Source organism: Nocardia sp. NPDC005746 (assembly GCF_040630785.1).
Classification (GTDB): domain Bacteria; phylum Actinomycetota; class Actinomycetes; order Mycobacteriales; family Mycobacteriaceae; genus Nocardia.
The window spans coordinates 56,851-111,993 of sequence record NZ_JBEXYE010000019.1 but is presented as its reverse complement, the minus strand read 5'-3'; the positions used below and the strand labels follow the sequence as shown (position 1 = coordinate 111,993).

Annotated in this window: 56 protein-coding genes and 1 pseudogene (2 of these 57 cut by a window edge); 22 read left to right on the top strand and 35 right to left on the bottom strand. The window is 69.1% G+C overall.

All coding sequences use genetic code 11. From position 1 onward, the window contains the following. The 6 genes from ABZ412_RS29100 to ABZ412_RS29075 all read left to right on the top strand — a co-directional run. Window positions 1-41, top strand: partial view of a lipase family protein gene (locus tag ABZ412_RS29100; RefSeq protein WP_357286278.1) — the 3' portion only. The gene continues 238 nt to the left of window position 1, outside the view; only the last 41 of its 279 coding nucleotides appear in the window; the start codon falls outside the window, past its left edge; the stop codon is at window positions 39-41. A gap of 19 nt (window positions 42-60) precedes the next feature. Then, the gene (locus tag ABZ412_RS29095; protein ID WP_357286275.1) at window positions 61-840 is read left to right on the top strand and encodes an META domain-containing protein; all 780 of its coding nucleotides are present in this window, start codon (window positions 61-63) and stop codon (window positions 838-840) included. A gap of 60 nt (window positions 841-900) precedes the next feature. Beyond that, on the top strand, window positions 901-1,458 hold the full coding sequence (locus ABZ412_RS29090; protein ID WP_357286273.1) for a 3'-5' exonuclease: 558 nt from the start codon (window positions 901-903) through the stop codon (window positions 1,456-1,458). 184 nt (window positions 1,459-1,642) lie between these two features. Beyond that, complete coding sequence (locus ABZ412_RS29085; protein WP_357286270.1) at window positions 1,643-3,127, top strand: Ig-like domain-containing protein; 1,485 nt, start codon at window positions 1,643-1,645, stop codon at window positions 3,125-3,127. A gap of 278 nt (window positions 3,128-3,405) precedes the next feature. Continuing rightward, window positions 3,406-5,505, top strand: a complete 2,100-nt coding sequence (locus ABZ412_RS29080) for a thiamine pyrophosphate-dependent enzyme (RefSeq protein WP_357286267.1) — start codon at window positions 3,406-3,408, stop codon at window positions 5,503-5,505. Window positions 5,506-5,798: 293 nt separating this feature from the next. After that, window positions 5,799-6,740, top strand: coding sequence for a M56 family metallopeptidase (locus ABZ412_RS29075; RefSeq protein WP_357286264.1), 942 nt, complete (start codon window positions 5,799-5,801; stop codon window positions 6,738-6,740). A gap of 12 nt (window positions 6,741-6,752) precedes the next feature. Here ABZ412_RS29075 and ABZ412_RS29070 read toward each other — a convergent pair whose 3' ends face one another. From ABZ412_RS29070 to ABZ412_RS29050, 5 genes are all read right to left on the bottom strand, one after another. Further along, on the bottom strand, window positions 6,753-8,024 hold the full coding sequence (locus tag ABZ412_RS29070) for an MFS transporter (RefSeq protein ID WP_357286377.1): 1,272 nt from the start codon (window positions 8,022-8,024) through the stop codon (window positions 6,753-6,755). Between the two features lie 47 nt (window positions 8,025-8,071). Next, window positions 8,072-9,178 (bottom strand): PLP-dependent cysteine synthase family protein, encoded by a 1,107-nt coding sequence (locus ABZ412_RS29065; protein WP_357286375.1) that lies wholly within the window; start codon window positions 9,176-9,178, stop codon window positions 8,072-8,074. Window positions 9,179-9,308: 130 nt separating this feature from the next. After that, complete coding sequence (locus ABZ412_RS29060) at window positions 9,309-9,689, bottom strand: hypothetical protein (protein WP_357286261.1); 381 nt, start codon at window positions 9,687-9,689, stop codon at window positions 9,309-9,311. Between the two features lie 284 nt (window positions 9,690-9,973). Then, a complete protein-coding gene (locus tag ABZ412_RS29055) occupies window positions 9,974-10,345 on the bottom strand; it encodes a BlaI/MecI/CopY family transcriptional regulator (RefSeq protein ID WP_357083165.1) in 372 nt (123 codons plus the stop codon). A gap of 124 nt (window positions 10,346-10,469) precedes the next feature. After that, entirely contained in the window at window positions 10,470-10,832 is a 363-nt protein-coding gene (locus tag ABZ412_RS29050) for an ACT domain-containing protein (RefSeq protein ID WP_357286259.1), read from the bottom strand. Window positions 10,833-10,950: 118 nt separating this feature from the next. Here ABZ412_RS29050 and ABZ412_RS29045 point away from each other — a divergent pair, with 118 nt between their 5' ends. After that, a complete protein-coding gene (locus ABZ412_RS29045) occupies window positions 10,951-11,775 on the top strand; it encodes a TIGR02452 family protein (RefSeq protein WP_357286256.1) in 825 nt (274 codons plus the stop codon). A gap of 149 nt (window positions 11,776-11,924) precedes the next feature. On the opposite strand, the gene ABZ412_RS29040 is transcribed toward ABZ412_RS29045, so the two are convergent. Next, entirely contained in the window at window positions 11,925-12,641 is a 717-nt protein-coding gene (locus ABZ412_RS29040; RefSeq protein WP_357286372.1) for an enoyl-CoA hydratase-related protein, read from the bottom strand. A 95-nt stretch (window positions 12,642-12,736) separates the two neighbouring features. Beyond that, a complete protein-coding gene (locus ABZ412_RS29035) occupies window positions 12,737-13,030 on the bottom strand; it encodes a galactose oxidase early set domain-containing protein (protein WP_357286369.1) in 294 nt (97 codons plus the stop codon). A gap of 1,081 nt (window positions 13,031-14,111) precedes the next feature. Here ABZ412_RS29035 and ABZ412_RS29030 point away from each other — a divergent pair. Beyond that, complete coding sequence (locus ABZ412_RS29030) at window positions 14,112-14,522, top strand: hypothetical protein (protein WP_357286253.1); 411 nt, start codon at window positions 14,112-14,114, stop codon at window positions 14,520-14,522. A 57-nt stretch (window positions 14,523-14,579) separates the two neighbouring features. Here ABZ412_RS29030 and ABZ412_RS29025 read toward each other — a convergent pair whose 3' ends face one another. The 3 genes from ABZ412_RS29025 to ABZ412_RS29015 all read right to left on the bottom strand — a co-directional run bounded on the left by ABZ412_RS29025 (window position 14,580) and on the right by ABZ412_RS29015 (window position 18,200). Next, the gene (locus ABZ412_RS29025) at window positions 14,580-15,680 is read right to left on the bottom strand and encodes a DUF5685 family protein (protein WP_357286250.1); all 1,101 of its coding nucleotides are present in this window, start codon (window positions 15,678-15,680) and stop codon (window positions 14,580-14,582) included. A gap of 197 nt (window positions 15,681-15,877) precedes the next feature. After that, a complete protein-coding gene (gene kstD / locus ABZ412_RS29020) occupies window positions 15,878-17,560 on the bottom strand; it encodes a 3-oxosteroid 1-dehydrogenase (protein ID WP_357286247.1) in 1,683 nt (560 codons plus the stop codon). Between the two features lie 52 nt (window positions 17,561-17,612). Then, window positions 17,613-18,200, bottom strand: coding sequence for a TetR/AcrR family transcriptional regulator (locus ABZ412_RS29015; protein ID WP_357286245.1), 588 nt, complete (start codon window positions 18,198-18,200; stop codon window positions 17,613-17,615). 486 nt (window positions 18,201-18,686) lie between these two features. Here ABZ412_RS29015 and ABZ412_RS29010 point away from each other — a divergent pair. After that, window positions 18,687-18,860, top strand: a pseudogene (locus tag ABZ412_RS29010) (L-histidine N(alpha)-methyltransferase); the annotation flags it as partial. Between the two features lie 353 nt (window positions 18,861-19,213). On the opposite strand, the gene ABZ412_RS29005 reads toward ABZ412_RS29010, so the two are convergent. From ABZ412_RS29005 to uvrC, 8 genes are all read right to left on the bottom strand, one after another. Next, window positions 19,214-19,642, bottom strand: a complete 429-nt coding sequence (locus ABZ412_RS29005; protein ID WP_357286242.1) for a nitroreductase/quinone reductase family protein — start codon at window positions 19,640-19,642, stop codon at window positions 19,214-19,216. A 56-nt stretch (window positions 19,643-19,698) separates the two neighbouring features. Next, entirely contained in the window at window positions 19,699-20,484 is a 786-nt protein-coding gene (tpiA, locus tag ABZ412_RS29000; protein ID WP_357286240.1) for a triose-phosphate isomerase, read from the bottom strand. A gap of 3 nt (window positions 20,485-20,487) precedes the next feature. Further along, window positions 20,488-21,699, bottom strand: a complete 1,212-nt coding sequence (locus tag ABZ412_RS28995; protein WP_357286237.1) for a phosphoglycerate kinase — start codon at window positions 21,697-21,699, stop codon at window positions 20,488-20,490. 6 nt (window positions 21,700-21,705) lie between these two features. Beyond that, the gene (gene gap, locus ABZ412_RS28990) at window positions 21,706-22,725 is read right to left on the bottom strand and encodes a type I glyceraldehyde-3-phosphate dehydrogenase (RefSeq protein WP_357083207.1); all 1,020 of its coding nucleotides are present in this window, start codon (window positions 22,723-22,725) and stop codon (window positions 21,706-21,708) included. Between the two features lie 213 nt (window positions 22,726-22,938). Beyond that, a complete protein-coding gene (whiA, locus tag ABZ412_RS28985) occupies window positions 22,939-23,922 on the bottom strand; it encodes a DNA-binding protein WhiA (protein WP_120736392.1) in 984 nt (327 codons plus the stop codon). Further along, on the bottom strand, window positions 23,913-24,971 hold the full coding sequence (yvcK, locus tag ABZ412_RS28980; protein WP_357286234.1) for a uridine diphosphate-N-acetylglucosamine-binding protein YvcK: 1,059 nt from the start codon (window positions 24,969-24,971) through the stop codon (window positions 23,913-23,915). The genes whiA and yvcK overlap by 10 nt, the downstream gene beginning before the upstream one ends. After that, window positions 24,968-25,975: an RNase adapter RapZ gene (rapZ, locus tag ABZ412_RS28975; RefSeq protein ID WP_357286231.1), complete on the bottom strand. Its 1,008-nt coding sequence runs from the start codon at window positions 25,973-25,975 to the stop codon at window positions 24,968-24,970. The genes yvcK and rapZ overlap by 4 nt, the downstream gene beginning before the upstream one ends. Window positions 25,976-26,174: 199 nt before the next feature. After that, window positions 26,175-28,172 (bottom strand): excinuclease ABC subunit UvrC, encoded by a 1,998-nt coding sequence (gene uvrC, locus ABZ412_RS28970; protein WP_357286228.1) that lies wholly within the window; start codon window positions 28,170-28,172, stop codon window positions 26,175-26,177. Between the two features lie 96 nt (window positions 28,173-28,268). On the opposite strand from uvrC, the gene ABZ412_RS28965 reads away from it, so the two are divergent. Both ABZ412_RS28965 and ABZ412_RS28960 read left to right on the top strand, forming a co-directional pair. Continuing rightward, window positions 28,269-28,481, top strand: a complete 213-nt coding sequence (locus tag ABZ412_RS28965; RefSeq protein WP_357286225.1) for a hypothetical protein — start codon at window positions 28,269-28,271, stop codon at window positions 28,479-28,481. Between the two features lie 117 nt (window positions 28,482-28,598). Further along, window positions 28,599-28,946, top strand: a complete 348-nt coding sequence (locus tag ABZ412_RS28960; RefSeq protein ID WP_357286222.1) for a hypothetical protein — start codon at window positions 28,599-28,601, stop codon at window positions 28,944-28,946. A 30-nt stretch (window positions 28,947-28,976) separates the two neighbouring features. Here ABZ412_RS28960 and ABZ412_RS28955 read toward each other — a convergent pair whose 3' ends face one another. Continuing rightward, entirely contained in the window at window positions 28,977-30,212 is a 1,236-nt protein-coding gene (locus ABZ412_RS28955) for a crosslink repair DNA glycosylase YcaQ family protein (RefSeq protein WP_357286220.1), read from the bottom strand. Window positions 30,213-30,334: 122 nt separating this feature from the next. Between ABZ412_RS28955 and ABZ412_RS28950 the strand changes: the two genes are divergently transcribed. Continuing rightward, entirely contained in the window at window positions 30,335-31,999 is a 1,665-nt protein-coding gene (locus tag ABZ412_RS28950) for an FAD-binding dehydrogenase (protein ID WP_357286217.1), read from the top strand. 46 nt (window positions 32,000-32,045) lie between these two features. On the opposite strand, the gene ABZ412_RS28945 is transcribed toward ABZ412_RS28950, so the two are convergent. Together ABZ412_RS28945 and ABZ412_RS28940 are read right to left on the bottom strand one after the other, a co-directional pair. After that, the gene (locus ABZ412_RS28945; RefSeq protein WP_357286214.1) at window positions 32,046-32,507 is read right to left on the bottom strand and encodes a hypothetical protein; all 462 of its coding nucleotides are present in this window, start codon (window positions 32,505-32,507) and stop codon (window positions 32,046-32,048) included. Window positions 32,508-32,783: 276 nt separating this feature from the next. Then, complete coding sequence (locus ABZ412_RS28940) at window positions 32,784-34,253, bottom strand: amino acid permease (protein ID WP_357286211.1); 1,470 nt, start codon at window positions 34,251-34,253, stop codon at window positions 32,784-32,786. A gap of 229 nt (window positions 34,254-34,482) precedes the next feature. Here ABZ412_RS28940 and ABZ412_RS28935 point away from each other — a divergent pair, with 229 nt between their 5' ends. Then, entirely contained in the window at window positions 34,483-36,438 is a 1,956-nt protein-coding gene (locus ABZ412_RS28935) for a gamma-glutamyltransferase family protein (RefSeq protein ID WP_357286208.1), read from the top strand. Between the two features lie 42 nt (window positions 36,439-36,480). Here ABZ412_RS28935 and ABZ412_RS28930 read toward each other — a convergent pair whose 3' ends face one another. Then, complete coding sequence (locus ABZ412_RS28930; RefSeq protein WP_357286206.1) at window positions 36,481-36,924, bottom strand: MarR family transcriptional regulator; 444 nt, start codon at window positions 36,922-36,924, stop codon at window positions 36,481-36,483. Window positions 36,925-37,038: 114 nt separating this feature from the next. Between ABZ412_RS28930 and ABZ412_RS28925 the strand changes: the two genes are divergently transcribed. Further along, complete coding sequence (locus tag ABZ412_RS28925) at window positions 37,039-38,517, top strand: MFS transporter (RefSeq protein ID WP_357286203.1); 1,479 nt, start codon at window positions 37,039-37,041, stop codon at window positions 38,515-38,517. Between the two features lie 69 nt (window positions 38,518-38,586). Here ABZ412_RS28925 and ABZ412_RS28920 read toward each other — a convergent pair whose 3' ends face one another. The 4 genes from ABZ412_RS28920 to ABZ412_RS28905 form a co-directional block, all read right to left on the bottom strand. Further along, a complete protein-coding gene (locus ABZ412_RS28920; protein WP_357286200.1) occupies window positions 38,587-39,069 on the bottom strand; it encodes a PH domain-containing protein in 483 nt (160 codons plus the stop codon). Window positions 39,070-39,206: 137 nt separating this feature from the next. Continuing rightward, window positions 39,207-39,680 (bottom strand): 6,7-dimethyl-8-ribityllumazine synthase, encoded by a 474-nt coding sequence (gene ribH / locus ABZ412_RS28915; RefSeq protein WP_357286197.1) that lies wholly within the window; start codon window positions 39,678-39,680, stop codon window positions 39,207-39,209. Between the two features lie 22 nt (window positions 39,681-39,702). Further along, complete coding sequence (locus tag ABZ412_RS28910; RefSeq protein ID WP_357286194.1) at window positions 39,703-40,947, bottom strand: bifunctional 3,4-dihydroxy-2-butanone-4-phosphate synthase/GTP cyclohydrolase II; 1,245 nt, start codon at window positions 40,945-40,947, stop codon at window positions 39,703-39,705. Between the two features lie 85 nt (window positions 40,948-41,032). Next, window positions 41,033-41,659: a riboflavin synthase gene (locus ABZ412_RS28905; RefSeq protein ID WP_357286191.1), complete on the bottom strand. Its 627-nt coding sequence runs from the start codon at window positions 41,657-41,659 to the stop codon at window positions 41,033-41,035. 563 nt (window positions 41,660-42,222) lie between these two features. Here ABZ412_RS28905 and ABZ412_RS28900 point away from each other — a divergent pair. After that, window positions 42,223-42,630, top strand: a complete 408-nt coding sequence (locus ABZ412_RS28900; RefSeq protein ID WP_357286189.1) for a hypothetical protein — start codon at window positions 42,223-42,225, stop codon at window positions 42,628-42,630. Between the two features lie 26 nt (window positions 42,631-42,656). On the opposite strand, the gene rpe is transcribed toward ABZ412_RS28900, so the two are convergent. After that, window positions 42,657-43,322 carry a ribulose-phosphate 3-epimerase gene (gene rpe / locus ABZ412_RS28895; protein ID WP_357286366.1) on the bottom strand — a complete coding sequence of 222 codons (666 nt, stop codon included), beginning with the start codon at window positions 43,320-43,322 and terminating at the stop codon, window positions 42,657-42,659. Between the two features lie 126 nt (window positions 43,323-43,448). Here rpe and ABZ412_RS28890 point away from each other — a divergent pair, with 126 nt between their 5' ends. Both ABZ412_RS28890 and ABZ412_RS28885 read left to right on the top strand, forming a co-directional pair. Next, on the top strand, window positions 43,449-43,871 hold the full coding sequence (locus ABZ412_RS28890) for an anti-sigma factor (RefSeq protein ID WP_357286186.1): 423 nt from the start codon (window positions 43,449-43,451) through the stop codon (window positions 43,869-43,871). A 185-nt stretch (window positions 43,872-44,056) separates the two neighbouring features. Next, window positions 44,057-44,788, top strand: a complete 732-nt coding sequence (locus tag ABZ412_RS28885; RefSeq protein ID WP_357286364.1) for an RNA polymerase sigma factor SigF — start codon at window positions 44,057-44,059, stop codon at window positions 44,786-44,788. A 464-nt stretch (window positions 44,789-45,252) separates the two neighbouring features. On the opposite strand, the gene ABZ412_RS28880 is transcribed toward ABZ412_RS28885, so the two are convergent. Next, window positions 45,253-46,569 (bottom strand): RsmB/NOP family class I SAM-dependent RNA methyltransferase, encoded by a 1,317-nt coding sequence (locus ABZ412_RS28880; RefSeq protein ID WP_357286183.1) that lies wholly within the window; start codon window positions 46,567-46,569, stop codon window positions 45,253-45,255. Between the two features lie 279 nt (window positions 46,570-46,848). Between ABZ412_RS28880 and ABZ412_RS28875 the strand changes: the two genes are divergently transcribed. Continuing rightward, window positions 46,849-47,214: a hypothetical protein gene (locus ABZ412_RS28875; protein WP_357286181.1), complete on the top strand. Its 366-nt coding sequence runs from the start codon at window positions 46,849-46,851 to the stop codon at window positions 47,212-47,214. A gap of 197 nt (window positions 47,215-47,411) precedes the next feature. On the opposite strand, the gene fmt is transcribed toward ABZ412_RS28875, so the two are convergent. The 5 genes from fmt to ABZ412_RS28850 form a co-directional block, all read right to left on the bottom strand. After that, a complete protein-coding gene (gene fmt / locus ABZ412_RS28870; protein ID WP_357286178.1) occupies window positions 47,412-48,335 on the bottom strand; it encodes a methionyl-tRNA formyltransferase in 924 nt (307 codons plus the stop codon). Between the two features lies 1 nt (window position 48,336). Further along, window positions 48,337-48,909: a peptide deformylase gene (gene def, locus ABZ412_RS28865; RefSeq protein ID WP_357286176.1), complete on the bottom strand. Its 573-nt coding sequence runs from the start codon at window positions 48,907-48,909 to the stop codon at window positions 48,337-48,339. A gap of 64 nt (window positions 48,910-48,973) precedes the next feature. Next, window positions 48,974-49,945, bottom strand: coding sequence for an alpha/beta fold hydrolase (locus tag ABZ412_RS28860; RefSeq protein ID WP_357286173.1), 972 nt, complete (start codon window positions 49,943-49,945; stop codon window positions 48,974-48,976). Window positions 49,946-50,089: 144 nt separating this feature from the next. Beyond that, the gene (locus ABZ412_RS28855; protein WP_357286362.1) at window positions 50,090-50,686 is read right to left on the bottom strand and encodes a PadR family transcriptional regulator; all 597 of its coding nucleotides are present in this window, start codon (window positions 50,684-50,686) and stop codon (window positions 50,090-50,092) included. 192 nt (window positions 50,687-50,878) lie between these two features. Continuing rightward, the gene (locus tag ABZ412_RS28850) at window positions 50,879-51,562 is read right to left on the bottom strand and encodes an HAD-IA family hydrolase (RefSeq protein ID WP_357286359.1); all 684 of its coding nucleotides are present in this window, start codon (window positions 51,560-51,562) and stop codon (window positions 50,879-50,881) included. 92 nt (window positions 51,563-51,654) lie between these two features. Here ABZ412_RS28850 and ABZ412_RS28845 point away from each other — a divergent pair, with 92 nt between their 5' ends. Beyond that, window positions 51,655-52,452 carry an ATP-binding cassette domain-containing protein gene (locus ABZ412_RS28845; RefSeq protein ID WP_357286171.1) on the top strand — a complete coding sequence of 266 codons (798 nt, stop codon included), beginning with the start codon at window positions 51,655-51,657 and terminating at the stop codon, window positions 52,450-52,452. A 15-nt stretch (window positions 52,453-52,467) separates the two neighbouring features. Here ABZ412_RS28845 and ABZ412_RS28840 read toward each other — a convergent pair whose 3' ends face one another. Continuing rightward, window positions 52,468-53,049 carry a TetR/AcrR family transcriptional regulator gene (locus ABZ412_RS28840; protein ID WP_357286168.1) on the bottom strand — a complete coding sequence of 194 codons (582 nt, stop codon included), beginning with the start codon at window positions 53,047-53,049 and terminating at the stop codon, window positions 52,468-52,470. A 78-nt stretch (window positions 53,050-53,127) separates the two neighbouring features. Here ABZ412_RS28840 and ABZ412_RS28835 point away from each other — a divergent pair, with 78 nt between their 5' ends. From ABZ412_RS28835 to ABZ412_RS28825, 3 genes are read left to right on the top strand one after another with little or no spacing between them, the layout of a single operon-like run. Next, complete coding sequence (locus tag ABZ412_RS28835) at window positions 53,128-53,991, top strand: SDR family NAD(P)-dependent oxidoreductase (RefSeq protein ID WP_357286165.1); 864 nt, start codon at window positions 53,128-53,130, stop codon at window positions 53,989-53,991. Window positions 53,992-54,036: 45 nt separating this feature from the next. Further along, complete coding sequence (locus ABZ412_RS28830; RefSeq protein ID WP_357286162.1) at window positions 54,037-54,462, top strand: hypothetical protein; 426 nt, start codon at window positions 54,037-54,039, stop codon at window positions 54,460-54,462. Window positions 54,463-54,472: 10 nt separating this feature from the next. Further along, complete coding sequence (locus tag ABZ412_RS28825; RefSeq protein WP_357286161.1) at window positions 54,473-54,910, top strand: MarR family transcriptional regulator; 438 nt, start codon at window positions 54,473-54,475, stop codon at window positions 54,908-54,910. A gap of 74 nt (window positions 54,911-54,984) precedes the next feature. Here the strand turns inward: ABZ412_RS28825 and ABZ412_RS28820 are convergent, their stop codons facing one another. Further along, window positions 54,985-55,143, bottom strand: the final stretch of a protein-coding gene (locus tag ABZ412_RS28820) for a primosomal protein N' (protein WP_357286159.1). It continues 2,574 nt past the right edge of the window; only the last 159 of its 2,733 coding nucleotides appear in the window; its start codon lies off the right edge, out of view; the stop codon is at window positions 54,985-54,987.

The following is a 55,143-nucleotide window of genomic DNA, read 5'->3' as shown; positions in this document are numbered from 1 at the left end:
TCGGGCAGACCCTCGCGTCAGCGCTCGGGATACCGGTGTAGCGGCCGTACGATCGGGCTCATGCCAGCAACCCGGGTTTCGATCCTGCTCGCACTGACCGCCCTGGCCGCCGCCGGATGTTCGTCGGGCGGCGGTGGGGACGAGCCGCCGCCCGCCTCGCTGGCCGGTCGCACGTTCGTCTCGACGGCGGTGTCGGGGACCCCGATCCCGGGCGGGGGGCCGTTGACGCTGACCTTCACCGAGGGCCGGGTCTCGGCGTCCGCGGGCTGCAATACCGCCAACGGTTCGGTCGACCTGCAGGGCAATACGATGCAGGTCGGCGAGCTGTCGTCGACCTTGATGGCGTGCCCGGGCGATCTGGCGGGCGCCGACGAATGGCAGAGCGCCCTGCTGCGTTCCCAGCCCACCTGGACCCTGTCCGGCGACACCCTCACGGTGAAGGGCAGCGGCTCCACGGTCACCATGCTCGACCGCAAGGTCGCCCACCCCGACAAGCCGCTGGTCGGCACCACCTGGGTCGTGACCAGCCTGCTGCGTACGCAGGCCAAGGTCCGTTCGGCCACTCTCGACGAGGTTCGTCCCACCCTGACGATCACCCCCGACGGCAAGGTCTCCGGCAGCGCGGGCTGCAATCAGATGACCGGCACCGCGGCCATCGACGGCGAGGATGTCACCTTCTCCCTCGCCACCACCCGCATGATGTGCGCCCCCGAGGTCATGGAGGTCGAGCAGCAGGTTCTCGAGGCGCTGGACGGGAAAGCCAAGGCCACCATCGATTCCGACGTGCTGACCCTGCGTAACGCGGGCAATGGCGCCGGCATCGAACTGCGCGCCGAGTGAGACCGGGTCCGGCGAAAATCATTGTCGCCGGACGGTATCGGCGCGCTAGCGTCCGATTCCATGACGACTGCGAGATTCCTGAATGTGGTGGATGTGGAGGCCACCTGCTGGGAGGGACCCAACCCGCCGGGGCAGCCCAGCGAGATCATCGAAATCGGGTTGTGCGTGCTCGATACCGTGACCAGGGAACGGGTGAGCAAGCACAGCATTCTGGTGCGGCCCGAGCATTCGGCGGTGAGTGAATTCTGTACGAGCCTGACGACACTCACTCCCGAACAGGTGAGCGCGGGCATTACTTTCGCCGAGGCGTGTGAACTGCTGTGCACCGAATTTCACGCCGATTCGAGACCGTGGGCCAGTTGGGGCGATTACGACCGCAAACAGTTCACCGCGCAATGCCAGGGCACGGGTGTGCGCTATCCGTTCGGCCGCGAGCACACCAATGCCAAGCTGGCGTTCTCCGCGGCGCGCGAGACCAAGCGCCGCTACGGCATGGCCGGCGCGCTGCGGCTGTCCGGGCTGCCGCTGGAGGGAACACATCATCGCGGCGGGGACGATGCGTGGAATATCGCCGCCTTGATCGCGGAGCTGATGAGTAAGGGTTCGTGGCCGGGCTGACGCTTTGTGCCATTGCTCGAAAACCCTGCGCTACATGGTCTTTTATGCATGGTCGACTGACAACGGAATGTTGTGAACTAACGGCATTTCAATGTTTCAGCTCTGCTGCCCGACGACCCTAATGTTCATTTCCACGCCGAGGACCAGCTCCGCGGGCGTAGACCATCGAACATCTAGGAAATCCATGGCACACAGAGTTATTGCGCGCGGTATGGCCGCCTGCGCGGCGACCACCACGGCGGCGGGCGCGCTGGCGCTGTTCGGCGCGGGCGCGGCCCAGGCGGACCCGGGAACGATCACCTGGAGCGACGGCTCCTCGCAGTTCACCCGGACCGTCAGCAACACCACTCCCGCCGAGGGCGACACGGTCACGGTCAGCACCAAGTTCGAGCGGACCAGCTGGACCGACGAGTTCATCTACAACATCAAGGACCGGCACGCGGCGTGCCTGACCTATGTCGCGGGCTCGGCCAAGATGACCGGCAATGACGGCGACTACCCGTACGCGAATCCCGAGGTCAATGCCGACGAGGGCAATGGCTACGGCTACGTGCGCGTGTCGTTCGGGGTCACCGAGTGGTCGGTGCAGAACCGCCCCGGCTTCCACCGCTCCCCTATCTTCACCGTGCAGTACAAGGTCGGACAGAACTGTGCGCGCGGTGCGGCGCTGACCAGCGGCATGGATTACGGCGGGTCGCTCGGTTCGGGCAATTACGGCACCAAGGGCCCCTCGATCACAGTCGGCAAGAACGCGACCACCACCACGCTGGCCGCCGTGCAGAACGCGCGCGTCGGTGTGGCGACCACGTTGACCGCGACCGTCACCGGCGGCGCGGCGGGCGACCCGGTCGACTTCTTCGACGGCGCGACGAAGATCGGCTCCGGGGCGCTGGACGCCGCCGGGACCGCGACCTTCCAGTGGACCCCCGCGGTGAAGGGCGACCACGGCCTGTCCGCGAAGTACGCGGGCACCGCGGCCGCCAATGGGTCGACCTCGGGGACGGTCACCGCGCAGGTGTCGGAGCAGAACCAGACCTCGACGGTGAGCCTGGCCGCCGCCTCCGGCGCGCAGGTCGGCAAGGCGACCACGCTGACGGCCACCGTGAGCCCGGCCGCGGCCGGCGGCACCGTCGAGATCCGCGACGGCGACGCCTCCCTCGCGGTCGTCCCGGTGGGCAACGACGGCACCGCCGCCTACCAGTGGACCCCGGCCACGGCGGGCGCGCACTCGCTGACCGCGACCTTCTCCGGCCGCGACGGCGTCACCGGCTCCACCACGTCCACGCAGGTCACCGTGGCCGAGGCCCCGGCCCAGAACACCGATTCCACCACCACCCTGTCCCCGGTCTCGGGCGCGCAGGTCGGTAAGGCGGTGGCGGTCACCGCGATGGTGAAGCCCGGAAACGCCGGTGGCAGCGTCACTTTCAAGGACGGCAACACCGTGGTCGGCACCGCGCAGGTCTCCGGTGACGGCACCGCCACCATCCAGTGGACCCCGGCCACCGCGGGCCAGCGCACGCTGACCGCCGAATACTCCGGCCACGGCACCGTGAACGCGTCCTCGGACCGGGCCTCGGTCGTGGTGGCCGCCGCCGCGGGCGGGGTCGACACCGGCAGCGGGACCGGCAGCCTCGGCTCCCTGCTCGGCGGTACCGGCTCGAGCAAGTAGCGGGGTGATGTCGCCGGGCGGTCCCCTCCCCGCCGTCCGGCGACATCTTCGCGAAATGGTCCCCGGCCGCGCCGATTCGCGGCAGGCTGGACGGACTGGCCGAGGGATCGGATGTTGCCGCAGGTAGCGCCGCGTCACCTCTACGCTGAGTTCCCGGCGTACGCGACCTATGGGGCATATGGGAGGGCGTCATCAACGACCGCGAAGCGGATCTGGATCAGTGGTTTCGCGCGGAGGTCGCCGCGGCGACACCGGGACCGGCTCGCGCGCAGGGGGAATTGATCGGCGCCGCCGGACTCACCGGTGAGCTCGCCCTGGCACTGTTCGACGCCCAGGCCACCTCCCGGCACCTGGATCTGGCCGCACGGCGGCTGGGCCGCGACGGACACGGCTACTACAGCATCGGATCGGCCGGGCACGAGGGCAACGCCGCGGTCGCGGCAGCGCTGCGGGTCACCGATCCGGCCTTGCTGCACTATCGCTCGGGCGCGTTCTTCGTGCACCGCACCCGGCAGGTCCCGGGCCTGGACCCGATCCGCGACGTCCTGCTGGGCGTGACCGCGGCGGCCGCCGACCCGATCTCCGGTGGGCGGCACAAGGTTTTCGGCAGCAAGCCCGCCCACATCATCCCGCAGACCTCCACCATCGCCTCGCATCTGCCGCGCGCGGTCGGCCTGGCCTTCGCGCTGGGGCGGGCCGCACAGCTGGGGCTGCGCACCGAATGGCCCACGGACGCGGTGGTGGTGTGCAGTTTCGGCGACGCCTCGGCCAATCACTCGACCGCCGCCGGGGCGATCAATACCGCGATCCACACCGCCCACCAGGGCGTGCCCATGCCGATCCTGTTCGTGTGCGAGGACAACGGCCTGGGCATCAGCGTGCCGACCCCGCGCACCTGGATCGAACAGGCCTACGGCTCGCGCCCCGGCCTGGCGTATTTCGACGCCGACGGCGCGGACCTGCCCGCGGCGCTGGCGGCGGCGACCGCGGCCGCCGATCATGTTCGCGCCCACCGCACACCGGCCTTCCTGCGCCTGCGCACGGTACGGCTGCTCGGCCACGCGGGCTCCGATGTCGAATCGGCCTACCGGCGTCCGGCCGACATGGCCGCCGATCTGCGCCGCGACCCGGTGGCCGCGACCGCCCGGCTGCTGGTCACCGCCGGGGTGGCGACCCCGGACGCGATCCTGGCCCGCTATGACGAGATCGCCGAACAGGTCGCCAAGGCCGCCGACAGTGCCTGGCACGAACCGAAATTGGGCTCGGCTGCCGAAATACAGGCCCCCTTGGCCCCCGCGCGGCCCTCGGCGGTCCGCACCGACGCCCTGCGCGGCACCGAGGGTCCGGAGTCGGTGGACGGCGACCCGCTCACCCTGGCCCAGGCGGTGAACCAGACTCTGGCGCACCTGCTCGCCCGCGACCCGGACGTGCTGGTGTTCGGCGAGGACGTGGGCCGCAAGGGCGGGGTGTACGGCGTCACCAAGGGCTTGCAGCAAAGTTTCGGCGCGCGAAGGGTTTTCGACACTCTGCTCGACGAGCAGAGTGTGCTGGGCACCGCGCTCGGCGCCGGCCTGGCGGGGTTCGTACCCATCCCGGAGATCCAGTACCTGGCCTACGTCCACAATGCCGAGGACCAGTTGCGCGGCGAGGCGGCGACCCTGTCGTTCTTCTCCGGCGGCCGCTATCGCAATCCGGTGGTGGTGCGCATCGCGGGCCTGGCGTATCAGAAGGGCTTCGGCGGCCACTTCCACAACGACAATTCCCTTGCCGCGCTGCGGGATATCCCCGGTCTGGTGCTGGCGGTGCCGTCGCGCGCCGACGACGCCGCGGCCATGCTGCGCACGTGTGTGGCGGCGGCCCGGGTGGACGGCCGGGTGTGCGTGTTCGTGGAGCCGATCGCGCTCTATCACACCCGCGACCTGTATCGCGACGGCGACGGCGGCTGGCTGGCGCCGATTTCCGCTGTGCGCCATGCCGAGATCGGCCGGGCCCGGGTGTACGGCGAGGGCACGCACCTGACCATCGTGAGTTTCGGCAACGGGGTGCCGATGAGCCTGCGGGTGGCGCGGCGGCTGGCCGAGCGTGACATCCACGCCCGGGTGCTGGACCTGCGCTGGCTGGCCCCGCTGCCGGTGGCGGATCTCCTCGACCATGCCCGCGCCACCGGACGGGTGCTGATCGCCGACGAAACCCGCCGCAGCGGAGGCGTTTCCGAGGCGGTGTGCGCGGCGCTGCTGGACGCCGGATTCGACGGCAGGCTCGCCCGGGTCACCAGTGCCGACAGTTTCGTGCCGCTGGGCCCGGCGGCATCGTCGGTGCTACTGGACGAGGACGCGATCGAGGCGGGCGCGCTGAGCCTGCTGGCCGCGCCCCGGTGACCACGGGCGGAGCCGGGCCTGCTCGCTTGGAAGCCCGGCCCCGCCCGTGGTCGACGCCGGTTCCGGTCGGCGTCCCGGTGCCGTCGGAGGACGACACCAAGCCAATCTACGTATCAACTACGTAGATACGTAATACCGTAGACGCGGGGCCGCCCGCAAGGGGCACGTGGCGACCCGCACACGATTCGCAAACTCGCGCACGACAGTAAGGCTGTCCTCAGTTTTGCCCCCTACACTCGGGCGGATTCCACGGGAGGAGATCGGATGCGGGCCGCGCGATCGCGGGTGGGCCGATGAGTGTCGCCGTCTGTCTGTTGCTGTACGGGTTCGCGGTCGCGGTGCTCGCGCCCCGGGTGCTACGGCGGATCAGCGCGTCGGGGGCCGCACCGCGCATCGCGGTCGCGGCGTGGGTGGCGGTGATGATCTCGACCCTGCTGGCATGGGCGGTGACGGTGACCATCATCGTGGTCGACATCGGCACCCATAAGATCTCGGTGCTGCCGGCCCGCTTCCTCGACACCTGCCTCCTACACCTGCACGACGCGGCGGTCGGCCACTACGGACGGCACCTGCAGACCGGCCTGCTGATCCTGTCCTTCTTCGCGGCCCTCGCGGGCCTGGTGGTCGCGTTCCGGCTCGCCACCACACTGTGGCGATCGCACCGCAGCACACTCGAGCACGCGCGCCTGGCCCGCCTGGCCGGACGCCACCACCCCGAACTGGACGCCGTGATCCTCGACGTGGATCATCCCGCCGCGTATTGCGTTGCGGGCAAACCCCATACGATCGTGGTCAGCCGCGGCGTGCTCACCGCTCTCGACGACCACCACCTCGAAGCGGTGCTGTCCCACGAGCGCGCCCACCTGACCGGACGCCACCACCTGCTGCTCACCCTGACCCGCGGCCTGGCCACCGTGCTGCCGCGGGTCGACCTGTTCACCACCGGCGCGGCCGAGGTGGCGCGCCTGCTGGAAATGCTGGCCGACGACGCGGCCGCGCGCATCCACGGCCGCGACACGGTCCTGCAAGCCCTGCTCACGATGGCCGCGCTGCCCGAACAGTCCGAGACCACCCACGCGGTGCTGCGCTCCCGCGTGCGGCGACTGTCCGAACCGGCCGATGTGGCCCGGTCCCACTCGCGCACCGCGGCCGTGGCCGCGACCCTGACCGCCATGCTCATTCCGGTGGCCGCGCTCATCGCGGCCACCATCGGCATCGAGGTCTGCCTGACCTGACCGTCGGCGATATCAGCGCCGCGCCGGCAGCGGCTGGGTCGGGTAGTCGATCACCCGGCCGGGCGGGAACATCCCCTGCGACGGGCGTTTGCGATGCCGCCCGCCGCGCGCGGGCTCGCGACCCGAACGGTCCAGCACCGCCAGCGCCACGGCCGCGATCGCGCCGATCACCACCAGTCCCAGCCAGACCGCCCACTCCGCGCCCGCGGCGTGCGCCGCGCCCAGCAACGCGCCCGTGGCCAGGTTGCCGATCAGGATTCCGACGCCCACCACGGTGTTGTAGAAGCCGTAATGCGTCGCCACCAGCCGATTTCCCGACAGTGACACCACGGTGTCCATCTCGAACGGGAACACCGCCGCCGTCCCCACCGCCAGCACCGCCGCCGCCAGCAGCAGCGCCCCGAGCGCCACCGCGTCCCCGAAGATCCCGCCCGACGGAACGATCGCCAAGGGCAGGAACGCCACCGCCAGCAGCGCCACCCCCACCACCAGACCGCGCCCGGTCCCCCACCGGCCACGGAACCAGGCCGTGATGCGCAGCTGCCCCGCCACCGCGACAACACCGGAGATCACGAACAACGCCGAGGTGACCGCCTGCGCCCGGTCCCCCGCCAGGTACTCCGCCTGCAAAGGCAGCGCCAGATACACCTGGAACGACAGCACATACGAGCCGACCATGATCACCGCGAACGCCACGAACCGGCGATTCGCCACCACCGTGCGCCAATCCTCGAGCACCGAGGTCCGTACGGCGGGCTCGGCCGCGCGGCGCGCGGGCAACGCGAACAACTGGGCGACGGTGAGCGCCGCGAACACCACCGCCGCCGCGGCCGCCGTCACCCGGAAATCCAACGCCAGCAACGCCAATCCGACCAGCGGCCCCGCCAGGGTCCCGGCCTGGTAGAAGACGTTGAACACCGCGAACGCCTCCACCCGCCGCTCCCCCGCCTCGGCCGCGAGATAAGCGCGCACCGCCGGATTGAACAGCGCGCCCGCGAAACCCGTCGCCGCCGAGGCGATGATCAGGCTCGGCAGATCCGAGGCGAACGCCAGCAGCGCGAAACCCGCGGTCCGCAACAGACATCCGGCCACGATCAGCGGCTTGTACCCCAGCCGATCCGCCAGCGTGCCGCCCACCAGGAACATGCCCTGCTGCGAGAAGTTACGCACGCCCAGCACCAGCCCGACCGCCCACGCCGCCAAGCCGAGGGGCCCGGACAGGTATCCGGCCAGATAGGGCATGAGCATGTAGAAGCCGAGATTGATGCCGAACTGGTTGACCATGAGCAGCTGGGCCGCCCGGTCGAACCCGCGGAACTTCGCCAGGACGCTCACGACAGCGGCCCCGGGGTCGCCTCACGCGGGTGCTCGGGTACGCGGGGGTCGATGACGGTCGTGCAGCGGGTCCATCGCTCGACCTGCCGCTCGCGGGGATGGGCGATCACATCGGGGGCCGCCGGTTGGCCCGCGTCCAGCAGACCGTGTGCGGCGCAATAGGAGTCGTTGTAGACGGTGTCGAAGTAGCGGTGCGGGCCATCCGGGAAGACGGCGGCGATGCGGGTGCCCTCGGGATGGGTGCGGGCCGCCCACCCGGCGACCAGCGCGACCGCGCCGACGCTCCAGCCGCCACTGGACAGGTAGCCCGAAGCCAGGGTGCGGCAGGCCCAGACCGACTCGGCCGGTGCGACCCAATGGATTTCGGTGAAGGCACCGTAGTCGACATTGCGCGGATGGATGCTCGAACCGAGACCGCGCATGAGGCGGGGACCGGCCTGCTGACCGAAGATGGTGGAGGCCACGGTGTCCACCCCGATCAACGACAGCGCGGGATCGGTGCGGCGCAGGGCGCGCGCGATGCCGGCGGAGTGGCCGCCGGTCCCGACGGCGCACACCAGCACGTCCACGCCGCCCAACTGCTCGATCAGCTCCCGCGCGAGGGACTCGTAGGCGTCCACGTTGTCGGGGTTGCTGTACTGGTCCGGGCACCAGGAACCCGGCTCCGCCGCCAGCAGTTCGGCGACGCGATCACGGCGCGCCTGCTGCCAGCCGCCCTCCGGATGCGGTTCCCGCACCAGCTCCACCCGCGCACCGTAGGCCGCGAGCAGCTGGGCGACCATGGGTTCCAGACCGGGATCGGTCACCACCGTCACAGGGTGCCCGTATACCAGTCCGGCCAGGGCCAACCCCAGACCCAGAGTGCCACTCGATGATTCGATGATGCGCGCGCCGGGTGCGAGCTCGCCGCGCTCGCGGGCGCGACGCACCATGTGCAATGCGGGCCGGTCCTTCATGCCGCCCGGATTGCGGCCTTCGAGTTTGGCCCAGAAGCCACGCCCCGCCGGCGCGAAGGGTTCGCCCACCCACAGCACCGGCGTATTGCCGACCAGGGCGCGCGGTTCGCGGGCCAGTACGGGCAAGCCGGAACTGGTGGTGAGCATGTCGAATTCGTCGAGCAGACCTCGGTCCATGACTGTCGCTTTCGGTATCGGACCGCCACAGTGGGCGGAATGACGTGCACGGCAACGGACTCCGGCCGCGGGCGATGGGCCCCGGCCTGCCGCTGACCGATCAGCGTCGGGCGATACACAAGCGCGTCAGCAGTAATCGGCCGCCGACCGCACCTCCCGGCGGTCCGCGCACACCATGGACGGCGGTGGCGACGCCTTGGTTCGCGAGACCGACCTCGACCGCGATCCGCTCGGCGGTGAACTCCGGAACATGCTCCTCGCCGGGTGACGCCGACCGGATGGCGTGCTCGACATGCGGGTCACAGTGTGCGGATTCGCCGCCCAGCGGCTCGTCGGAGACTCCGACGGTTTGGGCATGGCTCAATCCGGGCGCATGGTCGGCGCCCGCCCCGGCGGCGCAGTCGGTGATCGCGGCGACCAGTACCAGCACGGCGAACAGCAGTCCCCACAGGAACCGGCCCGAACCGCTGCCACGGCTCACGCCGTCACCTCCTGCCCGAATTCGACTGTTCCGCCGTCACTTTCACCGGTAGAGCGGTCAGGGCGCCGTGCGAGGTCATCGCGCCGGAACCTGGTTGACACGCTCCCGAAACAATCTACTATCTACGTACGTAGTTCGTAGCAACCCCGTGACCGGGTTCACGTCCGCGCGAGGCGAATACGAAGCAAAAAGACAGGACACGCATGGGGTTCGCGCCATCGAAACGCCCGACACGCCGAACTCGCGCCGCGCCTACGACAGGAAGGGCCACCGGCCCCCGGCGATCAGCGCTTGCCGCGCGTGAACTTCCGCAGCGCCGCGCGCAGCCCCTCGGACTCCTCGGCGCTCATCTGCTCCACGAAATGCGCGAGCACCAACTCCGAACGGCCACCACTACCCAGCGCCTCGCGCATGAGCCGCGCGCTGTACTCCTCGCGGCTGAGACTGGCCCAATAGCGGTAGGCCTTGCCGACCCGCTCACGCTCCAGCCAGCCCTTGCGGTGCAGGTTGTCCATGGTGGACATGACGGTGGTGTACGCGATGTCACGCTCGGCGGCCAGCTCGTCGAACAGCTCGCGAACCGTCGTCTTCCCGGGGCGATCCCAGATCCGTTCGATGATGACGGTTTCCAGATCGCCGAAGCCTCGTGCACTCACGTCCGACGTCTCCTCACCTCGGCGCGCCATTCATACGTTCTACGTACGTAGACAGTAATGTGGGCGGCCCGGCCTCACAACACGTGGCGTTGTCCGCGTCCGCCGAGCCGCGCCCGGAGCGGCCTCAGTCCGCCAAGCGGTGCCCCGCGTCCCGCAGGGCCGCCGACGCCTCCTCCAGCCGATGCGCCGGAACCAGGATGAGATCGGCATGGAAGGTCGAAGCGACGAACACCGGGATCGACGATTCCGCCAACGGCCCGATCAGCGCGGCCAGCGTGCCGGGCGAGTTCAGACTCCCGGCGTCGATGCCGTAGAAGCCCTTCCAGGTCTCCCCTTCGGCCCACGCCGGCGCCTCCCGAATCACCGTGAGCCCCTCCGGCGCTCGCACCAGCGCGATCCACTCGTCGTCCTCCGGAAACGTCGAATTCGGCAGATGATCCACCGCGAACTGCGACGGGACGATCCGCAAACGCTGGGAGCCGGTCATGGCCACATCGTAGGCGGCGGGCCCGACAATTCCGGTTCTCCCACCGCATCGACCAGTATTGGTGTCAGTGACTAAAATTCGGATGACGGTTCCCGAACCGGCCCGTAGAGTCGGCGAAATGACCACCAGCCCAAAACAAATCGCCACCGAGAACGAGCAGATCGCCGCTCTCGGCACCTACCACACCAGCGACGGGACCCTCGTCGACATCAGCGCCCCGCTGACCGCGGCCCGCGCCGGGACCGTCTGCCACGAGCCCGAGGAAGACCTCAACGCACCGGTCACCGGCCCCTTCACCGGACGCCCCGAGGTCACCGGCGAAGGCAGTGTCCAGGCCGCGCGCCGCCTCCACGCCGAAGGCGGAAAACGCCTGGCGGTGCTCAACTTCGCGTCCGCTCGCAACCCCGGCGGCGGCTACATTCGTGGCGCCCGCGCTCAGGAAGAGGATCTCTGCCGCAGCGCACTGCTCTACCGATGCCTGCTCGAGACACCCCGCTACTACGAGGCCCACCGCGCCTCCGACGACCCGGGCTACACCCATCGCGTCATCTACGCACCCGAGATCCCGGTCATCCGGGACGACCGCGGCGAACTCGACCCGCACCCGTTCACGACCTCTTTCCTGACCTCACCCGCCCCGAATGCCGGTGCGCTCGCGGACCGTTCGGGTCACCCGGTCGATGTGCGCGGCCTCCTCTCCGAACGCGCCACCCGAGTACTGACCGTCGCCGCCCACCACGGGGTGCGCGAACTGGTGCTCGGCGCCTGGGGTTGCGGCGTGTTCCGCAATGACCCGAACGAGGTCGCCGAAGCGTTCGACCTCGCGCTGCGTGTGCACGGCGCCGCCTTCGAACGGGTCGTCTTCGCGGTCTGGGACCGCTCTCCCGTCTCGGCCAACCGCGCCGCGTTCGCAGCCCGATTCGGCTCGGCCGCATCCTCGTAGCCGCGGTTGCCCATGGAACCCCACGCCGGGGCTCGCGGCAGCCGCGACATTTTCGCAACCCATGTTTAGATCGCAATATCTACAGACTTGGATACCTCTGATCTGGATCGGTCGAGACGCAACCGGGCTCGATGGTCAGCCTGCCCCCGTCAATCGGGCCAGACAGGCGAGCGCTTCTCCAGGAAAGCGGCCATTCCCTCACTCGCGCCGGGCAATTGGGAGGCAGCGGCCATGACTTCGCGCGCGAGCGTGTACGCGTCCGCCTCGGGGCGGTCGAGCTGCGCGTAGAGGGTGCGTTTGCCCAGCGCCTTGCTGGCGCGACTCCCCCGCGTGGCCCGGCCGAGCAGGTCCGCGACGGCGGCGTCGAGGTCGGCGGCCGGTACCGCGTAATTGATCAAACCCCAGTCGACCGCCGTACGAGCATCGATCACATCGCCGGTCAGAGCCAGTTCCATCAAGCGCTTTCGGCCGATGGACCGCGCGACGGGAACCGCCGGGGTGTGGCAGAACCAGCCGCCCTTGCCGCCGGGCAGCGCGAAGCCCGCGGAATCGGCGGCGACGGCCAGGTCGCAGGAGGCGACGAGCTGACAACCAGCCGCGGTGGCCAGGCCCTGCACCCGCGCGATCACCACCTGCGGAACCTCTTCCAGGGTGGTCATGACCGACTGGCACAAGGTGAGCAGATCGCGAACGCCGAGCAGGTCCCGCGCCGCGACATCCGCGAAATCGTGGCCCGCGCTGAATACGGGCCCGGCCGCGGCCAGCACGATGCCGGACGCGTCGGTCTCCCCCGCCGCACGGAACGCCGCGAGCAGTTCGGACAGATGATCGGCGGACAGCGCATTACGCCGATCGGGCCGATTCATGGTGATGGTGATGGTGTCACCATCGGTTTTGACGAGCAGGTACTCGTACTCCGCGGTCATGCTTCCACGGTAGTGCGGGCGGCGCCCGTTCGCGGTCACACGGGCGAAGGCGCGGCCACCCCCAGTTGCAGCCATTGGCCGACCGAGGGAACCCTGCCGGTGTCCACGAGCACCACGAGGTACCAGCCGGGCGGAGCCAACGCCGGATTCGAGGGCATGGCCACCGAGACCGCGCCGGCCGCGGTCGCGGTGATCGGCAGATCGATCAGGCGCTGATTGTTGTCGCAGGAGTGGGTGCACGAGGTGGGATGCATGAGGCTCACCTCGCGGACGGCGGCCGACGTGGTCAGTGTCAGAGTCGCACCGTATTCCACTGTGCCCGAGATCATCTCGAATTCCGGTCGAGCGCCTCGGAACAGGTAGGGCGGCCAGAACACTTCGATGCGCAGTTCCTCGGTCTTGCGCCGCGGATTCGATCCGGCCGTCACCACTTTGCCGTCGGGAGTCAGTAGCGCCACCGAGTGGTACAGCCGCGCCACCCGCTGCGGGGCGGTCGGGGTCCAGGTTTCCGCGATCGGGTCGTAGATCTCCCCCGCTGGGCGGGACCGCGTCGGCCATCTCCTCCATCGCCGAACCGCCCGTGGCCAGCACGGTGCGGTCCGGCAGCACCACCGCGCAGACGTGCATGCGGGCGTAGGTCATGGGCGAGGCCGCCTGGTAGACGGGTACGGCGGCGCTCAGATCCGCGATGCGCGTGTCGGACAATGCCATTCCGGGGCCGTGCGCGTCGACGGCGCCGCCGCCGAGGATCATGACCCGCTGCGCCTGCGCGGGCGGCAGCAGCACGCTGGTGGACTGGCTGCGGGATTCGGGATCGTAGAGGCCGGGCACCTCGGTGACCGAACCGAGCACGGGATCCCAGATCGAGGGCCGCATCCCGTTATTGGTGCCGTATTGCCCGCCTGTGTAGAAGATCCGGCCGTCGGCGAGCAGCACCAGATGGGCGTGCATCGGGATCGGCCCGGGCACCGGCAGTTTCGACCAGGTCAGCTTCTCGGGATCGAACAGTTCCGGCGTCTGCGACAGGAACCCCTGCCAGTCGGGCACCTCGAGCCACGGCGTCCACTGCCCGACCCAGCCGTCCGCGGCCAGGCCCTTGGCCAGCCGGAAGCGGCCGCTGTTCTGGCCGGCCGGGTCGTCGACCATGAGGACCACGATGTCGAGTGCGCCCCGGCCGCTCAGGTCGGCGATGGCGATGCCGCAGTCCTGATTGTCACGCGAGAACCAATCGGGAATGGGAACGAATTGCCCTGCCACACAACACATTATCGGCGGCGCGCGGCGCATGCGGGAGCCGATGTCCAGATCTCGCCGATGGCCGTTTACGCCACGTTATGGAAAACCCTCCCGGCGAATGGGAAACCCATTACCCTGCGAAACGCTCTCGTTTCACACACTGAGGATTTCACCATGAACAAGGCACTCTGGGCCAACGGCCTGGCGCTCACCGCCGCCGCCCTGCTCGCCGGCGCGGGCACCGCGGAGGCGTCGCTGGCCACCGTCATCGGCTCCGACTCCACCTTCAAGGTCGGCATCGACATCCAGCCCGGCGTCTATAAGACCACGACCGCGACCCAGCTGTGTGCCTGGGCGCGCCTGTCCTCCCTCTCTGGCGGCACCGGCGCCACCATCGAGGCCGGCGGCGCGGTCGGCGGCAAGGCCACCGTCGAGATCAAGTCCACCGATGTCGCCTTCTTCACCAGCGGCTGCGGCACCTGGACCCTGGACACCACCACCACCGTGTCCGGCTCCTCGAACTTCAGCACCGGCAGCATCGGCGGCTTCCTCCCGACCGGCTCCGCCTCGGGCTCGTCGCACTGATACGCGAGCGGTGAGCCGCCCACCCGGTGGGGGCGGCTCACCGGACCCGCGTCGACCTCAGCAGTCGCAGCAGGTTTCCTCACAGCAGCAACATCCCTCGCCACAACAGCAGCAGCCCTCACCGCAGCACACGCAGCCCTCGCAGCACGGCAGGCAGCAACCGCTGCGGCGACGCGGCGCGCGCCCGTAATAGCCGGGCCCCGGGCCGTATCCGCCGTAGCCCGGCGGCGGGCCCCACGGGTCCGGACCGCGCCGACGCCAACGCGACTGCGGTGCGACGACGGCATGATTCGCGCACGCGGGCGCGGAGCCGCCGAAGGTCCGGGTCGCCGAGCGACCCAATTCGTGTTTCAGCAGTGTGTGAATCAGCCGCGAATCGGTGAATTCCACTTCCGCCAAAGCCAATTCGATGCCCAGCAAGGCATCGGTGCACAACCGGTGCGCCTCGGCGACATCGGTCCCCGTTGCCACCAGCGGATTCCATTTGCCGCGGGCCACGTCATCGGTCAGATCCTCGACCGAGTCCACGAGATGCGCAATGCGGCCGAACAATCGGCCGACCTCGGTCAGGGCGGCCACATTACCGGGGCGGCCCGCCAGGACCGCGGTGTGCCCGAAAGCGGCCGCGGTGGCGGTCTCGGTGGGTTCGGTGACCGTGAGCAACGGGGTGCCCACCACGGCGGCGGCCTCGATCTCGGTCTGCCGGTCCACCGCCATCACCAGGACGCCGGTATCGAAACCCAGTCCCGCGCCGGTGGATTCACCCTGACGGACCCAGCGTTGGGCGATCCGCCGGGCGGCAGGACGGAATCCGGCCGTGCCCGCGACCCCATCGTGGTCGTCGACGTGATCGCGCACCTTGGCGGCGGCCAGGACCAGTGAGACCGTGGCGGCCAGCCGGACACAGTCGCCGGTGGCGACATCCGCGCGTCGCATGCCGCGCAGCGGGCAGGGCCCGGCCGCTCGGCGAGTGGGCGGCGCGGTGGACTGCGCCTCCACCAGGGCCGAAATGATCAGCCCGTCGTAATTGGTTGCCATGCGGGCGCCCTGACCGTGGTCGTCCCGCAAGGCCAGGCACAGGCCGCACAGTTGCGCCAGCCACGCCCGCCCGAGTTCCTCGCCCAGCCGGTGATGGCAGGGCCGGATGATGCCGAACACCCTATCGACGGTAACCGTTCACGGGGCATTGGTCGGGCGGATCGCGAATCCGCACCGCGTGTTCCCCGGCCGACACCGCATGGACGCTGTAGATCGAATCCGGTTGGGCGGCAGAGTGACAGCTCGCGGCCGGCCCCACGCCACCGCCGCCGTTCTCATGCTCGACGGCGGCGCGGTGCCGGCCTGACGCCCGGCGGCTACTTGCCCGCCGCGTGCAGGGCGGCGAGGTAGCCGTAGACGATGGCGGGGCCGATGGTCGCGCCGGGACCGGCGTAGGTGTGGCCCATGACCGGGGCGCTGGCATTGCCCGCCGCGTACAGGCCCTCGACCACCGAACCGTCCGCCCGGAGGACGCGGCCAGCGGTGTCGGCGCTCAGGCCGCCCTTGGTGCCGAGGTCACCGGGGACCAGCTTGGCGGCGTAGTACGGACCGGTCTCCAGCGCGCCGAGGTTCGGGTTCGGGCGGTTGCGCGGGTCGCCGTAGTAGTTGTCGTAGGCGCTGTTGCCGCGGCCGAAGTCGGGATCGGTTCCGACGGCGGCGAATTCATTGAAGCGGGTCACCGTGGCGCGGAAGTTCTCGACCGGGATGCCGATCTTCTCGGCGAGTTCGGGGAGCGAGTCGGCACGGGTCAGTGCGCCCGACTTGAACCAGCGGCCCGGCAGCGGCTGCCGGGGCGGGACGCCCGCGAACTGGTAGCGGTTGCGGTAGCGCTGGTCGAAGATCAGCCAGGCGGGCAGGTTCTCCCCCGGACCCGCGCCCTGGCCGTATTCGCCGCCGTACATCTCGTGGGTCGCCTCCACATAGGGCAGGCATTCGTTCATGAACCGCTCGCCGCGGTCGTTGACCACGATGCTGCCGGGCAGGTTGCGTTCGGCCAGGCAGAACCAGGGCAGCCGGGGCAGCGGGATGGACGGGCCCCACCAGGCGTCGGCCATGAACTCGACCGCGCCACCGGCATTCTCGCCGGCGCGGATGCCGTCGCCGGTGTTGGCCTTCGCGCCGACGGTCCAGTCGGTGCCGATGGGTTCGCGCTGGTACTGCTTGCGCATGGCCTCGTTGTGCTCGAAACCGCCCGCCGCGATGATCACGCCGCGGCGGGCGGTGAGCATCAGCTCGCGACCGTCGCGGCGCACCACCGCGCCGGTGACCCGGCCGTCCTCGGTACGCAGGTCGAGCAACGGCGTCTCCAGCCACAACGGGACATTCGCTGCCAGCAGACCCGCGCGCAGCATGGCGCTCAGAGCCTGGCCGCGGGCGAGGACGCGGCGGCGCAGTACGGTCGCCGCCAGCCAGCGGCCCGCGACGCGAGCGCCGGTCAGCGGGCTGCGCGGGTTGCGCAAGCCCAGGTGCAGCTGCCGGAACTCCGCCTGGGTGATCACGACATTCTTCGGGGCTCGCACGTAATCCGGTTCCAGGGTGCGCAATTCGGCGCCCAGCCCGGTGGCGTTGTACGGGGTGGGCTCGACCGATCGGCCGTGCGAGCGGCCGCCGGGAGCCTCCGGGTAGTAGTCGGAATAGCCCGGCACCCACCGCATCCGCAGCGGCGAATGCGCGGCGAGGAAGTCGAACGCCTCCGCGCCACGGTCGAGGAAGGTGTCGATGCGTTCGGGCGGCACCCCCGGACCGATGATGTCCTTCAGATAGACCCGCGCGGCCTCGAGGTCATCGGCGGGAGCGGATCCTCGCAGTGCCGAGTTGCCCGGAATCCACACGCCGCCACCGGATCTCGCCGTCGACCCGCCCCAGTGGGCGGCTTTCTCGACGATCACCGTCGTCAGCCCGTGCTTCGCGGCGGTCAGCGCCGCCGCCATCCCTGCCGCGCCGGATCCCACCACGATCACATCGAAGCTCTGGCCGGTCGCCTTGTCGTCCTGCATCATTCCTCACCCTGATTGTTCTGTTCGAAGCTGTTCACTGACACGCCAAGACTTTTCAGCCGCGCCAGCGCTCCCCTGTCACGGCGTCGAGCGCACCCTCGACGCACACCGCCAGCGACATCTCCGCATGCGCCGAATTCCGCAGCCACTGCAGGTATCCGAACTCCGCCGCCGCCAGCATGAGATGCACCAGCAGGCCCGGCGTGCTGTCCTGGCCCGCGTCCCGCCCCATCCGCTCCGCGACCAGCTCCACCAAACGCGCCCGATGCTCCGGCGTGATCAGCGCGACCCGCTCCAGCAGATGTGGTGCGGTCTGGAACGCCGCCCGCCACTGCTCCAGGTCCTGCGCGGTCGAACTCGTGGATCGAGTCAGAATCGCTTGCGCCAGCGCCACATCCGCGGATTCGTCCTCGTCCCGCTCCTCCAGCAGCGTCACGATCCGGGCCCCGCCCTCACGCACGGGATCGAGCAGCAGATCCTCCTTGCTGCGCACATGCCGGAAATAGGTACTGGCCGACACCCCCGCGGCCGCCGCGATCTGCTCGGTGGTCACCTCGCCGAATCCCTGCGCCGCGAACAGTTCGAACGCCGCCCGCTGAATCTCGGCCCGGATCTGCCGCCGTTGCCGCTCCCGTAGTGACATCCGCAGACCTCCTTCCGTTACCGACAGCATCTCCCTTTATGACAGTTACTGTCAAGAGTGGATTCACAGTCACCTAGCCATCGATCTACATAAACCGGGCAAATACCGGCGATATAGCCCCTGACATGCCGCGATTCGGCCGAACTCGCGTTCCCGGCTCACCGCGGCGCGGAATGCACTACGGCCGAGAGGTAACCCGGACAGCACTCGCCGACGACATCACCAATGAGCTACTGATCGGGGCCGACGGCATCGATTCGGTGGTCCGGCCCCGGATCGAACCCACCCACGTCCCCGTCCACCCCGGCGACAACGTCTTGTACGGCATGACCACCAAGCCGGTCGAACCCCCACCGCGCCCCGACGTTGCAGTTCTTCGCCGAAATAGATTCCGCCGGCGCGGTTTTCAGCACTCTCGGCCATGTCTGGCGACCCGGCGGCCCGGTAGTTCGGTGGTTCGTCCGCATCGTGGCACCGCCCCTGCCGCCGGCGGTGCTGCTCCCCGCCTACGACGATGCCGCCGGTGTCACCGCGGAATTCAATCGCAATGTGCTGCACGTCCTCAACGCCCGCCTGGGCGCGGACTTCGTACCGGACAAGTTCGCGCACATCGCCCGCTGGGACGCCGAGAACGAGTGGATCGAGATGCGGCTCGAGGCCATCGGACGGCGGTGCGGCGTCCGGCGTCAGGCCCGTGCCCGAATGGGCCCACCGTATCCACGCCGCGTGTCCGTCCAACCTCGCGCTCGTGGATACGTTCCTGGCGGCCACCGAATCCGTCCACGTCAGCGGCGCCGGGCGACGCCGACCCCGCCATCACCCCCGCCGCCGGAGTCGGCGCCCGCGACGCGCTCGAAGACGCCCACGCCGTCCACCAGGCCCTCACCTCGGGCGCATCCCCCGCCGACGCGATGACCGCCCGCTTCACCGCATCCTCGCCGGGCCGCAGCCCTTCGCGCCCGGATGCCAGCGAGCCGAGCCCCGGCCCGAGGCCGGGCCCGGGTCCAATCGACTCAGAGGCGACGCAGCGCCAGGACCGGAATTGTCCGGATCCCAGCCGTTTTCTCCGCGTACTCGGCGAAGCCCGGGTACCGGCGGGCCTGCTCGGCGAAGATCCGGTCGCGGTCCGCGCCCGTCACCTCGGCGACCATGACCGGGAAGGTCTCGGTGCCGATCTCGGCCTCGGCCTTCCCCGCGGTGGTCAGGTTGTAGTACCAGTCCGGGTTGGTCGGCGCGCCCGCCTTGGAGGCGAAGATGTAGACGACGGCCGGGTCCTGTTCATCGGCCATGTACATGGTGGGAGTGACCAGCTCACGACCGGTCTTGCGGCCGCGGTGGTGCACCAGGATCATCGGCGCGCCCTCGAACGGCCCGCCCACCCGGCCCGCATTGGCCCGGAACTCGTTGATGATGTTCGTATTCCAGTCGCTCATACCGGTCATTCTGCCGACAAGGGCCGGGCATCCGTGGGATGCCCGGCCCTGTGCGACGGAAACCGTTACGGCAGCGGACCGCCGGCGGCGATGGCCGAGAGGGTGGCGAACTCGTCACCCTTCAGCGACGCGCCGCCCACCAGGGCGCCGTCGATGTCGGCCTGGCCGACCAGTTCGCCGACGTTCTTGGCGTTGACCGAGCCGCCGTAGAGGACGCGGACGCCCGCGGCCACTTCGGGATTCGCCAGTTCGGCGAGCTCCTTGCGGATGGCGCCGCAGACTTCCTGCGCGTCGGCCGGGGTGGCGACCTTGCCGGTGCCGATGGCCCAGACCGGCTCGTAGGCGACGACGACCTTGGAGATCTCCTCCGCCGTCAGACCCTTGAGCGAACCGCGCAGCTGCTCGAGGTTGTACTCCACGTGGGTCTTGCTCTCGCGGACGCCCAGGCCCTCACCGATGCAGACGATCGGGGTGATGCCGTACTTCAGCGCCTGCTTGGCCTTGGCCAGCACGGTGGCGTCGTCCTCGTTGTGGTACTGACGCCGCTCCGAGTGGCCCACCACGACGAAGCTGCAACCCAGCTTCGCGAGCATGGACCCGCTGATCTCGCCGGTGTAGGCGCCCTCGTCGTGGGTGGAGACGTCCTGGGCGCCGTAGGTGATCAGCAGACGGTCACCCTCGACCAGCGTCTGCACGCTGCGCAGGTCCACGAACGGCGGAACCACCGTGACGTCGACCTTGTCGAAATACTTCTCCGGCAACGCGAACGCGATCTTCTGCACCAGAGCGATGGCCTCGAGGTGGTTGAGGTTCATCTTCCAGTTGCCGGCGATCAAAGGCTTACGTGCCATGGCTCAGTCCTCCAGAACCGCGAGACCGGGGAGTTCCTTGCCCTCCAGGTATTCCAGCGACGCGCCGCCACCGGTGGAGATGTGCGAGAAACCGTCATCGGGCAGACCCAGGGTGCGCACCGCCGCGGCGGAGTCGCCACCGCCGACGACCGTGAACGCGCCTTTCGAGGTGGCCGTGGCGATCGCCTCGGCGACACCGCGAGTACCGGCCGAGAACTTCTCGAACTCGAACACGCCCATCGGGCCGTTCCAGAACACCGTCTTGGCCTCGGTCAGCAGCGCGCCGAAGCGAGCGGCCGAGTCGGGGCCGATGTCCAGACCCATCCAGCCGTCCGGAATCTCGTTGGCGGGCACCGTCTTCGACTCCGCGTCCGCGGCGAACTTGTCGGCCACCACGATGTCCACCGGCAGGTGGATGACATCGGCGTACTTGTCGAGCAGGTCCTTGCAGGTGTCGATCATCTCTTCCTGCAGCAGCGAGGTGCCCACCGAAAGGCCCTGTGCGGCAAGGAAGGTGAAGCACATGCCGCCGCCGATGACCAGCGTGTCGACCTTCGGCGCGAGCGCCTCGATGACCGCCAGCTTGTCGGAGACCTTGGAGCCGCCGAGCACGACCGCGTACGGGCGGGCCGGGTCCTCGGTGAGCTTCTTCAGCACCTCGGTCTCGGCCGCGACCAGGTTGCCCGCGTAGTGCGGGAGCAGCTTGGCCACGTCGTAGACCGACGCCTGCTTGCGGTGCACCACGCCGAAACCGTCGGACACGAAAGCGCCGTCGTCGCCGACCAGTTCGACCAGGGCGTTGGCGAGCTTGGTGCGCTCGGCATCGTCCTTGCTGGTCTCCCGCGCGTCGAAGCGGATGTTCTCGAGCAGCATGACATCACCGTCGGTGAGGCCCTCGGAACGGGCGAGCGCGTCCTGGCCCACCACGTCACCGGCCAGCTGGACATTGCGGCCCAGCTCCTCGGCCAGTCGCGCGGCGACCGGGGCGAGGGAGAACTTCGGGTCCGGCTCGCCCTTGGGGCGGCCCAGATGCGCGGTCACCACGACCTTGGCACCGGCCTCGGCCAGCGCCTTGATGGTCGGCGCGGACGCGATGATGCGGCCCGGGTCGGTGATGACGCCGTTGTCGAGCGGCACGTTCAGGTCCGAGCGCACCAGCACGCCGCGGCCCTCGACGCCCTCGTTCAGCAGATCCTGGAGAGTCTTGATCGTCATCGGCGCTTACAGGGACTTGCCGACGAGGCCGACGAGGTCGGCGAGACGGTTGGAGTAGCCCCACTCGTTGTCGTACCACGAGGCGACCTTGACCTGGTTGTCGATGACCTGGGTCAGCGGCGCGTCGTAGATGGAGGAGTGCGGGTCGGTCACGATGTCGGAGGAGACGATCGGGTCGACGTTGTACTTCAGGATGCCCTTCATCGGGCCGTCCGCGGCGGCCTTCATGGCGGCGTTGATCTCCTCGACCGAGGCGGCGCGCGCCAGGTCGACGGTCAGGTCGGTGAGCGAACCGGTCGGAACCGGCACGCGCAGCGCGTAACCGTTGAGCTTGCCGAGCAGCTCGGGCAGCACCAGGCCGATGGCCTTGGCGGCGCCGGTGCCGGTGGGCACGATGTTCAGCGCGGCGGCGCGGGCGCGACGCAGATCCGAGTGCGGGCCGTCCTGCAGGTTCTGGTCCTGGGTGTAGGCGTGCACGGTGGTCATCAGACCACGCTCGATGCCGAAGGAGTCGTTGAGCACCTTGGCGATCGGGCCCAGGCAGTTGGTGGTGCAGGACGCGTTCGAGATGATGTTCTGCGAACCGTCGTACTTGTCGTCGTTGACGCCCATCACGATGGTGATGTCCTCGCCCTTGGCGGGCGCGGAGATGATGACCTTCTTGGCGCCGGCGGCCAGGTGGCCCTTGGCCTTGGTGGCATCGGTGAAGATACCGGTGGATTCGACGACCACGTCGACACCCAGGTCACCCCACGGCAGGGCGGCGGGGCCCTCCTTGATGGCCAGCGCGGTGATGCGCTGGTCGCCCACGACGATGGTCTCGTCGCCGTCCAGGGAAACGTCCTGCGGCAGGCGGCCCAGAATCGAGTCGTACTTCAGCAGGGTCGCCAGCGACTTGTTGTCGGTCAGGTCATTGACCGCCACGATCTCGATGTCGGTGGTGCCGAGGGCCTTCTGCGCCTCGACGGCTCGGAAGAAGTTGCGCCCGATACGGCCGAAGCCGTTGATACCTACCCGGACAGTCACGTTTTCGCTCCTCAGCTTTGCGGATCGTTTCCGTTGCGGTGCTAACCCTAGCCCTGTAACAGAAACATCACGGACACACCCCCGCCACGGTGAACATACGAAAACGATCATTTTCGCCACAGACGACCGGAAGCGCCGCAACCATGGGGTTGCGACGCTTCCGGACGGAATCACCGTGCGGTTCCGCTCAGTGTAAGCGGCACCGCGGCCGTTTCAGGCCTCTTCGAGCAGCTCTGCGGTGACGGCACTTTCGGTGTCGGGCACGCCGAGTTCCTTGGCGCGCCGATCCGCCATCGACAGCAGTCGCCGGATCCGGCCCGCCACAGCGTCTTTCGTCATGGGCGGATCGGCCAGCTGGCCCAGCTCCTCCAGGGAGGCCTGGCGGTGCAGCACGCGCAGCTTGCCGGCGGCGGCCAAGTGGTCTGGCACATCGTCGCTGAGGATCTCGAGCGCGCGCTCCACCCGGGCCGCGGCCGCGACCGCCGCACGGGCCGACCGACGCAGGTTCGCGTCGTCGAAATTGGCCAGCCGGTTCGCGGTCGCCCGGACCTCGCGGCGCATCCGCCGCTCCTCCCAGGTGAGCCGCGTGTCCTGCGCACCCATGCGGGTGAGCAGGGCGCCGATGGCCTCACCGTCGCGCACCACGACGCGATCGGTGCCGCGCACCTCGCGCGCCTTGGCCGAGATGCCCATGCGCCGGGCCGCGCCGACGAGCGCGAGCGCCGCCTCCGGGCCGGGGCAGCTCACCTCGAGCGCCGAGGACCGGCCCGGCTCGGTGAGCGAGCCGTGCGCGAGAAACGCCCCGCGCCAAGCCGCTTCGGCGTCGCCGATGCTGCCGCCCACGACCTGCGCGGGCAGGCCCCGGACCGGCCGGCCGCGCACGTCGAGCAAACCGGTCTGGCGCGCCAGCGCCTCGCCTTCCTTGGAAACTCGCACTACATACCGGGAGGTTTTCCGGAGCCCTCCGGCGCCGAGGACATGCACGTCCGAGCCGTATCCATACAGCTCGAAGATCTCTCGACGCAGCCGACGCGCTATGGAACCCATATCCACTTCGGCTTCGACGATCACCCGACCGCCGACGATGTGCAATCCACCGGCGAACCGCAGTAGCGCGGACAATTCCGCTTTGCGCGAGCTCACCTGTGATACAGAGAGCCGGCTCAGCTCGTCCTTCACTTCCGCTGTCATCGCCACGAGACGCGCTCCTTTCCACCCAACCCGGACCGCACACGTTGGCCCATATGCCGTCCTTCGACTCGAAGCCCTGCTGATTCCGGCCGAGGTTGCCGGATCACCTGATCCAGTGCGGCGGCAAGCTTTCCGGGGTGGTGCCGGTCCGTCCCCGCCTCGGCGACATCAGCGAAGGTTACTCGCGCACGCAGCTGTTCGGCAGCTCTTGCCAGATGTTCGCGTTCCCTACCCTCGGGTACGGAACCGGAGTCCACCAGAACATGGTCGACTGTGAAATCCGGTGCGTGCTGGGACAATACATGCAGGTGCCGTTCCGCGGAGAATCCGGCCGTTTCGCCCGGTTCGGCAGCGAGGTTGAGCACCAGCACTTTCCGCGCCCGCGTATGCAGCAGCGCTTCGTGCAAATCGGGCACCAGCACGTGCGGAATGACGCTCGTGAACCAGCTCCCGGGGCCCAGCACCACCACGTCCGCGTGCTCGATCGCCGAGGTCGCCTCGGGGCAGGCGGGCGGATCCGAGGGGATCAGCCGCACCCGGCGCACCTTGCCCGGCGTGGTCGCCACCGCCACCTGACCGCGGATGCAGCGACTCACCCGCGGATCGCCTTCCAGCCCAGAGACATCCGCCTCGATGGTCAGCGCGATCGGCGACATGGGTAGCACTCTTCCGGTGACCCGCAGAATCTTTCCGGCCTCGTCCAGGGCCGCGACGGGGTCGCCCAGCTCCTCTGTCAAGCCCGCCAGAATCAGATTGCCGACCGAGTGCCCGGCCAGCGCGCCGGTGCCGCCGAAGCGGTGTTGCAAAGTTCGCGCCCAGTGCCCGTCGGCCTCTTCGGCCAAGGCCACCAAGGCCATTCGCAGATCGCCCGGCGGCAGCATGCCCAGCTCGGCGCGCAAGCGTCCCGAAGAGCCGCCGTCGTCGGCGACGGTGACCACCGCGGTGATCTTGCGCGTGAGCCGCCGCACGGCGGTCAGCGTCGCGTACAGCCCGTGCCCACCGCCGAGCGCCACGAAGGCGGGATTGGCGGTGCGGCCGGAAGTGCTCTCACTCATTCCCGCCCCAGATCTCGGTGGACCACGCGCACCACGTCTCGAGGCAGCTCGGCACCCGAATCGCTCTCCGCCGCACGGCCCGCCAACGCGTCACCCAGCGCCTCCGCTATCGCCACACTGCGGTGTTTACCGCCGGTGCAGCCCACTGCCACGGTCATGTATCGCTTCCCCTCTTGGCGGTAGCCCTCGGTCGTCAGGTCGACGAGATGGTGCGCGGTGCCCAGGTAGTCCTGTGCACCCGGGCGCGACAACACATACTCGCTGACCGGGGCGTCCTGCCCGGTTTTTTCGCGGAGTTCGGGAATCCAATGTGGATTCGGCAGGAAACGCAAATCGAACACCATGTCGGCGTCGAGCGGGACTCCGTACTTGAACCCGAACGATTGCACGGTCAACTGCAGTACGGTGGCGGCGTCACCGCCGTAGACCTCCTCGAGCTTGCGGTGCAACTGGTGGATCGACAGCGCGGTGGTGTCGATGACGACGTCCGCGGCGGTCTTCACCGGGTCGAGGCGGCGACGTTCGGCGGCGATGCCGGCGGTCAGGGTGCCGTCGGCGCTCTCGCTCTGTAGCGGGTGGCGGCGGCGCGCGAAGCCGAAGCGGCGGATCAGCACGTCGTCGGAGGCCTCGAGGAACAGGATGCGGGTGCGCACGCCCGCGGACCGCAGCTGTTCGACCACCGCGGACAGATTCCCCGTGAAGAAGCGGTTGCGCACGTCCATGACCAGCGCGAGTTTGCGGATCGGTGGTTCTGCGGAGCGGCCCAGATCGACCATGCGGCCGATCAATTCGGGCGGCAGATTGTCGGCGACGTAGTACCCCAGGTCCTCGAGCACCTTGCCCGCGGTGCCGCGGCCGGCGCCGGACAGGCCGGTCACGATGACCACCTCGACCGGAGCGGGTTCGGAACCGGGCCGCCCCTTGCGGGGATTCGGCTGGGACTCGCCTGATTCGGTTGCCGGGCTGTTCTCGGCAGTAGCTGTGCTGTCTTCGACGCGCGTCATGTCCTACCGGTTCGTGTCTGGAGTTCCCTCGATCATCCTGCACCGACGCCCGCGAACCCGGCAGGCGAGCGACGGGAGCGCAACACAGCTGTGATTTCCGCTCCCGACCAGCACACACGGCGTGTCGCAAATTTCCCGTTCGGCGTGTCGCACTCTACCCGGTGGGTCCCCATCCGGCGCGCCGCGAAACGCCGACGCTCTACTGCTGATGCAACGCGTCCAGGACCGCCCTGGCCGTCGCCACGCCGATGCCCGGGACCTCGGTGATCTGCTCCACCGTAGCCTCCTTGAGCTTGGCGACCGATCCGAAATGCGTCACCAGTGCGGTCTTGCGAGTCGACCCCAGGCCCGGCACCGAATCCAGCGCCGACGCCGTCATCCGCCGCGACCGCTTGGAGCGGTGGAAGGTGATGGCGAAGCGGTGCGCCTCGTCGCGCACCCGCTGCAGCAGGTACAGCGCCTCACTGGTGCGCGGCATGATCACCGGGTCCGGCTCGTTGGGCACCCACACCTCTTCCAGGCGCTTGGCCAGGCCGATCACCGCGACATCGGTGATGCCCAGCTCGTCGAGCACCTCCGCGGCCGCGTTCACCTGCGGTGCACCGCCGTCCACCACGTACAGGTTGGGCGGATAGGAGAAGCGGCGCGGCTTGCCTGTCTTCGGGTCGATGCCGGGCAGCCCGGGTTCGGTTGCCTCGGAATCGGATTCGAGCTCGGCGGCCTCGGCGGCGTCGAGTTCGCGGCGCAGCTTGCCGAAGCGGCGCCGCGTCACCTCGGCGATGCTGCCGACGTCGTCGGAGCGGCCCTCCCCGGCGGCCTCCTTGATGGTGTAGTGCCGATACTCCGACTTGCGGGCCAGCCCGTCCTCGAACACCACCAGCGAGGCCACCACATCGGTGCCCTGCACGTGCGAGATGTCCACGCACTCGATGCGCAGCGGGGCGCTGTCCAGATCCAGGGCGTCCTGCAGTTCCTGCAGCGCCGCCGACCGCGCGGTCAGGTCGCCGGCGCGCTTGAGCTTGTGCTGGGCGAGGGCTTCCTGCGCATTGCGCTGCACCGTCTCGGCCAGGGCCTTCTTGTCCCCGCGCTGGGGCACCCGCAGCTGCACCGCCGACCCCCGCAGGCCCGACAGCCACTGCTGCACCTGCTCGTGATCGTTGGGCAGGGCCGGGACCAGCACTTCCCGCGGAACCACCGCACCCGGCTGCTCGTCACCGCTCTGCTCCGCGACCGCGGTCTGCTCGCCGTAGAACTGGGTCAGGAACTGCTCGACCAGTGCCGGCAGCTCACCCCCGGCCGCCGCCGCGTCGATCGCGTCGCCGGACTTGTCGACCACCCAGCCGCGCTGGCCGCGCACCCGCCCGTCGCGGACGTGGAAGATCTGGACCGCGGCCTCGAGCTCGTCGACCGCGAAGTCGATGACGTCGGCGTCGGTGCCGGTGCCCAGCACCACCGCCTGCTTCTCGAGCGCGCGCTTGAGCGCCTGCACGTCGTCGCGCAGCCGGGCGGCGTTCTCGAAGTCGAGCTCGTCGGCGGCCTCGTGCATACGGCGTTCCAGCTGCTTGACCAGGCGGTCGGTCTTTCCTGCGAGGAAGTCGCAGAAGTCGTCCACGATGTCGCGGTGCTCGGCCGCGCTCACCCGGCCGATGCACGGCGCGGAGCACTTGTCGATGTAGCCGAGCAGGCACGGCCGCCCGATCTGGCTGTGCCGCTTGAAGACTCCGGCCGAGCAGGTGCGCACCGGGAACACCCGCAGCAGCAGGTCCAGGGTCTCGCGGATGGCCCAGGCGTGGGCGTACGGCCCGAAGTAGCGCACACCCTTCTTGCGCGCGCCGCGGTAGACGAAGACGCGGGGGTACTCCTCGTTCAGACTGACCGCCAGCACCGGGTACGACTTGTCGTCGCGGTAGCGGACATTGAAGCGCGGATCGAATTCCTTGATCCAGTTGTATTCCAGCTGCAGCGCTTCCACCTCGGTGGACACCACGGTCCACTCGACGCCGGCGGCGGTGGTCACCATCTGGCGGGTGCGCGGATGCAGCCCGGCCACATCGGCGAAGTACGAGTTCAGCCGCTGGCGCAGGCTTTTCGCCTTGCCGACATAGATGACCTGTCCGAACTTGTCCCGGAACTTGTAGACGCCCGGTTGGACGGGGATGGTGCCCGGGGCGGGCCGGTAGGTCGCGGGATCTGCCACGGGGTCCAGGTTAGTCAGTTCCTCCGACACCCCATCCGCGGCGCTCTCGGCGACGAAGTACCGGCAAGATCATTCGCCAGGAGAGGCAAACCCCACATGATCCGTCTGCGTACTCGCCGCCGCTCGCTCGCCATCGTGGGAGCGGTCTGCCTGGCCGCGGCCGCCCTGGTGGCGGTGTCCGTACCCGCCACGGCCGAGTCCGCCGACGCGTCGATCCTGGTGTCCGGGGAGCTCGCCGGGTACCGGGCGCCCACCCTGTTTCGCGGTGGGGCGGTGCTGAATTCCCCGGCCGACCTGCAGGCCGCCTGATCGAGCGCGCCACGCCGGAACATCGATCTCCGCGCGTTTCGACGGTACGGAGGGTCTCGCGGGTCAGTATGGACGAACTGTTCGCTTGATCTGTCCGTACACGAGGGAGCTTGATCGATGACGAACCATCACCATCTCCACCCGCGCCGCCGCTCGCTCGCGATCGGTTCCGCACTCGGCATCGGCGCGGCGGGCCTGATCGCGGTGGCGGCTCCGGCCGCCCACGCCGATTCGCCCTGCCGTATCGACCGGACGCTCGATACCGCCACCTTCACCTGCCCCGCGGACACCTGGTACGCCGCGGTGGTGCAGTGCCTCGGGGCACGGCAGGTCGGTAACGGCTACCAGTCCCCCACCTACATCGTGGGCGACTCGCCGCGGCCGCTCATCCCCATGACCATCGAGTGCAGGGGCGAGGGCAAGAACGGAATCGTGCTCAACGCCTGGACCGACGGCCCGTTCTGAACCGTCGGTGATCCGGGCGCTCCTGGATGGCTAGGCGATCTCACGCCGCAAACGCGGTGCGAGATCGCCCTTTTCGCCCACTTCCACGGTGTCCAGTTCCAGCCAGTCCGCCATCTCCCGCAGTGCGCGGCCCAGAGCCCCGGCGATCCGGGCGTGGTCGCGGCCCGGCTCGGCGAAGGCACCCGGCACCAGCAATCGCCCGCTCGCGCGCTCGGCGCGCAGGTCCACCCGCGCGACGAGTTCACCGTCGAGCAGGAACGGGAAGACGTAATAGCCGTGCACCCGTTTGTGTTCCGGCGTGTAGATCTCGATGCGGTAGTGGAAGTCGAACAGCCGCTCGGTGCGATCACGGAAGAAGATCAGCGGATCGAAGGGGCACAACAGGGCCGCACCGGTGACACGGCGGGGCGTGCGAGCCTCGGTGTGCAGGTAGGCGGGCTTGTCCCAGCCCTGCACGGTGACCCGCTCCAATTCTCCGCTGTCGAGCAGATCGGTGATGGCGGGCTCGGTCTGGCGGCGGGTGAGCCGGTAGTAGTCGCGCAGATCGGTCTCGGTGCCCACGCCGTGCGCCCGGGCCGCGCGCCGCACCAGCTCGCGGATCGCGTCCGCCTCGTCCGGTTCGCGGGAAACCACTTCGGCGGGTAGGACACTCGCCGCGAGGTCGTAGTGCCGCTGGAAGCCGACCCGGCGGGGCACGGTCAGCTCCCCGGCCGCGAACAACGCCTCGCACACCACCTTGGTGTCGCTGTAGTTCCAGCCCCAATTGTCCTTGGCCCGTGGCCGATCCAGCTCCAGGTGCCGTTCGATCTCCCCCGCCGTGCTCGCGCCGTACTCCTTGACGACGCCGAGCACATCGTCGCCCAGACCCGGATTGCGTTCCAGCACTTGCCGCATCCCGTTCCAGCGCCCGTGCCGGTACTGCACCATGCGCCAGCGCATCAGCGGCCAGTCCTGCACCGGGATCAGCGCCGCCTCGTGCGCCCAGTATTCGATCAGCTGTCGCGGCTTGCGCGCGCTGTGCCCCCACGCGGCATCGTCGAGCAGAGTCCGGTCGTAGGCCCCGACGCGGCTGAACACCGGCGCGTAGTGCGCCCGCACCACCGCCGACACCGAGTCCAGCTGGAGCAGCCGGGTGCTGTCGAGGACCTTCATGACCGTGCGCCGGGTGGGCGGTGCGCTGGGGCGGGCGGACCCGAACCCCTGGGCCGCGAGTGCGATGCGGCGCGCCGCCGCGAGTGACAGGGATCCGGTCGGCGATGTCGGCACACTCGAACCATGCCACGACCCACCGACAACCCGGCTCGATACACGACTGTATCGAGCATCTGTACAGTAGCGACCTCGTTGGATACATTCGTGTATCGAACTTCGACACCAAGGAAATGGGCATGATCGAGAACCCGGATGTCATCGTGGTCGGGGCCGGTCTGGCCGGTCTCGTCGCCACGCACGAGCTGGTCAAGGCGGGTAAGCGGGTCCTGATTCTGGATCAGGAGAACCGTGCCAACCTGGGCGGGCAGGCGTTCTGGTCGCTGGGCGGACTGTTCTTCGTGGACAGCCCCGAACAGCGGCGGCTCGGCGTCAAGGACAGCCTCGAGCTGGCCATGCAGGACTGGCTGGGCTCGGCGGGCTTCGACCGCGAGGACGAGGACCACTGGGCGCGGCAGTGGGCGCGCGCCTACGTGGAGTTCGCGGCCACCGAGAAGCGGCAGTACCTCCACGACCTCGGTCTGCGGGTGACGCCGCTGGTCGGCTGGGCCGAACGCGGCGGCGAATCCGCCGACGGGCACGGCAATTCGGTGCCGCGCTTCCACCTCACCTGGGGCACCGGACCCGAAATCGTGCGGGTGTTCCTCGAACCCGTGCTCGAGGCCGAGCGGCGCGGGCAGGTCGGATTCGCGTTCCGGCATCGCGTCGACGAGCTGATCGTGGAGGACGACGCCGTCACCGGCGTGCGCGGCAGCGTGCTGGAGGCTTCCACCGAGGACCGCGGCGTCGCGTCCTCACGCACGGTGACCGGCGAGTTCGATCTGCGCGCCGCCGCCGTGATCGTCTCCTCCGGCGGCATCGGCCACAATCACGAACTGGTGCGGCGCAATTGGCCCACCGAGCGGCTCGGACCCTGCCCGGAGCACATGATCGCGGGCGTCCCGGCGTACGTCGACGGCCGCATGCTCGGCATCACCGAGGCCGCGGGCGGGCGGATCGTGAACCGGGATCGCATGTGGCACTACACCGAGGGCATCCACAACTGGGATCCGGTGTGGCCCGATCACGCCATCCGCATCATTCCCGGGCCGTCGTCGCTGTGGTTCGACGCCAACGGAAAGCGCATGACCGCACCGGCTTTCCCGGGTTTCGACACCAATGCCACGATGAAGCAGATCCTGGCCACCGGCCACGACTACTCGTGGTTCATCCTGACCCAGTCGATCATCGAGAAGGAGTTCGCGCTCTCGGGCTCGGAGCAGAATCCCGATATCACCGGCAAGGATCTCAAGCTCACGCTCAAGAGCCGGGTGGCCAAGGGCGCGCCGGGCCCGGTGGAGGCGTTCAAGCAGCACGGCGTCGACTTCGTGGTCGCCGATACGCTGCCCGAACTGATCGCGGGGATGAACAAGATCTCGCGCGGCCCACAGCTGGACGCGGCCGACATCGAACGTCAGATCGTGGCGCGCGACCGGGACGTCGAGCACAAATTCAGCAAGGACGCCCAGCTCATGGCCGTCAACAACGCCCGGCGCTACCTGGGTGACAAGCTCGGCCGGGTGGCCACGCCGCACAAGATCCTCGATCCGGCGCACGGCCCGCTGATCGGCGTGCGGCTCAATATCCTCACCCGCAAGACCCTGGGCGGCCTGCAGACCAATCTGGACTCGCAGGTCATCCGCCCCGACGGCACCCCGTTCCCGGGACTGTACGCCGCCGGCGAGGTCGCCGGTTTCGGTGGCGGCGGGGTGCACGGCTACAACGCGCTGGAAGGCACCTTCCTGGGCGGCTGCATCTTCTCCGGCCGGGCCGCCGGACGGGCCCTGGGCCGCACCCTGAAATGACGACTTCGGTTGCCGCCCATCGGATTCCGATGGGCGGCGACCGTCGTCAGTCGACGGCGAACCAGCGGTAGCAGTCGCGGCGCAGCAGCAGCGCCAGCACGATGCCCGAGACCATGACGCCGCCGAGCACGGTGAACGGTCCTACGCCCGTGGGCATTTCGGCCGACATCAGGGTGAACACCCCCAGGAAGACCTGCAGGCTGGACACGCCCAGCGCGGTCACCCAGATCCAGCGCGACCGCAGGCCGAACAGCAGCGCCACACCGCCGGTGACCCAGGCGGCGAAGAAGTGGCCGATGCTGCCCGCGACGCAGTCCAGGCCGCCGGTGGTCGAGAGCAGGCAGTGCAGCATCGCGAGCCCCATCGCGCCGAGGGCGGCGAATTGAGTTTCGCGCACCTTGGCGGGCACCTCGGCCGCAGCGCTCTCGCGGCGCAACCCCCGCACGCCGTCGATCACCCGCTCGAAAAATGTGGCAGGAACGCCGTTCCCCGTGACTATCGGTGTCATTTCCACCTCGTCGGCAACAGCCGATAACGAACTCACAGCACTCCTCGTTGAGTAACCCCTGGTGGCGCGCCCCCTGCGACCCGCCGAACCAGACGCTAACCAAATGTTCAGAGTCCGGACAATCTCATTCCCGAAGTTATGACCATGACCACAGCCGATAGGTGCACTCTGCATAAAGTGATCTCGAACACATAACGGCCGCACGCCATTTCGCGTGCGGCCGTTGAAAGACCAGGTCCGGAGGTAGTTTCCCAGTGTACTACCGGGAGCCGGAAACTACTTGTCGTCCATGGGGATCGGCGGAATGACGGGAAATTCCCCGGTGTAGCCCTCGCGCATCTTGGCGATGGCCAGCACCCGCGGGCTGGCGATGCGCCACCCGATGGCGAGCGCGGGCACGATGATCACCAGGCTGGCCACCGTCCACGTACCGACCGGCCGGTCGAAAGCCATCAGGATCAGCACCAACCCCAGGAACACCAGCGTCGCGATCCCGGTATAGGGAGCGCCGAACATCCGGAACGCGGGCCGCTCGGCCAGGCCCTGCTTCGCCAGGTAGAACAGCTTCAACTGACACAGCACAATGGTCGCCCAGGACGCCAGAATGCCCAGCGAGGCAACATTCAGCACGATTTCGAACGCCTGCGACGGCACGATGTAATTCAGCCAGATACCGAACAATGCGATGACACTGGTGAGCAGAATGCCGCCGTAGGGCACACCCGCACTCGACATACGCGCGGTGAATTTCGGCGCGCTGCCGTTCATCGCCATCGAACGCAGAATGCGGCCGGTCGAATACAGGCCCGCGTTCAAACTCGACAAGGCCGCGGTGAGCACCACGAAATTCATGATCGAGCCCATGTGCGCGACACCGAGTTTGGCGAAGAAGGTGACGAACGGGCTCTCCCCCGCCTTGTAGGCGGTGTAGGGCAGCAGCAGCGCGAGCAGAATCACCGAGCCGCAATAGAACAGCGCGATACGCAGGATGACCGAATTGATGGCACGCGGCATGATCTTCGCCGGGTTCTCGGTCTCGCCCGCCGCGATGCCGACCATTTCCACGGCGGCATAGGCGAACACCACGCCCGAGGTGACGGTGACCAGCGGCAGCACGCCGGTCGGGAACCAGCCGCCCGCGGCGGAGATCATGCCGAAGCCGGTGGCCTGGCCGTCCACCTCGAACCGCCCCGCGAAGAAGACGGTCCCGACCACCAGGAAGGTGACCAGGGCGAGCACCTTGATCATGGCGGCCCAGAATTCCATCTCGCCGAACCACTTCACCGACGCCAGATTGATGCCGAGCACGATGACCAGCGCGCCCAGCGCCAGCAGCCATTGCGCGACCGGCTGGAAGGGACCCCAGTAGTGCAGATAGGTGGCGACCGCGGTGGTATCGACGATGCCGGTCATGGACCAGTTCAGGAAGTACATCCACCCGGCCATGAATGCGGCCTTCTCACCGAAGAATTCGCGCGCGTAAGAGACGAACGAGCCCGAGGACGGGCGATGCAGCACCAGTTCGCCGAGGGCGCGCAGGATGAAGAAGACGAACGCGCCACAGATCAGGTACACCAGGAAAAGCGACGGCCCGGCATTGGCGAGGCGACCGCCGGCGCCCAGGAACAGGCCGGTGCCGATGGCGCCACCGATGGCGATCATCTGCAATTGCCGGGGTTTCAGGGCTTTGTGGTAGCCGCTGTCCTCGGCATTGAGGCTGGTGGCAGTTGTCCGGATCTCGGTCATATGCCGGGTTAACCCTCCGCTATCGTGAAACGAGGCCGTCCGAGAGTACCCTGTCGTTTGCTGAGGGCCATATCGGCGCTCCGGGACGGGTCAGCGCCGTCGTTACCGGCTGCCCGAGCAGCGGTTCGAGTCGATTCATCGGCGATTGCCATGGAAGTGCTGATGATCCATAGGTGAGCAGACCGGTCAAACCGCCGCCCCCGCGCGCTCACGGGGCTAGAGTCCGGTCATGAGGCGCTTGCGACGAACCGGGAGCGGCGCTGCCGCCCTGCTGCTGTCGATCGGAATGCTCACCGCCTGTTCGTCGTCGGCTAACGAGAGCACGTCGTGCACGGTGTCCCCCAACGGAACTCCGGTCGCCTCCGGTGTTCCGGCCGGGCCCAGTACCACGAATCTGGCGCTGCGTCCGGAGGTCGCCACCGGCTACCGCACCGGCATGACACCGGTCCGCACCGGCGGATTCGCGGTCTCCACCGCCAATCCCGTCGCCACCGAGGCCGCCTGCCGGGTACTGCGCGACGGCGGTACCGCCGCGGACGCGCTGATCGTGGCGCAGACCGTGCTGAACCTGGTCGAGCCGCAGGCCACCGGCATCGGCGGCGGCGCGTTCCTCATGTACTACGACGCCCCGACCAGGACCGTCGACGCCTATGACGGCCGCGAGACCGCGCCCCGGGCAGCCACCGAGGACTACCTGCGCTACATCAGCCCCACCGATCACACTGTGCCGCAACCCAACGCGCGCGCCAGCGGCCGCTCCATCGGCGTGCCGGGCGTGCTGCGCATGCTGGAACTCGCGCACACCGAGCACGGCAGGCAACCCTGGCGCGACCTGTTCACCCCCGCGGTGAACCTCGCCGACGACGGCTTCACGATCTCCCCGCGCATGGCCACCCAGATCGCAGCGTCCACCGCGGATCTGGCCCGCGACGACGCCGCCCGCGCGTATTTCCTGCTCCCCGACGGCAATCCGAAGCAGGCCGGCACCACGCTGGTGAATCCGGCCTTCGCCAAGACTCTCTCGGCCATCGCCGCCGACGGCGCGAACGCCTTCTACACCGGGGCCATCGCCGCCGACATCGTCGACACCACCGCCACCACCTCCGGCGGGCGCACCCCCGGCCTGCTGGCACTCGCGGATCTGTCGGCGTACCAGGCCAAGAAGCGCACCGCGGTGTGCTCGCCGTATCGCACTCACGAGATCTGCGGCATGCCGAATCCGTCCTCGGGCGGCATCACCGTCGAGGCGGCGCTGGGCATCCTGTCGAATTTCGATCTGGCCGCGATGAAACCGACCGACGTATCCGGCGACAGCACCGCCGCGCGCGACGGCGGCAAGCCCACCGCCGAGGCCGTGCACCTGATCGCCGAGGCCGAGCGGCTGGCCTACGCCGACCGCGACAAGTACATCGCCGACTCGGATTTCGTTCCACTGCCGGGCAATTCACCGCAGACCCTGCTGAATCCGGACTACCTGAAGCAGCGGGCCGCGCTCATCGACCCGGGCAGGAGTCTGGGCACCGCCAAACCGGGCGACTTCGGGCCGGTCCCGGTCGGCAACGGGCCGCAGCAGCCCGAACACGGCACCAGCCACATCTCGATCGTCGACAAGTACGGCAACGCGGCGTCGATGACCACCACGGTCGAATCCGCGTTCGGGTCCTTCCATTTCGTGGACGGGTTCATTCTCAACAACCAGCTCACCGACTTCTCCGCCGAACCCCGGGACAAGGACGGCGCGCCGGTCGCCAACCGCATCGACGCGGGCAAGCGGCCGCGCAGCTCCATGGCTCCGACCCTGGTGTTCGACCGCAATCCCGACGGCGGCCGCGGCGCGCTCACCCATGTCACCGGGTCGCCGGGCGGGGCGGTGATCATCCAGTTCGTGGTGAAAACCCTTGTCGCCCTGCTGGATTGGGGACTGAATCCGCAGCAGGCGGTGTCGATGATCGACTTCGGCGCGGCCAACACGCCCACCACGAACGTGGGCGGCGAGCACCCGGCGGTGAACGCCGCCGACAACGGCGACCACGACGTACTGGTCCAGAAGCTGCGCACGTCCGGTGATCAGGTGTCGGTGGCGCCGCAATCGAGCGGGCTCTCGGCGCTGGCCCGCGACGGCGACGGCTGGATCGGCGGCGCGGATCCCCGCCGCGAGGGCGCGGTGCTCGGCGGCCCGCGCTAGCCGCGTCGGGCGCGTCCGGCCACGGGCCGGACGCATCGAGCCTCACGAGCGGGGCCAGTGCCGCCCGCGGTAGCTCTCGATATCGGCATTGAATCGGGCCAGTAACGACGCGAGCGCCGAAACGTCCTCATCGGACCAGCCGGCCAGGATCTCATCGAGATGCCGAAGACTCTGCGCGCGTTCGGCATCGAGCCGGGCGGCGCCTTCGGCGGTGACACGGAACTTGCGAGCGATGCCGCCGTCGGGGTCGGGGATGCGTTCGGCCAGGTCCGCGCGCAGGAGTGCGGCGGTCTGCCGATTGAGGGTGGAGGCGTCCAGCCCCAGCGTGTCACTGAGCTGACCGATCGACATCGGCCCCTCCCCACGCAGCAGGCTGAGCAGCAGATAGGCGCTGCGGTCGAGGCCGTTGTCACCTTTGCGCGGAATCAGGCTGTACCGGCCGAACAGCATGGTCTCGAACTCGAGCAATTCGCTGGGCTTGGTCAATTCCGTCCTCTCCGCGGTCCCCCTGCACCCTACGTGTGACGGGCTCCGAGCACCTATTATGCATCATGCACTTGATGTGTATAGTGCACATAGTTTGACGATGAGGAGAACCCCATGACCAGACCCGAGTCCGCTGCTCGGCCCGCCGGCGCCCCGCCGGAGCCCACACGCGCCGGCAGCACCCTCGCGGTGCTGGCCTACACCGGCGTCGTCGCCTCGCTGATGCAGACCCTGGTGGTCCCGCTCCTGGGCGACCTGCCCCGAATCCTGAACGCGTCCGCGTCGAACGCGTCATGGGTCGTCACCATCACCCTGCTGGTGGCGGCGGTGGCCACGCCGGTCGCGGGACGGCTCGGCGACATGTACGGCAAGCGCCGCATGCTCATCGCCTCGACCATTCCGATCATGGTCGGCTCGATCGTGTGCGCCGTGTCGACCTCGCTGATCCCGATGATCATCGGGCGCGGGCTGCAGGGCCTGGGCGTGGGCACCATCCCGCTGGCCATCGCCCTGCTGCGCGACGTGATGCCGCCCGAGCGCCTCGGTTCGGCCATCGCGCTGATCAGCTCGTCGCTGGGCATCGGCGGCGCACTCGGCCTGCCGATCGCGTCCGCGGTCACCGAGTACAGCAACTGGCGTGTGATGTTCTGGGCCGCAGCGGTTCTCGTGGCGATCGCCACCGCGCTCATCGTCCTGGTCGTCCCGGAGGGCACCTCCGAAGGACCGTCGGGCCGCTTCGATGTGCCCGGCGCGCTACTGCTCGGCGCGGCCCTGGTGTGCCTGCTGCTGCCGGTGTCGAAGGGCGCGGCGTGGGGCTGGACCAGCGGCTCGACCCTCGGGCTGTTCGCCGCGGCCCTGGTGCTGCTGCTGGTGTGGGGCTGGTGGGAACTTCGGGCCCCCGAACCGCTGGTCGATCTGCGAATCACCGCCCGCCCGCAGGTCCTGGTCACCAACCTGGCCAGCATCGCGGTCGGCGTCGGCCTGTACGCGCTGCAGCTGAGCCTTCCGCAGCTCATGCAGCTGCCCAAGGCGCTCGGCTACGGCCTGGGCCAGTCCATGGTCATGATGGGCGTGTGGATGGCCACCGGCGGCATCATGATGATGGTCATCTCGCCGATCGGCGCGAAGCTGTCCGCGGCGCGCGGCCCGAAGACCACGCTGGTCACGGGCACGCTGATCATGGCCGCCGGTTACGGTGTGGCACTGCCGCTGATGGGGTCCATCGGAGGCCTGGTGGTCGTCAACATCATCTGCAGCACCGGTGTCGCCTTCGCCTACGGCGCGATGCCCGCGCTCATCATGGGCGCGGTGCCGCAGTCGGAGACCGCGGCCGCCAACAGCTTCAACACCCTGATGCGCTCGATCGGCACCTCGGTGTCGGCCGCGGTGGTCGGCGCGGTGCTGGCACAGATGAGTGTGCAGATGGGCAGCCACAGCATCCCGACCGAGCACGGCTTCCGCACGGTGTTCCTGATCGGTAGCGTCGTGTGCCTGGTCGCCGCGCTGATCGCGGTGCTGATCCCGGCGCGGCGCGCGGTGCAGTCCGTACCCGCGCAACGGCCGGAGACCGCGAAAGCCCTCGCGGAGAACTGATTCCGAACCGGATCGGACGAGGCACAGCCATCCGTCCGCCGCGGCCACGAAGCCTCGGCGACGGATGGCTTACTTGTTCTCGCCGCTGTACTTCGCGCCGAGTTCGCGGAACCGGTCCATGGCCTCGGCCGCGCGCATCTTGTCGTTGGAGCGGATGGCCATCATCGGCACGTACTCGTCGTGGACCAGTTCCAGCCGGGCCCAGGACTTCTTGTCCGGGAAGGAGATCCCGCGGATGTCCTGCCACCCGAACTCGCTGTCGCCGACGATATTGCGCACCATGACCCCGCGCTTGCCGACCCGCACCCGGGGCCGGGTCAGGGTCAGCACACCCGCCGCCAGCACCAGGCCGAACGCCGCCAGGCCGATCTGATCGGAGACCCGGAAGTTGACGCCGGTGGAGCCCTGGCGCAGCACGATGCCGCCGAAGATGAAGACGGCGGCCAGCACCGCGGCCACGATCCGCACGGTGATGATGGCGTGGCGCGGGCGGACCTCGAGGTCCCACTCGCTGTCGGTGTTCGCGGCGGTGTCGGGCTTCGTCTGTGCCATGGGTGGATCGGACTCCGGCTTCTGCTGCTCGCTACCGGCCCGCGTCGGATGCTCGGCAGGCCCTTCCGTCGTCGCGGGGTCGCGCGGCGGTTCCTCCTCGGAGCCGCCGCGCTTCCAGATCCGGACGACGGGCATGACTAGGCGGTGAGTTCGCGCAGGGTGAGCGCGGCGTCCAGCGCGGCCGCGGCCGCCTGCTCGCCCTTGTTCTCCGCCGAACCCGGCAGGCCCGCGCGGTCGAGCGCCTGCTCCTCGGTGTTCACCGTGAGCACGCCATTGGCGACCGGAGTGCCCTCGTCCAGCGACACCCGGGTCAGGCCCGCGGTCACCGAATCGCACACGTACTCGAAATGCGGTGTGCCGCCCCGGATCACGACGCCGAGCGCGACCACCGCGTCATGGCTGCGGGCCAGCGCCTGCGCCACCACGGGCAGCTCCATGGCGCCGGCGACCCGGACCACGGTGATGTCGGCGACGCCCGCCTCGCGGGCGGTCTTCTCCGCGTTCGCGACCAGCGCGTCACAGATGGTGGTGTGCCAGCGCGAGGCCACGATCCCCAGCTTGAGGTTCTTGGCATCGGCGAGCTCGAAAGCCGGTACGCCGGTACCGCTCATCGTTGTTCCGCCCTCTCGGTTGTCAGTTCGCGGTCTCGCCCAGGTCCAGGTCTTCCAGGCCGACCAGGTCGTGGCCCATCCGATCCCGCTTGGTGCGCAGGTACCGCAGATTGTGCTTGTTGGCGCGCACCGGCATGGCCACGCGCTCACTGATGCTCAGACCGTAGCCCTCGATCCCGGCGCGCTTGTCCGGGTTGTTGGTGAGCAGCCGCATGGAGGTGATGCCCAGGTCGACCAGGATCTGCGCGCCGATGCCGTAGTCACGGGCGTCGGCGGGCAGGCCCAGGTTCAGGTTGGCGTCCACGGTGTCGTCGCCGCTGTCCTGTAGCTGGTACGCCTGTAGCTTGTGCAGCAGGCCGATGCCGCGGCCCTCGTGGCCGCGCATGTAGAGCAGCACGCCGCGGCCCTGCTTCGCGATCAGCTCCATGGCGGCGTCGAGCTGCGGGCCGCAGTCGCAGCGCAGCGAGCCGAAGGCGTCGCCGGTGAGGCATTCGGAGTGCACGCGCACCAGTACGTCGCGGCCGTCGCCGATCTCGCCCATCACCAGGGCGACATGCTCGGCGTCGTCGTATTCGCTCTCGTAGCCGATGGCCAGGAAGTCGCCGAACTCGGTGGGCAGCTTGGCCTCGGCGACCTGCTTGACGTGCTTCTCGTTGCGGCGGCGCCAGGAGATCATGTCGGCGATGGAGATGAGCGCCAGATCGTGTTCGTCGGCGAAGACGCGCAGCTCGTCGGTGCGCGCCATATCACCTTCGTTCTTCTGGCTCACGATCTCGCAGATCACTCCGGCGGGGCTGAGTCCGGCCATCCGGGCCAGATCCACGGCGGCCTCGGTGTGGCCGGGGCGGCGCAGCACACCACCGTCCTTGGCACGCAACGGGACCACATGCCCCGGACGAGTCAGATCATCGGATTTGGCGGTGGGGTCGGCCAGCACGCGCATGGTGGTGGCGCGGTCGGCGGCCGAGATGCCGGTGCTGATGCCTTCCCGGGCATCGACGGCGACGGTGTAGGCGGTGCCGTGCCGGTCCTGGTTGACCGCGTACATCGGCGGCAGGCCCAGGCGATCGCAGTCCGCCCCGGTGAGCGGCACACAGATGTAACCGGAGGTGTAGCGGATCATGAAGGCCACCAGCTCGGGGGTCGCCTTCTCCGCCGCGAAGATGAGGTCGCCCTCGTTCTCCCGGCCCTCGTCGTCGACGACGACAACCGCCTTACCGGCGGCGATGTCGGCGACTGCGCGCTCTACGGTGTCGAACCTGGTCACGTCTGTTGTGCTCCATCTCGAATTAGGTGCCTCATTACAGTAAGGCAGTGCCCGAATTGCGCCGCCTCCGGCGTCGCGGGCCCGGTCAGCCGCGCTGTACGAGCCGCTCGACGTACTTGGCGATGATGTCGACTTCGAGATTCACGACGGTGCCGACGGGGGCGGCGCCCAGGGTGGTGAGCTCGCGGGTGGTGGGGATGAGCGAGACCTCGAACCAGTCCTTGTTGCCGTCGGCGAAGGCGTCCTCGGCGAGGCCGATGCCGGAGACGGTCAGCGAGATGCCGTCGACGGTGATCGAGCCCTTCTCCACGACGTAGCGGGCAATGCTGTCGGGCAACGAGATTCGCACGACCTCCCAGTTCTCGTGCGGGGTGCGCGAGACGATGGTGCCGGTGCCGTCCACGTGACCCTGCACGATGTGCCCGCCCAGGCGGCTGTTCACAGCCGCGGCGCGCTCCAGGTTTACGCGGGAACCCGCGGCCAGGGCGCCGATGCTGGAACGGTCCAGGGTCTCGGCCATCACATCGACGGTGAACGTGTCGCCGACGACCTCGCGGTCCACCACGGTGAGGCAGACGCCGTTGACGGCGATCGAATCACCGTGTCCCGCATCGGAGGTCACCAGGGGGCCGCGGATGGTCAGCCGCGCCGAATCGTCCAGCCGCTCGGTGGCGACGATCTCGCCCAGCTCCTCGACGATGCCTGTGAACATGCGTACCTCTCCCTGATCGCGACTGCGTACTCGCTCGAGCCAACAGCGCGCCCCGCACGCGGTATTCCCGCGCGGACGGCCGTCCCCCTCAGCCTAACGACGCGCAGTCGTAGGCGACATGCGGCCTCGTTCACTGGAGCGTTGGATACCGGTGGATGGACGAAATCGGGCATAAGCCAACTTGCGATCAGTAAATTGCTTGAATTGCTTGGAATCACCTATTACAGGATCGGAATCTAGTGGATTTATCCATGGTCTGACCGGGCCCAACGGCGGTTGGTACCCAATCCACGACTCGCTCACACCTGAATCTTGCGCGGCAGCGAAAACGGTCGCAAGATTGTTATGCAGCTGATTCCAACAGTTCAACTCTCCGCGAGCAGTTCAGAGCAGAACGGTCAACGCGTCCACGGCGATCGGGCCGGGTGACGATCCACACCAGCAAACGAACCGAAGGAAGTTGGACCCCGCGCGGGTCGGATCCAGGTGGCACACAACACAATCGGCACAGTCAGGGGTGCGGCGTGACAACGCTTCTCGATTCGACACTCGAAGTTCGCTGCGTGCAGTACCGACGCGAATTTCACCTGCCGGCATCGATCGATCCGACATCACGGCACATCCTGCTGGAGATAGGCAGCCGTTACGGGGCCGTCACCATGCCCGCCGACCTCGGCGAACGCGTCCGCCAGCAACTCACCCAGGCTGATCTGGCCGGGCCGGTGGTGCACCACCCCCGGGCCCGGCGCTGGACCTTCATCACCGGTCCCGCCCGGCCCGAGACGCTCAGCACCGCGGTGACCGCGGCCCTGTTCCGGCTCTACGCCACCATCGCCTGCCCGGGCGCCCAGGTCGTGCTCCCCTCCGCCGAGGACGAGCGCACCGGCTACCGCACCTGGATCCGGTCGCCGGAGACCACCGACACGGTGCCACCGCTGGAATCGGTGATCGAAGCGCTCCTCGAGCACTGAGCGCCGATCCCGGCGGCGGCCGCGAGCTACTGGGCCGCCGCCGCCTCGACGGCGATCACCTTCTGCCGCAAGGCTTCCACCGTCGCGGCCGGATCAGGGGTGCCGTACACCGCGGAACCCGCCACGAAGCAGTCGATTCCGGCCTCGGCGGCCTGCTCGATGGTGTCCATATTGATGCCGCCGTCGATCTCCACCACCAGGCGCAGCTCACCGGCGTCCACCAGGCGGCGCACCTGACGGGCCTTGTCCAGCACGTGCGGGATGAAAGACTGTCCGCCGAAACCGGGTTCGACGCTCATCACCAGCAAGGTGTCGAAATCACGCAGGATCTCGAGGTAGGGCTCGATCGGGGTGTTCGGCTTCACCGAGAGCCCGGCCTTGGCGCCCGCCGCGCGAATGTCACGAGCGACCGCGATCGGGTTGTCGGTGGCCTCGGCGTGGAAGGTGACGTTGTAGGCGCCCGCCTCCGCGTACCACGGGGCCCAGCGCTCGGGGTCCTCGATCATCAGATGGCAGTCCATCGGAATGTCGGTGACCTTCAGCAGGCTCTGCACGATCGGCGGGCCCATCGTCAGGTTGGGCACGAAGTGGTTGTCCATCACATCGACGTGCACCCAGTCCGCGCCCTCGATCGCCCGCAGCTCGGCAGCGAGATTCGCGAAGTCGGCGGACAGGATGGACGGGGCGATCATCGGGGCCGGACGCTGGAACGGGGAGGAAGAGGTGCACACACGCGGCAGTCTATCGGCACCGCCGAGTGCGTCCCGCGTCACGGGAATGGCTGATTGCCGCGCACCGGAATGGGTAGCCTCTACAGGGTGATCAACATTTCGGCGGAACAAGGGTTGCGCGGCACACCGGTCGAAATCGGTGTCGCCGCCTCCGTATCCCAGTTGCCCATCGTGCGCGGACTCGCCGAAACCCTGGTGCTGCTCAGCGATTTCACCCTCGACGAGGTGGCCGACATCCGGCTCGCCGTCGACGAGGCCGCCTCCACCCTGATCGCCATCGCCGCCCCGGGTTCCACGCTGCAGTGTCTGTTCACCGTCGGCGAGTCCGACCTGATCGTCCGGGTCCGCGGCACCGCCGCCACCGAAGGGCTTCCCGACCAGCGCAGCTTCGGCTGGCACGTGCTGCGGACCCTCTGCGACGAGGTCACCGCCACCCAGGAACCCTTCGATCCGGCGATCTCCGGATACCCGACGGCGGTGGAGTTCCGGCGGGTCCGGGGGAAGGCGTAGTGACCGGAGAAGACGTGTTCCCCTCCCCCGACGACGCGGCCCGGCCCGAGGATCCGACCGCCGACACCGAAACCCCCGAAAGCCCCGAATCCGAGGAACCGGCCGAGGACAGCGCCGAGGAGACCGTCGACGCCGAGGAGGCGGAGGAGGTCGCGCGCAGCGTCTCCGGCTACGACGACGTCGCGCTGCTGTTCGAGGAACTCGCGGCCGCCGCACCGGGATCCGCGGGGCGCGCCGCCCTGCGCTCACAGCTGATCAACCGGTGCATCCCGCTGGCCGACCACATCGCCCGCAAATTCAGCGGCCGCGGTGAGCCTTTCGACGACCTCACCCAGGTCGCGCGGGTCGGCCTGGTGCACGCGGTGGACCGGTTCGACATCTCCCGCGGCTCCAACTTCCTGTCCTTCGCGGTGCCCACCATCATGGGCGAGGTACGGCGCTACTTCCGCGACAACACCTGGGCCATGCGAGTGCCGCGGCGCGTCAAGGAAACCCACCTGCGCATCGGCTCCGCGATCGACGCGCTCTCCCAGCAGTTGGGCCGCTCCCCCACCGCCAAGGAGATCGCCGCCGCCCTCGACATCGACGCTGACGAGGTCACCCAGGCGGTCATCGCCGGAAACGCGTACCAGCCCAGCAGCATCGACGCCGTCTCCGTCGGCCGCGACACCGAGGCGTCACTGCTCGACACCCTCGGCGAGGAAGAATCCCAATTCGACCGGGTCGAGGAGTACGTCGCCATCCGCCCGCTGCTGGCCGGGCTGCCGGAACGCGAACGCCGCATCCTGACCATGCGATTCTTCGAATCCATGACGCAGACGCAGATCGCCCAGCAGATGGGCATCTCCCAGATGCACGTCTCCCGCATCCTGTCCAAGACCCTGGCCCGCCTGCGGGAGCAGTCCGCCCGCGAGTGACCCCGCCACTCGAGGCGGGCGACCTCGACCCACCGGCCACGCCCAGGTTGGAGCGGCGCACAGCGACTGGTGGATCTGCGATGTCACCCGAATCCTGGTGGCCGAACAGCCCTTGCGCGCCGGACATGCATGCTCCGCCAGCGGGGACATCCCGCGTGCGAGGGGCCCGGCCAACCGAGGTGGAAGCAACCCGCCTGGGTGAGCGCTCCGTCATTCGGATGGTGCTGCTCGCGGCGGATCATAGCCGGCCAGGTGGACCGGCGACTCGGACCGCCGAGGCCGGGCCGAATTCGACGGCGAGGTCGATGCGGGGGCGGTCCGCACGGGATTGCCGGTGGCGCGGTTGGTGCCGAGGTAGCTGCTGCGACCGGTTGAGACTGCGCCCGGGACCCCGACAGGACATGCGAAAGCCCCTGCGGCGGTGAGTGGTAATCACGCCGCAGGGGCTTTCGGTGTTCGAGCGGCTACGCGTCCAGTGGCTTGCGCAGGGCCGCGAGGAACATGGCGTCGGTGCCGTGGCGGTGCGGCCACAACTGGGCGCCGGGGCCGTCGCCGAGTTCCGGGACGCCGGGGAGCAGCTCGCGGGTGTCGAGCTGTTCGGCGCCGGTGCGGCGGACCATGTCCGACACCACCGAGACCGTTTCCGGCAGGTGCGGGGAACAGGTCGAGTAGACCACCACCCCGCCCGGGCGGACGAGATCCCATGCGGCGGTGAGCAGTTCACGCTGCAGGGTGACCAGGTCACGGACGTCGGAGGGCTGGCGGCGCCAGCGAGCCTCCGGGCGGCGGCGCAGCGCGCCCAGGCCGGTGCACGGGGCGTCGACGAGGATGCGGTCGAAGCCCGGGGTCAGACCCGAGTCGCGGCCGTCGGCGACGTGCACGTCGACCGGCATGCCGCGAGTGGCCTTTCGGACCAGGTCAGCACGGTGCTCGGCCGGTTCGACGGCATCGACGCGGAAGCCGTCGATCTCGGCGATCGAGGCCAGAAAAGCGGTCTTACCGCCCGGACCGGCGCACAGATCCAGCCAGCGACCGCCGTCCTCACCCTCGAGGGGCGCGCGGGTAACCGCGAGTGCCACCAGCTGACTGCCCTCGTCCTGCACCGCGGCCATGCCCTCGCGGACCGGTTCCAGCTTCGCCGGATCGCCGCCGTCGAGGTACACCGCGTACGGCGACCAGCGGCCTTCCTCGCCGCCGGTGATCAGCGCCAGCTCCTCGGCGGTCATATCGCCGGGCCGCGCCACCAGATGCACCAGCGGCCGTGCGTCGTCCGCTTCGAGCACGTCGCGCAGCTCGCCCGCCCGCGCGCCGAGCGCGTCCGCGAACGCCTGCGCGATCCACACCGGATGCGCGAATTCGAACGCCAAGTGCCCCAATGGATCCGACGGCGCGAGCCGCTCCACCCACTCCTCCGGAGTGCGCTCGGCCACCCGCCGCAGCACCGCGTTCACGAACCCGGCCCGCCCCTGCCCGTACTCGGCCCGCACCAGCGCCACCGACGTATCGACGGCCGCATGCGCCCCGATCCGGGTCCGCAGCAACTGATAGGTCCCCAGCCGCAACGCATCCAGCAACGGCCCGTCGATCTCCTCGACGGCGCGTCCCGCGCAATCGGCGATCACCGCGTCCAGCAACCCCACCGACCGCGAGGCTCCATACGCCAGCTCGGTCGCCAGCGCCGCGTCGCGCCCACTGATCTTCCGCTCCCGCAACAACCCCGGCAGCACCAGATTCGCGTAGGCATCCCGCTCCCGCACCGCCCGCAGCACATCCCGTGCCACGATCCGGACCGGATCGGCCCCGGCCTTCTCGGCCCGCCGAGCCGCCGCAGCTCCGGGCTCGCCACCCCGCGCACCAGCGTCTACCCGCTTGCCGCCCCGATCGCCGTGCGAAGGCCGCGCGCTGCCGGAGGACCTGCCCCGTCCGCCGCCGGTCTTGCCGCCGAACGAGTCACCGCCACGGCCGCCGGATGACCGGCCACCGGTCGCCTCACGCTCCCGCCCCGTACCCCGCTCATCGCCACCGCGAGACCCGGCACCGGACCGACGGGAACCCGAATCATGGTCTCCCCCGCCGGATCCGCGACGGTCGTCGTCGGTGCGACGGCCGCCACCCGGCCGATCCCAGCCGCGGTCATCCCCACCCGCTCGACCACGACCGCCGGACGCGCCACGCCGGTCACCGCCGGAAGAACGGCCACCCGAGCCGGAATCACGCCCGCCACCGCCGAATCCACCGCGTTCGTCGTCGTTCCAGCGTCCGCCACCGGACCGCTCCCGACCACCACGACCCGCGCTGTCGTGACGGTCATCGCCGAAGGAGCGTCCACGCGGGCCTCCGCCCGGACGATTCAATCCAGCATTGCGTTCTCCGCCGCGCCGGTCGTCATTGCGACCGCGATCTCCGGTGTCGCCGCCTGCGCGTGAGCCGTAGCCCTCGCGGCCGCGCAGGCCGCCCGAGGAGCGGTTCGAGCCCGAATCACGCTCGCCGGCGGGGCGATCGCCGCGGCCGTAGCCCGCGCGGCGGTCACCGCTGTCGGAGCCGCGGGTCGTGTTCGAGTCGTCGGCCGCCCCGGCCGAGGAGCGGCGGAAGGGGCGGCGGGGAGGGTTGTTGTCGGGGTTGGTCATTCGGTCACCGTGCCGGGTTCCAGGCGGGCGCCACGGGCCCAGTCGAGGGCGGGCATCATGCGTTTGCCCTGGGGCTGGACCTGGGTGAGGCGGACCGCCGTGGTGGCGGTGCCGATGAAGACGCCGGACTTGCGCACGTCGATGGTGCGGGGCGGGAGGGTTTCCTCCACGAGTTCGACGGGGCCGAGTTTGAGGCGTTTGCCGTCGATCTCGGTGAACGCGCCGGGCGCGGGGGTGACCGCGCGGATGCGGCGGGAGATGGCGAGGGCGGGCTGATCCCAGCGGATGCGGCCCGCTTCCGGTTCCACCTTGGGGGCGTAGGAGATGCCGTCCAGGGGCTGCGGAACCGCTTGCACAGCACCGTCTTCCACGGCGTCGAGGGTGGATTCCAACAGCACCGCGCCACTGTCGGCGAGACGCTCGAGCAGGGTGCCCGCGGTGTCGGCGGGCGCGACCTTCTCGGTCATGGTGCCGAAGACGGGCCCGGTATCGAGGCCCTTCTCGATGAGGAAGGTGGACGCACCGGTGTACTCGTCACCCGCCAGCAGCGCCGACTGCACCGGCGCCGCGCCGCGCCAGGCGGGCAGCAGCGAGAAGTGCAGGTTGATCCAGCCGAACCGGGGAATCGCGAGCACCGTTTCGGGCAGCAGCGCGCCGTAGGCCACCACCGGGCAGCAGTCCGGCGCGAGTTCGGTGAGCTGGGCGATGAACTCGGGCTCGGACGGCTTGCGCGGCGTGAACACCGGAATCCCGTGCTCGTCGGCCAGCTGCCCGATGGGCGAGCGGGTGATCTTGCGGCCGCGTCCGGCCACCGCGTCGGGCCGGGTCACCACCCCGACCACCTCGTGTCGCTCGGATTCGATGAGTCGCCGCAGCGACGGCACCGCCGGTTCAGGGGTTCCCGCGAAGACCAGACGCATATCAGCGGCTCCGTTCCCGGCTACCGGCCGAGGCGCGGCGACCGCCGCCGATCTCGGACGCGGGCAGCACCGTGATTCCCTGTGTGAACCAAGACGATTCGCGAATCGTGCGCATGGCCTCCTTGCGGAAGGCCGACTCCAGCCGCTGCAGGAACAGCACGCCGTCGAGGTGATCGGTCTCGTGCTGCACGCAGCGCGCCAGCAGCCCTTCGGCCCGGAACTCCACCGGCTTGCCGTCCATGTCGACGCCGCGCGCCCGCACGGTCATCGGCCGGGTCACGTCGAAACGCACGCCCGGGATCGACAGGCAGCCCTCGGGCCCGGTCTGGGTCTCCTCGCCCTCGACCTCGAAGACGGGGTTGATCAGATGCCCCTGGGCGTCGCCGGTGTCGTAGACGAATACCCGCAGCCCGACCCCGATCTGCGGGGCGGCCATGCCGACGCCCCCGCTCTCGTACATGGTGTCGATGAGGTCGGTGACCAGCTGGCGCACCTCCCGGTCGAACGTCTCGACCTCCGCCGCGCGGGCGCGCAGGATCGGATCGCCGAACAGGCGGACAGGCTGGATGGTCACGGGCAGCTCCCGATAGCGAACGAATACGGTCGTCTCATTTTACGGACGCCCGTGACCACCCCGATCAGGAATGCGCCGCCAACACGACATCGCTGATCCCGGTGCCGAACGGCACCGGGACGCAGGCCGGTGTCACGGCGTGTCCGGGATCGAGCAGATTGACCGCCAGCTGTTGCGCGAACGGGTCGTAGACCAGGTGGAAATGCCCGGTCAGGTCGGCTTCGCACAGATCCTGCAGCACGATATTGGTCGCGCCCGGACCGCGCAGGGCGATATTGGTGTTGGGCTGGATCATCTCATCCACCCGGCTGCCGATGGTCGTGTATTTCACACCCGGCACCGTGTCGCCACCCGCGTTGAGGTCGGTGATGAACGGCGATCCTGCGGCCTGCTGGACGGCGGCGAGCGAGGAGCCGAACTCGACGAGCTTGTAGATGCCCGGCACCGCGTCGGCGATCGGCACCAGCCCATACATGATGCCGCCGTAGCTGGGCGAGGCCATCCCGATCCACTGCCCGACCTTGGGCGCGCCGCCGAGCTTGTTGATCCAGTAGCGAGTCACGCTCGCGCCCTGGGAGAAACCGACCAGATCCACCTGCGTGGCGCCCGTAGCGGCGAGCACCTGGTCGACGAAGACGCCGATCTGCGCGGAGCTGGCCCACACGTCCTCGGTGCCGAAGGTGTCTTTGCCGGGCTTGCCGCCGTAGTTCAGAGCGAAGACACAGATCCCGGCCTTGGCGAGCAGCGGGCTCAGGCCCGCCCAGTCGGAGTAGGCCGAGGAATCGGTGCCGTGGGCCAGGATCACCGGCCGCGGGTGTTCGGCGGTGGGTTTGCAGCCGAAGTCGTTGGCGCCCTGGGGCGCAGCGTCCGGATGCTCCTTCAGATACTTGGCCGCCGCCAGATGCCCGGTCTGCGGCGGCCCCTGCTGGGCAGGCACCCGCAGGACCGGTGCGGCGGCCGGTTCGGCCCGCGCGTAGGTCCCTGACGGGGTGGCGGCTGTACCGATCACGGCGGCCGCCAGCACCACTACCCCCACCGGCGCGACGCGATGCAAGAATCCGCGCGTCCGGTTCCTCTTTTGTCCCATGTCACAAGATCGCATGGGGCGCTGTTGTCCCATGTCACGATCTTGACCGGTTTCGAGCCGAAAGTCCCGGCGGTTTGCGGTGATTCGGACCCGTCACTTTTCGGGTGTGTCGTCCTCGGCGAGGATCCGGTACAGCGAGCGGCGCGCTTCGGTGAGCACATCGGCCGCCTTGGCCGCCTGATCCTTGGTGCCGACGGCGGCCACCTGGGCCACCGCGCCCATCAGCTGACCGACCAGTCCGCGCAGGTCCAGGGCCTGATCGCCGACGCCGTCCTTGACGTCCTGCCAGGGGTCGCCCAGATCGGCGCGGTTGGCCTCGACGTACTCGAGTCCGGCGTCGGTGAGCTTGGCCGTCTTGCGACCCGACACCTTCTCGATGAGCACCAGGCCCTCGTCCTCGAGCTGCGCCAGCGCGGGGTAGATGGAGCCGGGGCTGGGACGCCAGACATCCTCGCTGCGTTCGCGAATCTGCTGAATCAGCTCGTAACCGTGCATGGGCCGCTCCTGCAGCAGGAGCAGGATGGCGGCGCGGACATCGCCGCGCCGGCCGCGTCCGCCGCGGCCGCGACCGCGACCGAAGTGCGGACCGGGCCCGAAGCCGGGACCGAAGTCAGGGCCGAATCCGCGGCCGTGGCCGTGGCGGTGCGGGCCGAATTCACCGCGCGGGCCGCGAGGCCCGCCTCGACGCATCCGCGGATGCTCGGGGCCCTGCTGCTCGTCGCCGCGTCGCCGCCAGGGGCCGCGGCCCCGTTCGATGTTGTCCATGTGTTCCATGGTCGTGCCTCCTTCAAGGCTCGTCGTTGCATTTGCTGCTATCGACGATATATCGACAATCTATCCGCAGCAAGGGTGAACTGGAACACGAACCGACTAGTTTGCAAGTTAGGGAGACAGGAGGTCGTGCGCGCGGACCGCATCCCACAGTCCGGTCGCGCGATCGTCCGGCGGCAGCGGGTCGACCAGGGCGAACGCGCAGCCCAGTGCCTTGGCGCCGCCGTCGGCCTCCAGGCTGTCACCGACCATGAGGGCCCGGCCGGGAGCCACGCCGAGGACATCGAGAGCCGCCGCGAAGATGCGCGCATCCGGCTTCATGGCACCGACTTCGTACGACAACGCGAATTCATCGATATATCGGAGCCAGCCGCGGTCGGTGAAGGCCGGGCGGATATCGAAGGCGATATTGCTGACCACACCCATGCCCGGACCGCGCTCGTGGAGTGCGCGCAGCACCTCGCCGGTATCCGGATACGGCGACCATTCCCCCGGGTCGCGCATGAGTTCGTAGAGCCGGACCGCCTGCGACTCGGGGACACCGGACCGCTCGAGCACCTCGAGGTAGGCGCGGCGATGCAGCACGGGATCGAGATCCCGGTTTTCCCAGGCATATTGGCCATCGGCGTCCAACTCGACGAACCGCCCGACGGGAGCGGTCATCCGGCGCATGATCTCGGCGACCTCATGGGTGTCGAGCAGGCGGCCACCGGCATCGGTGAGGCGCGCACCACGAAAGGCCGCGTCGTCGAATCGGAAGAGTGTGCCGGAGAAGTCGAACAGCACCGCGTCGATCGCCGTGCCGCCACCCTAAACAGCAAACGCATAGCTAACCCCCAAACTCCCCTACTCCTCAACTTGTCTGAGGACTTTGCTAGGCTCGGGGCATGACGGACCCGGTGCTGAACGTGAACGACGTGACGGTGGTGCGGAGTGGAAACCCCATCCTGCAAGGGGTTTCGCTCACCGTGCACGCCGGTGAGCACTGGGCGCTGCTGGGCCCCAATGGCGCGGGCAAGACCACGCTGCTGCGCATGCTCGGCGCGTTCGAACATCCCACCAAGGGCGCTGTGGAGGTGCTCGGCAAGCGGCTGGGGCGCGTCGACATGCGCGCACTGCGGGCCGGCATCGGGCACGTCGATCCGCGTCATATGCCCAGCGGCGCACTCACCGTGCGCGAGGTCGTGCAGACCGGCGCGACCAATACCGCAGCCCTGGTCCCCCGCTGGCAGGCCTCCCCGGAACAGCTCGCCGAGGCGGACCGCCTGGTCGATCTGCTCGGCCTGTCGCACCGCCGCGACGCGGACTGGCAGATCCTGTCCCAGGGCCAGCGCGGCCGCACCCTCATCGCCCGCGCCCTCATGCCCAGCCCACGCCTGCTGCTGCTCGACGAACCGGCCACCGGGCTGGATCTGGCCGGGCGCGAACAACTCCTGGAGCGCGTCGACCTGCTCCAGCGCACCCACCCGGAGCTGGCGTCGGTGCTGGTGACCCATCACTTGGAGGAGCTTCCGCCGGGCACCACCCACGCCATGTTGCTGCGCGATGGCCGGACGGTCGCCGCCGGCGCGGTCGACGAGGTGATCACCACCGCCCACATCAGCACCTGCTTCGACCATCCGGTGCGGATTCTGCGCAACGAGGGCCGCTGGAGCGTCAGACCCGTTCAGCCGCAACTGAACTGATCCGCGATTCGCGACTCAGGTCGCCGGGACCAGCGAGTCGATCCAGCGTTCCAGGCGAGCACCCTCGGCCGCCATCATGGCCGGGTCGCGGAAAGTATTCGTGAGCAGGGAAATTCCCTGATAGGCGGCCAGCAGCGCGACCGCGAGTTCACGAGAGTCACTGCGCCCCATCGCCGCGAACTGCGCGTCGATCCACTCCAGCAGCCCGCGCATGACATCGGCGAGCTCCCGGTCGAGGCCGTCCGCCCGCTTGTCCAGTTCGGTGGCGAGAGTGCCCGAGGGGCAACCGAATCGGGCGGCGACGTCGCGCTGCTCCACCCAGCCCCGCACCAGCGCCTTCAATCGCGATGCGGGGGCGTCGATCCGCTCCAGGACGGTGATGATCTCCTGGGCCGTGCGCGCGTGCGCGCCGATCGCCGCCTGGACCAGCTGATCCTTGGTCTTGAAGTAGTAGTACACATTGCCGACCGGCACGTCGGCGGCGCGCGCGATATCGGCGATGGTCGTCTTCTCCACGCCCTGCTCGTGGAAGACCTTGGCGGCGGCATCCGAGAGCCGTTCGCGCTTCCCCGACGCCCGCACCACTGAGTCAGTCATACGACTAACTATAGACAACGGCCGGTCATATGGCCTATCGTTCGATTTAGTCAGTCAACTAACTCAGGAGTGAGACAGATGATCGTGGTTACCGGAGCGACCGGAAACGTCGGCAGCGCGCTCGTGCGCGAACTCGCGGAAGCCGGCGAGAAGGTGGTCGCCGTCTCGCGCGGCGAGAAGCCGATCGACCAAGCACGGGGAGGCGGAGCGGCCCACGGCGCCGAGCACCGCCGCGCCGACATCGGGGATCTGGACAGCCTGGCCGAGGCGGTGACAGGTGCGGACAGCTTGTTCCTGCTCATCACCGGAGCGCAGCTGGTCGAGGGGCCCGCGCCGGCCGAGGTGCTGGAAACCGTTGCGGCGGCGGGCGTCCGGCGCGTGGTGTTCCTGTCCTCGCAGGGCGCGGTGACCCGGCCGGACAGTGACGGATACGCGCGGACGCTGGCCTTCGAACAGGCACTGGCCGCGTCGGAGCTGGAGTGGACGGTGCTGCGGCCGGGCGGGTTCTTCACCAATACGTTCGCCTGGATCGAACCGGTCCGTGCCGGGCGGATGATTCCCGCGCCCTTCGGGGATGTCGGTCTGCCGCAGGTGGATCCGGGCGATATCGCGGCCGTGGCCGCGGCCGCGCTGACGCGGGACGGCCATCACGGGCAGAGCTACACCGTGACCGGACCGGAACTCGTCACTCCGCGCGATCAGGCGGAGACGCTGGCGGGAGCACTCGGGGAGCCGTTGCGGTTCGTGGAGCTCAGCCGGGCGGAGGCCAGGGTCAACATGCTGCGCTTCATGCCGGAGTCGGTCGCGGACCACACCCTCAGCATTCTCGGCGAGCCGACGCCCGAGGAGCAGCTGGTCAGCGGTGATGTCGAGCGGGTCCTCGGACGTCCCGCGACGGGGTACGCACAGTGGGCAGCTCGGGTCGCTCCAGCCTTCCGCTGAGTTCGACCGTTGTTTATTTCGTACGCATATGCTTATCGTCTATGCATGCATACGAAATCATTCTCCGAAGGCACCGTGCTCATGCCCTGGAATCCCGGCCCGAACGATCGGCGTCCGGGTCCGGTATTCGTCAGCGTGACCGACTTCCTCGCGGCCGCCGAGGCCGAGGCACGCGACATCTATACGGCGGGGCTGGAATTGGGCCGGACGTGGCCGGTCATGCAGGGCGCGGTGGGTTTGTGGTTGTGGGGCCGGCCCGCGGAGTTCCGGGGCGGCTCGATCTCGGTGTGGGAGTCCGAGCGGGACATGCGCCGTTTCGTGCGCTGGCCCGTCCACACCGAGATCGTGCGGGCCTGGCGCGGCCGCATCGGGATCGGCCTCGACTCCTGGCAGGCCGACACCTTCGACGCCGACGCCGTCCTGACCCGCGCGGGCGACACGATCGACAGGCCGCACCGGCTCGCCGCATAGTCTGGTCCGCATGACAGACCGTCCGGACCTCGCAGCGATGATCGTCCCCCTGGGCCGCGCCCTCATGGCGGCCGAGCAACCGGTGCTGGCCGCGCACGGGCTGACCATGTGGGCGTATGTCGTACTGCTGCATCTCGATGAGGGTCCGGCACGGGGTCAGGGCGTGCTGGCACAGGAGATCGGGGCGGACAAGACGCGGATCATCGCGGTGCTCGACGACCTCCAGGAACGCGGGCTCATCGCACGTCGCCCCGATCCGGCCGACCGCCGGGCCCGGCTGCTCGCGCTCACCACCGAGGGCCGCCACCTGCGCGATGCCGCCCAGGCCGAGGTCCAGGCGCAGGAGGATCGGCTGCTCGCCAAGCTGCCCGCCGCCGACCGCCGCGGCTTCCTCAACGCGCTCACCGCGCTCGCCGCCCTCCCCCGCGACGAAATCACCGGTCCCTGACCAGGGTCAATGAGCTGGCCAGGCAGCGATCGGGACAGAATTCGGTGCCCGGAACTCCCTGATCTCGTTGTCGGTCAGCCGATGTCGATCGGGTCGATCTGGACGCGCAGGGGGGCGTCGGAGCGGTGGGTGCTGCGGATGGCCTGGGCGGCGGTGAGGGCGCGGGAGAGGGCGGCCCCGCCGGAGCGGTCGGCGCGCAGGATCATGCGTTCCACCTCGGCGGGAGAGTCGCC

Bases quoted from the DNA above. Each gene is read 5' to 3' on its own strand.
- ABZ412_RS28965 (WP_357286225.1), top strand. From the start codon at position 28,269: ATGATCCGTCTGCGTACTCGCCGCCGCTCGCTCGCCATCGTGGGAGCG.
- ABZ412_RS28905 (WP_357286191.1), bottom strand. From the start codon at position 41,659: ATGTTCACAGGCATCGTCGAGGAGCTGGGCGAGATCGTCGCCACCGAG.
- rapZ (WP_357286231.1), bottom strand. From the start codon at position 25,975: ATGACGCGCGTCGAAGACAGCACAGCTACTGCCGAGAACAGCCCGGCA.
- yvcK (WP_357286234.1), bottom strand. From the start codon at position 24,971: ATGAGTGAGAGCACTTCCGGCCGCACCGCCAATCCCGCCTTCGTGGCG.
- ABZ412_RS28925 (WP_357286203.1), top strand. From the start codon at position 37,039: ATGACCAGACCCGAGTCCGCTGCTCGGCCCGCCGGCGCCCCGCCGGAG.
- ABZ412_RS28950 (WP_357286217.1), top strand. From the start codon at position 30,335: ATGATCGAGAACCCGGATGTCATCGTGGTCGGGGCCGGTCTGGCCGGT.
- ABZ412_RS28825 (WP_357286161.1), top strand. From the start codon at position 54,473: ATGACAGACCGTCCGGACCTCGCAGCGATGATCGTCCCCCTGGGCCGC.
- ABZ412_RS28940 (WP_357286211.1), bottom strand. From the start codon at position 34,253: ATGACCGAGATCCGGACAACTGCCACCAGCCTCAATGCCGAGGACAGC.
- ABZ412_RS28875 (WP_357286181.1), top strand. From the start codon at position 46,849: ATGGTCTCCCCCGCCGGATCCGCGACGGTCGTCGTCGGTGCGACGGCC.
- ABZ412_RS29015 (WP_357286245.1), bottom strand. From the start codon at position 18,200: ATGTCACTACGGGAGCGGCAACGGCGGCAGATCCGGGCCGAGATTCAG.
- ABZ412_RS28935 (WP_357286208.1), top strand. From the start codon at position 34,483: ATGAGGCGCTTGCGACGAACCGGGAGCGGCGCTGCCGCCCTGCTGCTG.
- ABZ412_RS28830 (WP_357286162.1), top strand. From the start codon at position 54,037: ATGCATACGAAATCATTCTCCGAAGGCACCGTGCTCATGCCCTGGAAT.
- ABZ412_RS29005 (WP_357286242.1), bottom strand. From the start codon at position 19,642: ATGACCGGTATGAGCGACTGGAATACGAACATCATCAACGAGTTCCGG.
- ABZ412_RS29095 (WP_357286275.1), top strand. From the start codon at position 61: ATGCCAGCAACCCGGGTTTCGATCCTGCTCGCACTGACCGCCCTGGCC.
- ABZ412_RS29030 (WP_357286253.1), top strand. From the start codon at position 14,112: ATGAACAAGGCACTCTGGGCCAACGGCCTGGCGCTCACCGCCGCCGCC.
- ABZ412_RS29065 (WP_357286375.1), bottom strand. From the start codon at position 9,178: ATGCTCACCACCAGTTCCGGCTTGCCCGTACTGGCCCGCGAACCGCGC.
- ABZ412_RS28840 (WP_357286168.1), bottom strand. From the start codon at position 53,049: ATGACTGACTCAGTGGTGCGGGCGTCGGGGAAGCGCGAACGGCTCTCG.
- ABZ412_RS29035 (WP_357286369.1), bottom strand. From the start codon at position 13,030: ATGATCTCGGGCACAGTGGAATACGGTGCGACTCTGACACTGACCACG.
- ABZ412_RS29070 (WP_357286377.1), bottom strand. From the start codon at position 8,024: ATGGTCAACCAGTTCGGCATCAATCTCGGCTTCTACATGCTCATGCCC.
- rpe (WP_357286366.1), bottom strand. From the start codon at position 43,322: ATGATCGCCCCGTCCATCCTGTCCGCCGACTTCGCGAATCTCGCTGCC.
- kstD (WP_357286247.1), bottom strand. From the start codon at position 17,560: ATGATGCAGGACGACAAGGCGACCGGCCAGAGCTTCGATGTGATCGTG.
- ABZ412_RS28845 (WP_357286171.1), top strand. From the start codon at position 51,655: ATGACGGACCCGGTGCTGAACGTGAACGACGTGACGGTGGTGCGGAGT.
- ABZ412_RS29050 (WP_357286259.1), bottom strand. From the start codon at position 10,832: ATGACCGGCTCCCAGCGTTTGCGGATCGTCCCGTCGCAGTTCGCGGTG.
- ABZ412_RS28835 (WP_357286165.1), top strand. From the start codon at position 53,128: ATGATCGTGGTTACCGGAGCGACCGGAAACGTCGGCAGCGCGCTCGTG.
- ABZ412_RS29090 (WP_357286273.1), top strand. From the start codon at position 901: ATGACGACTGCGAGATTCCTGAATGTGGTGGATGTGGAGGCCACCTGC.
- ABZ412_RS29075 (WP_357286264.1), top strand. From the start codon at position 5,799: ATGAGTGTCGCCGTCTGTCTGTTGCTGTACGGGTTCGCGGTCGCGGTG.
- ABZ412_RS28960 (WP_357286222.1), top strand. From the start codon at position 28,599: ATGACGAACCATCACCATCTCCACCCGCGCCGCCGCTCGCTCGCGATC.
- ribH (WP_357286197.1), bottom strand. From the start codon at position 39,680: ATGAGCGGTACCGGCGTACCGGCTTTCGAGCTCGCCGATGCCAAGAAC.
- ABZ412_RS28920 (WP_357286200.1), bottom strand. From the start codon at position 39,069: ATGGCACAGACGAAGCCCGACACCGCCGCGAACACCGACAGCGAGTGG.
- tpiA (WP_357286240.1), bottom strand. From the start codon at position 20,484: ATGGCACGTAAGCCTTTGATCGCCGGCAACTGGAAGATGAACCTCAAC.
- ABZ412_RS28945 (WP_357286214.1), bottom strand. From the start codon at position 32,507: ATGACACCGATAGTCACGGGGAACGGCGTTCCTGCCACATTTTTCGAG.
- ABZ412_RS29040 (WP_357286372.1), bottom strand. From the start codon at position 12,641: ATGAATCGGCCCGATCGGCGTAATGCGCTGTCCGCCGATCATCTGTCC.
- ABZ412_RS29085 (WP_357286270.1), top strand. From the start codon at position 1,643: ATGGCACACAGAGTTATTGCGCGCGGTATGGCCGCCTGCGCGGCGACC.
- ABZ412_RS29045 (WP_357286256.1), top strand. From the start codon at position 10,951: ATGACCACCAGCCCAAAACAAATCGCCACCGAGAACGAGCAGATCGCC.
- ABZ412_RS28855 (WP_357286362.1), bottom strand. From the start codon at position 50,686: ATGCGTCGAGGCGGGCCTCGCGGCCCGCGCGGTGAATTCGGCCCGCAC.
- ABZ412_RS28995 (WP_357286237.1), bottom strand. From the start codon at position 21,699: ATGACGATCAAGACTCTCCAGGATCTGCTGAACGAGGGCGTCGAGGGC.
- fmt (WP_357286178.1), bottom strand. From the start codon at position 48,335: ATGCGTCTGGTCTTCGCGGGAACCCCTGAACCGGCGGTGCCGTCGCTG.